The sequence below is a fragment of the Pseudoalteromonas sp. TAE56 genome, assembly GCF_000497955.1.
Classification (GTDB): Bacteria; Pseudomonadota; Gammaproteobacteria; order Enterobacterales; family Alteromonadaceae; genus Pseudoalteromonas.
Map to the genome: position 1 here is coordinate 1 of NZ_AUTN01000062.1, position 57671 is coordinate 57671.

Here is a 57671-nt window from a genome sequence, read left to right on the forward strand (position 1 = left end):
GCGATAGCGGCTATTTTGGCAATACACAACCTGACTCTTGGCATCGTATAGCTTTTGTATTTTATACAGCACCAACCAACGGGGTGTTTGAAGTCTATATAGATGGAGAACTTGCTGGCGTAAAAGAGGATGGCGAAATCGATAGTCGCTGGGCACTCAATCAATCTGTATTGCTTTTTACAGATAACAATTATGAAACAGTACCAGGGTACTTAAATTCGCTGCTTTATGCAGGACGTGCTATGACCAGAGATGAAATTAAAAGTATGGGAAGCGCACAGCAAAAGCTGTCTTTTGAGCAACCGACGCGAGTGCTAAATCAAACCATTGAGCGCCATTACCAAGCAGCTCCAGCAATTAAAACTAACGTGTGGATAGAACAACGGAACAAGTTCTTTGGTAACGGCTCTTAAAGTGTAAACAATTTCATACAAAAAGGCTTTTACTTATTAATTGTAAGAGGAGGTTTAGCGCAGGTTAAACCTCCTTTTTAGTATTTAAATACAATGACTTAAAAACAAATGCTCCCACTTGAATTTATACCATATAACTTCATTTTACTTAACTGTATTACAAACACGTAACTTTATAATAACCGTCCTATAAAATTTACACATGCACTATATACTAAATAGCGCCCCCCTCTTCCCCAAATTAAAAATCTGGTTGATTATCTACTGCAATATGACAACAACACATAATCGCAGTGCTTAATTGCGGGAGTAATAATAATGAGTGAAGTAAATAACTATTTGGGTTTAGTCGGTATTGAGTTTACCGAGTACGCAACACCTGATGCTGATTATATGGATAAAGTATTTACTGATTTTGGCTTCTCTAAGCTTAAAAAATTCAAAGGTAAAGACATTGTTTATTACAACCAAAACGATATTCACTTTTTACTGAATAACGAGCGTGAAGGTTTTTCTGCAGAATTTGCTAAAAGCCATGGCCCTGCTATTTGTTCAATGGGTTGGCGTGTTGAGAATGCGCAAAAAGCATTTGAAACAGCTGTAGAACGTGGTGCAAAACCAGCGACCGACTCAACGCATAAAAATATGCCTTACCCTGCGATCTATGGTATTGGCGACAGCCTAATTTACTTTATTGAACAATTTGGCGACAAAGGCACTATTTACGAAAGTGATTTTGAAGACTTAGAAACGCAAAATATTGTAGAAGATAAAGGCTTTATTCGAATCGATCATTTAACCAATAACGTTTATAAAGGCACCATGGAAAAATGGGCTAACTTTTATAAAGACGTATTTGGTTTTACTGAAGTACGCTACTTTGACATTAAAGGTCAAAAAACTGCGCTTATTTCGTATGCACTAAAATCACCTTGTGGCACCTTCTCTATTCCAATAAACGAAGGTAAAGGTAACGATAACAACCAAATTGATGAATACCTTGGTGAGTATAACGGCCCAGGCGTTCAACATTTAGCGTTTTTAACAGATGACTTAGTAAGCTCTCTTGATAAGCTTGATAAATCAACAATTGCCACGTTGGATATTATTCCAGAGTACTACGATACTATTTTTGACCGTGTACCTTGGGTTGCTGAAGATAAAGAAAAAATTCGTGAGCATCAGATACTCGTAGATAGCCAAAGTGAAAATTGTTATTTATTACAAATTTTCTCTAAAAACTTATTTGGTCCAATCTTTATAGAAATGATCCAACGCGTTGATGATGGTGGCTTTGGTGAAGGTAACTTCCAAGCATTATTTGAATCAATCGAACGTGACCAAGAGCGTCGCGGCGTTTTATAAAATATTTGAGTAAATTAAAAGCAGCGAACTTCGCTGCTTTTTGTCGTTTTAATATTTAAAAAGTATGGCGCCAAGTACAAGTATGATTAAATAAACTATACCTTGTCGCCATACAGTAAAATCCAAAGGAAATGTAATGAGCCTAATTAACGAAACCCACGATATTAATTTAACCAGCTGGGTAGAATCAGCTAATGTTGATAATTGCGACTTCCCGATTCAAAACTTACCGTTTGCAGAATTTCGTCGTAAAGGGTCTGATGAGGCCTTTCGTGGTGGTGTTGCAATTGGTGACCAAGTAATCGATTTAGCAAAACTAAATAAATTAAACGTTTTAACAGGTGACGCTAAAACAGCCGCAGATGCAGCAAATGAAGCAACCTTAAATACATTTATGGGTTTAGGGAAGCAGTATTGGTCAGCACTTCGTTTAGCGCTTTCAAAAGCACTAAGAGCAGGCTCTGAGCACCAACAAGCGCTTAGCGATACATTGGTTGCACAGTCTGATATAGAGTATTCTTTGCCTTGTCGTATCGGTGATTACACCGACTTTTACACTTCTATTTATCATGCTACTGCTGTGGGTAGTTTATTTCGCCCTGACAACCCATTACTACCTAACTATAAATGGGTACCTATTGGTTATCATGGTCGCTCTTCATCTATTGACGTATCGGGTCAAACATTTCATCGCCCTAAAGGCCAAACTAAAGCGCCTGATGCAGAAGTGCCATCATTCGGTCCTTGTAAACGCCTTGATTACGAACTAGAGCTGGGTATTTACTTAGGTAAAGGCAATGCACTGGGCGATGCAATCGCTATCGAAAATGCTGAAAACCATGTATTTGGCTTTTGTGTATTTAACGATTGGTCAGCACGTGACTTGCAAGCGTGGGAATACCAACCGCTTGGTCCATTTTTAGCTAAGAACTTTGCCTCAACGGTATCGCCTTGGATTGTAACAACCGAAGCATTAGCGCCTTACAGAACAAACTGGACACGTGATGAAAACGATCCACAGCCTATGGACTATTTAGAATCAAAAGCGAATCGCGACCAAGGTGCTTTTGATATTCAAATGGATGTTAGAATTCAAACGCAAAAAATGCGTAGCGAAGGCCATAACCCAACGCGCGTATCAACATCTAGCTTTAAGCACTCTTACTGGACTGTGGCACAAATGGTTACTCATCACACAGTAAATGGCTGTAACTTTATGCCAGGTGACATGCTAGGTTCGGGCACTCAGTCGGGTCCAACGCACGAAGAAGCAGGTTCATTACTTGAGCTTTCTCGTGGCGGTAAAGAAAAAATCACGCTAAGTAATGGCGAACAACGTAGCTTTTTAGAAGATGGCGATAACGTTATTATGCGTGGCTGGTGTGAAAAAGAAGGCTATGCACGTATAGGTTTTGGCTCTGTAGAGAGTACTGTAATACCGGCAAAATAATACGCATATTAAAAAATTTATTAAAAGGGCTGCTTACTAAAAGCAGCCCTTTTTTATTAATTTTTGAACAGTTACAATTTTTTTCTAGCTTTTTTAACTCAAATTGCTATCTTAATTCGGTTAATAGCCAGTGTTTATATGCCATGTCAGTATTTATAAAGTCTTTTTATCATAAATTTTTCCCTGCTCGTCAGCTACTTATTCGTCAAAATGGCGAAGTTAAGCATGTTGTTTTAGCCTCTTGGTTTCAACTTCTTGTAGCGTTGCTTATTTTAGTCACTTTTACTTGGCTGAGTATTTCAAGCTTTCGTGTTTATACACAAACAAATAAAATCTCTGACATAAAACAAAATCAAATAACCGAGCAAACGCTGTGGCAACAAAAAGTCAGTGAGCAACAAGCCCTTCAAGCAACGCAGTTAGAGCAACTTGCAATTCTTGAGCAAAAGCAGGCGCTACTACAAAGCATGATAGAATCCCTTCCTGCTTCAATTAGCAAAGATGTCATTAAGCTTGATACAGAACTTGATGTACCTATTAATGAAAATAGCAATGAGTTTCATGAGCCATTAGTCGATGAAAATCAAAATGGTAAACAAGCACAGTTAATCGCTCCAATTACATTCGCAACAAGAGTGGCCAACTTAAATAATCATTATGAGCAAAGCTTTACCTATTTAGATAACCAAATTAGTGAACGTCACCAAGCCATTTTAGCTATGGTTAAAGGCGCAGGAATTGAGTCTGCGCTTGAGCAACACCTAATATTAAGCGCCCAGACAACTGCACAAGGTGGGCCACTTGATATATTTAACGAAACAAAAATTCCGAGCCACTTTTTAGCCATCGTTGATAAGTTATTAATATTAAATAATTTAGAAAACTTTTTAACTGAGCTACCAAACACCCTGCCTTTAGCTAAAGCTAAATACTATATTTCGAGTAATTTTGGCCTTAGAAAAGATCCTATGAATAGTAATCATGCCTTTCATAAAGGAATTGATTTAGCCGGTTGGCATAAAACCGAAATATTCGCCCCAGCAGACGCTGTAGTGCTTCGTGCCGGTCGTAATGGTGGTTATGGTAACTTTATTGAGCTTGAGCATAAAAATGGCTTAGTGACTCGATTTGGTCACTTAAATAAAATTAAAGTAAAGAAAGGTCAATCAATCACTAAACATGATGTAATCGGTTTAATGGGCAGCACCGGCCGAAGCACAGGCACGCATTTACACTACGAAGTATTACTTAATGGTAAACAAGTCAATCCTCTAAAAATAACAAAGGCGCTTTCTCGTGTTTGGTAGAAAAAAACAAAAAACAGTTAGCTCTAATTTAAAAAGAGTGAATCACACACCGTCTATTATTTCTGAAGACGTACGCCTTACAGGCACTTTAGTTAGCCAAGGTGAAGTACAGCTTGATGGCCGTATTGATGGTGACATAAAAGTGGAGCATTTAGTTATTGGCTCTGCGGGAGTTGTTGAAGGTATTGTTGAAGCTAAAAGCGTTATTGTTAAAGGTAAAGTTATTGGGTCAATTAATGCCAGTGAAGTAAAAGTACAAAGTGGCGCTCATGTTCATGGCGATGTATTTCACGATACATTGAGTATTGATGCAGGCGCAGTAATTGAAGGCAGTTTAAAGCAACGCTTTGAAAAAGAAGAGCCGGAACTAATTTCGAAAGAACTAAAACCCGCAAAAGAAGTTAAAGCATTATTGAAAGAAGATGGCAGCGACTTATCATTTGTAAATAAACAAGCCGCTGATAAAAGCTAAGTCAAATTAGCTTTACGTAAATTAATTTTTCTCAGTAATGTACATAGTAATATCTGCAGTGAAAACAAGCTCATTGCGGGTATTATACAGTTTAACCGGTACTACTAAGTCTTCTTTATCAATCCACTTATGTGGTAAATCAATTTCAGCGACTGCTCGTACATCTGTATCTACTTTAGCCAAATACCTAACTGTCATCCCTTTTGGGATCCAACGATGCGTTTTAACTGGCACTGTTGCATCAACCATTACACCTGCACACAATTCAGCTAAGTTACACTGCGCAATAGCATGAATAGTTCCAATATGATTATGAACGCTTCGGCGGTTTTTAACCACCGCACTACAATGGCCCTCTCTCAAATCGAGTACGTAAGGTTTCATCGAACCAAAATATGGCGCTTTAAAGCAAACAGCTTTAGTAAAAAGCCAATTCCCAAAAGGTAGGCGCTTAAATTTATGCCATGTTTGTACAAGTGCAGATTTATTACTCATTATTATTTTCCATCAACAGTTACTTTTTTAAAATTAACACATCAGACCAGTTTTAAAAAGTGCATTTATGCTGGCTTTTAAGCTTAATCCAATCAAAAAGTAAGAATGACGACCTATGCAGGGGTCATAAGCCCTTTCTTTTTTATGAGTGCCCACCTAAAATACTCGACAAAAGGAGACTCAATGCAAACACAGCCCGCTAAACCTAATATGACTTTGTTACTTATCTTAGCGTTACTCGTTATATTTTGCCCTATGGCAATCGATATTTACTTACCCGCTTTTCCTACTATTGCAGAACAATTTGCAGTTACTGAACAACAAGTACAGCAAACCGTTGCTATTTTTATGCTAACAGTGGGTTTAGGCCAATTAATTGCAGGTCCTTTAGCTGATAAATTTGGCCGAAAGCCAGTGGCTATAGTGGGCATTAGTTTATATGCAAGCTCTGCATTACTCGCATACTACTCGCCTTCTTTTGAGATATTACTAATAGCACGTGCTTTTCAGGGATTTGGAGCGTGTGCCACATTTGTTGTCGCATTTGCGATAGTGCGTGATAAATATGGCAGTGAACGAAGCGGACAAATGATTACCTACCTTAACGGGATTGTGTGCTTTATTCCGGCAATGGCACCTATTTTAGGGGCTTGGCTTACCGTACAGTTTGGCTGGCGTATGAACTTTATGTTTTTAACCGCGTTTGCTATTTTGGGCCTTATTGTTACCCTATTCTTTTTTAGAGAAACTCGTCCTGCTGATAGTCATTATCAGGGGCATATTTTAGATTTACGTCGCTTTACACCGATTATTAAAACACCGGTATTTTTGTTTAATAGCCTAATTTGTATGGTCTCAATGTCAGCCATATTAGTGTATGTAACGCTCGCACCAGGCTGGCTTATTACACATTTAGGCGGCACCGTAGCCGACTTTACTTTTTGGTTTACGTTAAATGCCGTAATAAGTATTGTCGCAAGTTTTATTTTACCTACCTACATTAAACGAAATAGCCAACGTGCTTTGCGTGTCGGTGTGAGTGTACTGGTTTTCTCAGGCATTTTAATGCTAGCCTTGAGTCATATAGAAACAGCATTTGCGCTTATGCTACCTATCTTAATTGCTGCATTAGGGTTTGCTTTAAGTTTAGGCTCTGCAGCAGGAATGTCTCTGTCTAGCTTTCCTAAACAAGCAGGCACAGCCTCTGCATTACTCGGTGCTATGCAAATGAGTGGCGCAAGTATACTTGTCGTTTTAACCCAATATTTAGGGTTAAGCACACCGTGGTTGATTGCTTTTCACTTATTATTGCTAGTTCCGCTTTGGCTTATTTTAATGAGTAAAAAAGCACATACTTTACACCCGGCTAAAAGTACTCAATGATCAATCCTGACTTTCTAGTCTCATTTTTATTAGCCAGCTTTTTAATGGCAGTAGCGCCTGGGCCATCAAATGCATTTTTGATGGCGCAAACATTTGCTAATGGTCGAAGTGCTGGTATGCAAAGTGCTTTTGGTTTTGCATTAGGTGGGGTTGTTCATACGCTATTTGCTGTTGTAGGCCTAAGCGCAGTCCTGAAAGCTTCCCCTAGTGCCTATGCAGCAGTGCAATACGCAGGCGCAGCATACTTATGCTATTTAGGGTTTATGATGATTAAAGGCACGCTAAAGCAGCCAGAGCCGACACCTGATGACAAGCAAACCGATAAACCGCATATAAGTACCAGTAAAAAAAGTAATGTCATGTTTCAGGCCATGATGACTGAAGTATTAAACCCTAAAGTAGCATTATTCTTTATTGCATTTATTCCACAATTTGTAGATCCAACGCTTTCATCGGCTACTTTTCAGCTCGCGTTTTTTGGCTTACTTTACCCTCTTTTTGCTTTTCCGATTGACTGCACGTATATTTATTTTGGCGACAAAATTGCACAGTTTTTTAGACGTAACCCAAATAGCCAACTTTGGATTGATAGGATCACTGGCATTGTATTTATTGCCCTTGCTATCAATCTATTATTTTAACTAACCAAAACAGTGGTTAACTAATAAAAAGAATCAGCATGGAACAAAAAACACAATCTCTTCCCGCACAAAAAAATATTGCTTTAGTGGCACACGATGGTAAAAAAGCAGCACTAAAATTATGGTGTGAAAAGCACAAAGAAATACTAAGTAAGCACACTTTATATGGCACAGGTACTACGGGGCATTTAATTCAAAAAACTACGGGGCTTGATGTAGTTCAGCTTTTAAGTGGTCCTATGGGCGGCGATCAACAACTTGGCGCTAAAATAGCAGAACATGAGATACATGTTTTAATATTTTTTTGGGACCCATTAGCATCACAGCCTCATGACCCTGATGTTAAAGCACTACTGCGTTTAGCCGCTGTTTGGAATATTCCGGTGGCGTGTAATGAGGTAAGTGCAGATATGTTATTAAGCTCACCGCTTATGGACGTAGAGCTTGAACGTACATTGCCAGATTACGAAAAATACCTCGCAACCCGACAAATAGATCTTTAAACCTCAATTGTAATCTAGGTTATTTATAAAGCATGCTGGCCCATTTAGTCAGGCCAGCGGTTACACTACCAAAGTGATCCCCGTTAACCATCTTTATATCGCCTAAGTGCTCACTTAAAGCCGCTTTAATCAATGGGGATTGTGCACTACCGCCTGTTAAATAGATAATGTCTGGCGTGGTCGCAGCGTCACTGATTGCTTGTTTTGCTAAAGTAACTATTTGGCTAATACTACTCTCAACGGCAACAGCTAAATCGCTTACTGATACATTTTTATTCAGTCCACTATCTAAAAAACTTAAATCACAATCAAATACACTAGCAGACGAAAGTGCTATTTTAGCCGCTTCACCTTGTTGCACTAACTGATGGCCTTGCTTGTTTTGCTGTAAATGTATTAAACGCTTATAAAGCTCAGGTGCACTTACATCACGTAATTGTGCGTTTAGCTCTCGGGTATGGCTTTCACTATAAAATTGGCTTTGTAAGTTTACATCGTTAATTTTACACGCTTGCCAAAACGCTTGATTAGGCAAAGGCAAACCCGATTTAAACGTACTACCTAAACCCAATAACGGCATTAAACCATGAAAGCTCAAAGCAATATCTAAATCGTTTCCGCCAACACGTTTACCACTGTGAGATAAAAAATCGCTATCGCGCTGACTATTTCCTCTAAAGCTTGGGCCCATTTGTACAAATGAGCAGTCACTTGTACCACCACCAATATCAATAACGAGTACTTTTTGATCCTGAGTTAAATCACTCTCGTAGTCGATACCCGCAGCAAGTGGCTCATATAAAAACTCTACGTCTTTAAAACCAGCACGTTTAGCAGCACACTCTAAAATACCGACCGCTTGTTGATTTGATTGCTCACCACCCACAGCTTGAAAGTTTACTGGGCGACCAATTACTGTTTGTGTAAGTGTTTTACCTAAAGAGAGCTCAGCGCGTTGCTTAATTTTTAAGATCATCGCGGTTGCGATATCTTCAAAAAAGTTAATTTGACCTTGCTTTAAACCTGTTGCACCAAAAAATGATTTAGGAGACTTAACAAAATAGCCTTCTTCAGGAAACTGCACGTACTCGCTAATCGCTTCACGACCAATAAATAGGGTTTCATCTGAAGGTTGTAAATCAAGGTCTGACTTAATACGAGGTAAGGTATTTAATAATGCTTGGCGCTGCGTTAAAAAGTCATGCTCATGGGCTGTACCATGTAAATGCTTAGCAACAAAATCAACAACCAACGCGCTGTGATGAGTGTAAAGTGTAGACGGTAAGTAATGTTTTCCTTGCTCTAGCGGTACTAATTGAACATTACCCTCGCTCATTACACCCATAGCACAATTAGAACTACCGTAATCAAAACCTACAAACATACTTCACCACACATTACCAAAAAGGCCGCGCAATTTAGCACACTTTGTAAAATTTATAAATGTTATAAACTATCTCTGACCCGTAAAAAACTGGCAAAACGCGGTAACCCATTTTTTGTTAAGCCATGAAATCGGTACGTTACAGTACTACCAATCTCCGGTGGGATGGAGCGCTGTGCATCATTAAACCCAGTACCAATAGAAAATACCTGCCCCTGCGCTGTTTTTACCCTTAATGCCCCTAACATACCTTGATATTTACCTTTGCCTGGTAAGTGCGCAATTACAACCGCTTCTGCATCTAAATAAGGTTTTAATTTTAGTAATGCATTACTTCTTCCATTGCTGTGCTTAGCGCTGGCCAAATGAAGCATTACTCCCTCGCCGCCCTGCTTAGTTATGTTCTCAAAATACTCTGTAAGTTGCTCATTATTTGTAAAGCTATATTGAACTACAGCACTAATGTGCGGCGAGTTTAGGCTAGTAATAAGCTCATTATAGTTTTTATAACGAGTGCTAAAAGGCAGATTTTTATCTGGCATATCAAATACTTTATAAGTAATAGTTTGCCAATCATGATTATTAGGTTTTTTAGTTCTGACTATGCCACTAAGCGCAGAAAAGTGCTCACGTTTAGTCCACAGCTCACCATCAAGCCATACATTTGGCAATGGCACTGTAAACCAACTTGGCGCATTGATAATATTACCCTTACGAGTGACAAACTGCGTGCCGGTCCAGATAGCTCTTACGCCATCATATTTTTCACTGACTAAATATTTACTTACATCATAATGCTTAGTTTCGTCATATACTTTAGCCAGTAAAACAGACGGTTGTGCTGCACTTATGCATTGCGTAAAAAGTACAATAACAATTAAAAGCAGGTGTTTAATAGTAAACATTGGCGCATCCAAGCACGTAAAAGTTGGCTTAAACTATAGTTGAGATTGCGCCCATTGCCAAAACTCATCTAAGTTGCTCATTTGATAGGTAGCTTGGCTAAAGTCGTGATCTTTAGTATGGCTATTGGCAATGGCTACAACACGTAACAAAGCATTATTAGCAGCTGTTACCCCTGTGTAAGTATCCTCAACAGCAATTGCATTGCCAGGTTGTATATTTATCTGCTCAAGTGCCAGTAAATACGGATCCCCTGCAGGTTTAGGATTAGTTACATCATCTTTTGTAACCACCGTATCAAACAGCTCATAAAACCCTAAGCCTTTCAGTATTGGCATAGCTTCACTTTTAGCACTGCCTGTTACTAGCGCCATTTTTAAGCCACTCGCTTTTACAGCTTTCAATGTTTGCTCTGTAAATGGCATCAGTGGCGGTAAATGTGTTACTACATATTCACCAAATAAACGGTATTTTTCATCTGCTAAAAACTGTGCACTTACCGATAAGTTATGCTCTTGCTTAATTTCAATTGCGGCTTCTAAAGTGGGCCGTCCCGAAAAGCGCTGACAAAAATCATTTTCTAAATAACTAACACCGTAGGGTTTAAGTAATTTACTCCAGCATACAAAGTGCATGCTTTCTGAATCAACTAATGTGCCATCCATATCAAATAATATTGCTTTTAAAGTCATCCTCATTCCTTATTTAACTTGTGCTAAATTTTGACAATAAAAAAGGCGCCTTAAGCACCTTTTATATAAATACAGTTATTGCGTTAAGCCTGCTGGCGGCTCACCCGTTGCTTCCTCACCCGTTTCAACATCAACAAGCTCGTAGCCACGCGTTTTACGTACAACTTTAAGTACTGGTTTATCAAATGCAGTTTTTAAACGCTCAGAGTCATCTTTCAACTCATCTAAGGTTGTTCCAAAAGGGGCTGCGCCAGTTTCTGACCAGTTAGTTACTTTACCATTTAGGTTATATTCTACTTCATGTATTTGATATTGCGCTGCTTCGTCTTTCGTTGCTTCACAAAAAATTACACGGTAATTCCAAAATCCAGCCATCTTTTTATCTCTTTAAATTAATTAACGCTACTTTACCAGCTTTATAAAAACATAAAAGCCTGCACAAGGCAGGCTTTTAAAAATTAATATAATTTAAGGTTATCTCTAGAAGAAGTTAACTTTAAATTCAGCACCAACATAACGCTCTTCGTTAACAATACCTGTATTGTTATTGAAATCTACAGCGCCAATAACTTGTTGCTCGTCAAATAAGTTACGAACAAACGCAGCAACTTCGTATTCGTAATCGCCTTCAGACCATGTGTAACCTGTACGAAGACCTGTTTCAATAAGCTCTTTACCTTCAAACTCTACTGATTCGTAAAGGAACATATTGATTTTACTACGATAAGAAATATCACCGCTTGCGAAGAAATTACCATCGGCAAGTTCTTTAGTGTAGCGAAGCGTAAAGTTAGAGATCCACTCAGGAGCATGCGGTAAGCTATTACCATCAAGTACAGCAAGACCAGAACCATTAATTGGGTCAGTTACAGTACATTGAGCACAAACAGCGACAGCTAAATCGTTATCTTTAATTTCTGTTTTATTGTAGCTTAAGTTAAACGTTGCATTAAACTCATCGCTTAATACCCACTGCGTATCTAACTCAAAACCATAGCCAGTCGTTTTATCAGCATTAACTAAACGGTTAAAGTTAGCACCACCGCCTACAGCAGTAAGCTGTTGGTCGTCCATCGTGTAGTAAAATACAGTTGCATTTACACGGCCTTGGCCGTCTAGCACGTCTGATTTAATACCTGTCTCGTACGATGTTACCGTTTCTGACTCAGCTGTTGTAACGTCATCACCAAATAAAATACGACCTTGTAAACTAGGTGCGCGGAAGCTGTTTGCTACACGGCCGTACCAGTTAACATCATCGTTTACTTTATAGTTTGCAGATAAATCCCAGCTAACATGGTCGTCACTAACATCACGCTCTACAAGTAATGCACCGCCACCAATTGGGCTAAGTGTACGATCAGCTACAAAATCTTTATCATCATCAGAATAACGAAGGCCCGCTGTTACTTTTAAATCATCTGAAAAAGTATAATCTACAGAACCAAATACAGCCCATGCAGTTGTGTCTTGTTGTTGGCGAACATAACCATTTAAAGCACCAGCATTAGGTGTTGAGAATGTATCGTAGCTGAAGTTTTCAATCGTTAGCTCTTCATCAAAGTAAAATACACCTACTTGATAATTTAAGTCACCATCAAAGTTACTAGATAAACGTAGCTCTTGCGTCAACTGGTCGTGATCTGGAATGCCATCAGCACTTTCTGAAGAGAAAGGGATAAAACCGGGTCCCATGAAATCTGGAATATAAGAAGCACCATAACCGCCGTCGATGTCAGCGCGAGAATAAATTTCAGCACTTTCCCATGCAGAAATAGAAGTGATTGTGTGGTTTTTAAGTTCCCACTCAAGCTTTAAGCTTGCACCTTCCGATTCTACTTGTTGAGTAGAGCGAGATGCCGCATCTTGATAAACAACATCATTTTCGTAGTTATCTACTAGCTCATTAGTACCCGCTTTAATTACATTTGCACGAAAGGCAATTGGTGAGCCATCTAAGTCACGTGTGTGATAGTTTAATAAAGCAGTAAAATCATCGCCTTCATATAAAAACTGAACGCGTGCCGCTTTTTCAGTGTAACCACCTTGCTCATCTTTAGCTTCAAAGCCTGGAGCTTGGTTATCAATGTAATCGTCTTTGTCTTGCCATAATAATGAAACACGAGCAGATAAACGGTCAGTTAAAGCACCACCTACAGCACCACTTGTATCTACAGCACCACGGCTACCGTATGAAACAGAGCCATAACCATCAAATTCTTGGCTTGGTTTAACAGTATCAAACTTAACAAGGCCAGCTGGCGTGTTACGGCCAAATAGCGTTCCTTGAGGACCACGTAATACTTCTACGCGTTCAACATCAAATACTGGGAAACCTTTTAAAATTGCATTTTCTTGAACTACTTCATCAACAACAAGTGATACTGGTTGTGATGCATTCAAATCGAAATCGGTATTACCTAAACCACGAACGTAAAAGCGTGGGAATGAACGACCAAATGAAGACTCAATAGATAAACTTGGAATTTTCGCATTTAAAAAGCGAATATCCATACCTGCAGAGCTATATGCATCAAGGTTATCACCTTGTAATGCAGATACTGCTACAGGTACTTCTTGTGCATTTTCTACGCGTTTACGGGCGGTAACTTGAATAACTTCTAGTTGATTGCTTTTTTTAGCCGTTTCTTCTTCAGCGGCGAATGCTGAAATAGATGTGCCAGCAGCAGATAGTAGTGCAGCGTTAATAATTGTCGCTATTGCAGATTTCTTTAATGATTTCATGTCGGGTATTAACCTTTAGTATGCACTCTTGTTCAACGGTTTTTTGTGTTGCGCAATGTATTCATTGCGGGCTCGTACAATTTTTCGCGACTTGCTATATGGCGCGCGGACCTCATCACCGAGAGTACAAAACGGAGTAACAAGGCTGAACGAACAATTAAGATTATACCATTGTGTAATAATTTTACTGCATAAATATGAACATAAATGGAAACTTTTTTGCAACATTTAACTACAAGATTGCGTGTTTTTATCAATATTTAGATGCAAAAACCTAATAATGAGGACATATGTCCTTTATTGAAGTTCGCGAAGTAAAGTAGGAAAAATAGATTGCTTTACATATTAACCCAAAATAGAAACGTTGTGGTTACTCATAAAAAAGTCACCCGCAAGCGACTTTTTTTATTAGAACTACGACCTTTTAAAAGCAATTTCACCATCTATATGAATATCGCGCTGTGGAAACGCAATCACTACATCATGCTCTTCAAATACAGCATAAATACTAAAACGAATATCACTGCGCACTTTTCTAAGCATGGTTTCAGACTCGGCGCATACCCAAAAAATAGCATTAAATACAAGCGAGCTATCTGCAAAGTCATCAAATAACACTGATGACTTTGGATTAACCAATATTGCATCATGATCATCAAGCACTTGCTGGATAAGCTTTTTAACCAGTATAACGTCTGAACCATACGCAACGCCGACACTGACCGATGAGCGTGCATTGCCATCTATCAGCGTCCAGTTTGTTACTGTATTTTCGAGCAATTGAGAATTAGGTATAAGCATATGTACGCCGTCATTTCGGCGAATACGTGTAGAACGCGTATTAATAGTTTCAACTACGCCCTTTGCGTTACCTACCTCTAAAAAGTCACCAATGCGAATTGGACGTTCCCACATCAATATCCAACCGCTGATAAAGTTATTAATAATGTTTTGTGCACCAAAACCTACACCAATAGCAATCGCACCGGATACAAAAGCAAATGCCGTAAGCGGGATGCTGAGCACTTCAAGCGATGTAAAAATTAAAATTGCGATACTTAAAATAAAGTAAATACGAGTAAACAAATGCACTGCATCTTGGCTTATTTTTTTAGCGAGTAATGTTTTTTTAATAAGCTTGCCAATACGTGTGACTACAAACCACATAGCAAACAATATAAGTGGCACTTGAATTACTTTTGCTACCGTAATATTCACATCGTTATAAGTGAATATTACAAAGGCTAAGTATTGATTAATTTGTTCGAGGGTCATAAGTGTTCCCAATATCTTTTTTGATTGTTATTTGTTCACTAAAAATAAGTGTGGTTCAGTTTTCGCTAAGCTTAGCACGTCATAATATAACTAAAACGCCAAGTTAATAAGTTCAATATGAATTTTATAAACAATTTATTAACTCTTTATTGCACCGAGTGCTATATAAATAGTGTACAAGCACTGGAGATCACATATGACACAACTTACTCTAAATCAAAGACTCGCTACTTTGCAGCCGCAGGTAGATTTAAAATTGTTTGAAAGCAGCCTAGATTACCGAAATAAAGTTTTGTGCTTGCTGGCCGAACAAGAGCAAACTCTAGCAACTATTAATAAAGAGTTTGGGCAGCAATCTAATAGCTTTGGCTCAGAGAAAAAATTTGTTTTAGGTTATAACTAACCCCCTCTCAAGCACACAATCGTATAATTAAGTAGCTTTAACGTTTGATTTTAGAGCTACTTTTACCCACCTTAATACTAATTATTAGCTAATTTGCGTTCAAATCCCCCTTAATACCGATAAACTTTATTGTATAAACCCACAAATTTGATAAGTTAACTAGGTTTTTCGACTCGCAAAGCCTATTTCGGCTAATCTTTTTATGGAGTTATTATGCGTAAAACCCTGATCGCCACTACTATTGCTAGTGCCCTAATCCTATCGGCTTGTTCTTCTAACGAACCTCAAGACATGGCAAAAGAGAGCGCAGCACAAGTGCAAGACATGAACGCAAACAATGTTTTATTCAAACCCAGCCCATTACAATACATGGCACCTGAGTTTGATAAGTTTGGTACAAAAGACTACGAAGCCGGCTTTGATGCTGGTATTGCTCAGCATACTGCGCAAATACAAGCTATTGCTAACAACCCAGCTCCTGCAACTTTTAAAAATACATTAGTTGAAATGGAAATGTCTGGCGAGCTACTAAACCGTGTATCAGCTGCTTTTTATAACCTTTCAGGTTTGATTTCTGATGACGAATACCAACGTATAAGTAAAAAAATGGCGCCGGTATTATCTGCTCACTCTGACGACATTTACTTAAATGGTGCATTATTCAAGCGCGTACAAACTATTTACGACAACAAAGACTCGCTTAATGCTGAAGATCAACGCCTTGTGGATTTTTACTATAAGCAATTTGTAAAAGCAGGCGCTAAATTAAATGACGCTGAAAAAGCAAAAATGCGTGAAATCAACTCACAACTTGCAGAGCTTTCTACTGCGTTTTCTCAAAACATTTTAAAATCGTTTAAAGAAGATGTCATTGTAGTTACCGATAAATCTAAACTTGCTGGCCTTTCTGAAGGTGAAATTGCAGGTCTTGCGGCCGCTGCTAAAAAAGCAGGTAAAGACGGCTACATGATCACGCTGGTAAATACGACCCAACAGCCAATTTTATCAAGCCTTGAAAACCGCGACCTACGTGAGCAAATATTTAAAGCCTCTGCTAACCGTGCAGCAAAAACTAACGGCCCAATTATTATTGAAGAAACAAACCTACGCGCTCAAAAAGCAGAGCTACTAGGGTTTAAAGATTGGGCATCGTATGTAATGACTTCGCGTATGGCACAAACAACTGACAACGTGTACGGCATTTTAGATGACCTAGCACCAAAAGCAGTTGAAAAAGCTAAAATTGAAGCAGCTGCTATTCAAAAAGTAATTAACGATTCAGGTGAAAGCTTTGAGCTTAAACCATGGGATTGGGCTTTTTACGCAGAAAAAGTACGTGCTGAAAAGTACGACTTAGATCCTGCCCTTGTTAAGCCTTACTTTGAAATGGATTCTGTAATTCACGATGGTTTATTCTTTGCAATGAACAAGCTATACGGTATTACATTTAAAGAGCGTAAAGACTTACCGGTTTATCATGAAGATGTTACAGCCTACGAAGTATTCAACGCTGACGGCAGCGCCATCGGTTTATTTTACCTAGACCCATACGCACGTGAAGGTAAGCGTGGCGGTGCATGGATGAGCGCTTACGTAAGTCAAAGCGGCTTAAAAGGCACTAAACCTGTAATTTACAATGCCCAAAACATTCCAAAACCTGCTGCAGGCGAGCCAACGTTAATGACGTTTGACGAAGTGTCAACTATGTTCCATGAGTTTGGTCATGCGGCGCACGGTTTATTCTCTGACGTTAAATACCCAAGCTTAGCAGGTACTGCTACAGCGCGTGACTTTGTTGAGTTTCCGTCGCAAGCGAATGAAGATTGGATGATTGAACCTACGGTACTTGCTAACTACGCCAAACACTACAAAACAGGTGAGCCAATTCCACAAGCTTTACTTGATAAAGTACTTGCATCGCAAAAATTCAACCAAGGTTTTGGTACCACTGAATATTTAGCAGCTGCTTTACTTGATATGGAATGGCACTCGTTTGGCTCAGATAAAAAAATTACTGATGTTCAAAAGTTTGAAAGCGATGCGCTAAAAGCACACGGTATTGATTACTACCCTGTACCACCGCGTTATAAATCAAACTACTTTAGCCATACATTTGCCGGTGGTTACTCTGCGGGTTACTACGCATACCTTTGGACTGAAGTATTTGCAGCCGATGCCTTTGCACACATGGAAAACAACGGCGGCTTAACACGTAAAAATGGTGATAAGTTCCGTAAAGAAATCCTATCTAAAGGTAACAGCCGCGACTTAATGCAAAGCTACATTGAGTTTAGAGGTCAAAAACCAACTACCGACGCATTACTTAAGCGCCGTGGTTTAGTTGAGTAAATAACTTAATTTATTAAGCTCACTTTTATAAAAGCCCGCTTGCGGGCTTTTATTGTTTATACCCTCACATATAACAGATAAACTTAGCTCAATATTTATTAAAAGATGATGGTTATGCAGTACTTATTTGCAGTCACTTTGCTTTGGGCGTTTTCGTTTAGTTTAATTGGTGTGTATTTAGCAGGCCAAGTTGACGCTTGGTTTAGCGTATTAATACGCATAGCACTGGCAACACTGATTTTTTTACCTTTTTTAAAGCTCAAACAAACGCCTAAACCTTTAGCCTTAAAGCTTATGCTGATTGGCGCTATACAACTTGGTGTTATGTATAGCTTTTACTACCACTCATTTTTATTTTTAACCGTTCCCGAAGTGCTGCTATTTACTGTAATGACTCCTTTGTACATTACCCTGCTAAATGATGTATTGAACAGACGCTTTAACCCACGCTTTTTTATAGTCGCACTTATTGCTGTAATCGGTGCAATTACTATTCGTTACGAAAACCTAAATAGCGATTTCATAATCGGCTTATTAATCGTTCAAGGGGCGAATATAAGTTTTGCTGTAGGCCAAGTTACCTACAAACGATTAATGAATAACAATCAGCTTGATGATAAAGCCGTATTTGGATGGTTTTTTATAGGCGCACTTATTATTGCCACAATTTGCTATGCATTATTTGGTAACTCAAACAAATTACCAACCACTTTCACACAGTGGGGCATACTAATTTATTTAGGGTTGGTTGCATCAGGACTTGGTTACTTTATGTGGAATAAAGGCGCAACCCTTGTCAACGTAGGTGCTTTGGCAGTTATGAATAACTTGCTTATTCCAGCTGGGATTATAATTAACGTGCTGATCTGGAACAGAGATGCCGATATAGTTCGGTTAAGTATTGGGGCTGCTATAATGTTAGGTGCATTATTGGTCAATCAAATGCTTAATAAAAAAGTAAATTAATAAGCTTGTAGCAAAATTGTCATTAATAATCATTAAGGTAGTACAAATTTTACTTTTTAAGGATAAACAATGAAACGTATTACCTTACTTACAAGCTGTATATTGTTAGCCACACTTGCAGGCTGCGACGATGATGTAGAAATAGTAGAAAAAGAAGTGGTTGTTACCAACACCGAAGTGGAAATTGTTGAAGTACCTACGCCCATTGTTGTAGAGGTTGCTGAAGGAGTAAATATTCAGCTAGGGACTCGCCCTGACTATTTAATTAACGATATGGCGCAAAGCACACTAAAAACAAAATTAGAGTCATGCAGCGAAGGTCCTTTTTACCGCACCGATTTTTCTATTGGTCATCGCGGTGCATCAATGCAATACCCCGAACACACTAAAGAAGCCTACATTGCGGCAGCGAGAATGGGCGCTGGCATTGTTGAATGCGATGTTACATTTACAAACGACAAAGAGCTTGTTTGTCGCCACTCTCAATGCGATTTACATACCACAACTAATATTTTAGCTATTCCTGAACTTGCAGCTAAATGCAGTGTGCCATTTACACCAGCCGACCCTGCTAATGGTATTGCCGCATCAGCTAAATGTTGTACCAGCGATATAAGCTTAGCGGAGTTTTTAACCCTTGAAGGTAAAATGGATGGTGCAAACACTAATGCAACGACCGTTGCCGATTACATGGATGGCACACCAAGTTGGCGCACTGATTTATATGCCACCAACGGCACATTGATGACCCATAAACAAAGCATTGCACTGTTTAATGAGCTAGGTGTAAAAATGACACCAGAGCTAAAATCGCCACAAGTAAGTATGCCATTTGATGGAATGACGCAAGAACAATATGCGCAAAAAATGCTAGACGAGTACACGAAAATGGGTGTGCCAGCCTCAAAAGTTTATCCGCAATCATTTAACCTTGAAGACGTAAAATACTGGATTAACAATAACCCTGACTTTGCAGATAAAAGCGTTTACCTAGATGGACGTGACAGTGAAGCCGGATTTGATCCAAGTAACCCACAAACATGGCAACCGGGTATGGATGAGTTAGTGGCTGATGGGGTGAAGATTTTAGCTCCTCCAATTTGGATGATGCTAACAATAGATAACGAAAGTAATATTGTGCCATCGCAATACGCTATTGACGCAAAAGCAGCTGGTTTAAAGCTTATTGCATGGAGCCTTGAGCGCTCGGGCCCGCTTAATGAAGGTGGAGGTTATTACTATCAATCAATTGCTGATGTTATAGATAACGATGGCGACATGATGACAGTAGTCGACGTACTCGCAAAGGACGTGGGGGTAATGGGTATTTTTTCAGATTGGCCTGCCACGGTAAGTTACTACGCCAGTTGTAATAAAATGCCTGCAAGTATTTAATACCAATCTGCTTATATATGGGGTCTATTTAACGTTAAGAAAATTACGCTAGGGCCTGTTTATCTTTCGAGGTTAAATTTGCATCAGACTGTTTGGTATTTAGGCAAGGCAGAGCCTATGTAGTGTGGTTATTCCCCATAAATAGGCGATAACGTAGCATAAATGCCAAACAGGCGCTGCCCAAAGGGTTCTGCCTAGGGGCTATTTACTCTTTGTTACTCGGTTTTTACTTAGCCCACTAGGTTACAAACCTCGCGCCGCGATTAAATGCCCCCTAGATTGAACAAATTTTAATCCTGAAAGGTCAATAGGCCCTAGAACTAGGCAAAAATTTTTTATCTAGTTGTTCTAAATAAAAAATTTTTAACGACGTTGTAGTGAAATTTAATTCGTTAAATTGATCAAAGATTTATGCAGGTTGGTATAAATACTCAACGACAAAAGTCGTATATTTTATCGCGCTCAGTTACCATATCAGCATATATAATTTTATTTTACTGAGCGCTTTTTATGATAATCCAACAACATAATGCTGACTTGCCAACACCGACAGGTTTAATGCGAACAACTGTATATCGCCCTCAAGCGCAAGGACAGTTCCCTGCTATCATTTTTTATTCTGAAATATTTCAGCAAACTGCCCCCATCGCACGCAGCGCAGCTATTTTAGCAAGCCATGGCTTTGTAGTGTTAGTGCCTGAAGTGTTTCATGAGTTAAACCCTATAGGCACTGTGCTTGCTTATGATGATACAGGTAAAGACAAAGGCAATGCCGACAAGTGGGCAAAGCCACTTGAGCACCACGACAGTGACACACAAACTATGATCGACTTCATTAGATTACAAAGCTATTGCACAGGCTCCGTCGGCGCAATGGGCGTATGTATTGGCGGTCACTTAGCTTACAGAGCGGCACTAAATCCTGAAATTAATGCGGCTTTTTGTTTATACGCAACTGATATTCACAGCAATACATTACCTGCGCAACCTGGAAATAACTCATTCGAGCGTATGGCTGATATACAAGGCGAAATTCACTTTATATGGGGCAAACAAGACCCGCATGTGCCAAAAGAAGGCCGCGCTAAAATATACCAGCAATGCGTAAGCACAGGCATCAATTACCAGTGGCAGGAAGTTAACGCACAGCATGCCTTTATGCGTGATGAAGGTGAGCGATACGATGCAGCCCTTGCGATAAATATGTATCAACAAGCGGTGGCATTATTTAGCCGAACTTTATAAATGCTGTAAAAACTACTCATTAAGTACTTTTCAGCATACCTAAAGCGGTATGCTGTTTTACAAAGTATGCTTTTAAGTAATCAATAAACAATCGTAGCTTTTTAGAGCCCGCAGCCCCTGGCGGAAATACCCCGTAAAGCTCAATATCTTTGCTTTTATAATCATCTAATATTATTTCAAGCAGTCCAGCTTGCACTTTTGGCCACGCATCGTAAAGCGGAATACGCCCAATGCCATGCCCTGCTTCAACAAAAGCAGTACGAGCAGCGGCATTATTGGTGCTTAAGGCGCCTTGCATTGTAATATCGTGTTTTTTGCCATCTTTTTGAAGTGTTAATGTTTTACTGCCCAATTGATAAACGACCCATTGGTGCTCTGCTAGCTCTAAAGGCGTTTTAGGTTTACCAAAATGTGCAAAGTATTCCGGCGCGCCACAAATACAAGTGCTCATTGTAGTCAGCTTGGTTGCCTGCAAGTTGGAGTCACTCAGTGCCACGCCCCTAATTGCAAAATCAAACCCATTTTTAATAATATCAACCACATCGTCAGTAAGCTGTAAGTCTATTTGAATTTTAGGGTATTGGCGCTTAAACGTATTTATTGCAGGCACAATTAACTGCATTCCCACATTTACTGGGCAACTAATTTTAAGTAAACCTTGTGGCTCGCTCTTTATATTTTCTATTTGCTGATTAGCCGCATTAGCTTGTTCGGTAATTATTCTACAACGCTCATAATAAGCAATGCCTGCTTCAGTGAGCGCCATGGTACGGGTTGAGCGATTTAGTAAAGTAACTTCAAGCTGCGTTTCTAATTTTTTTAAATGATAACTTGCAACTGCTCGCGTAAGCCCTAGCTGTTTGGCAGCAGCGGTTAAGCTGCCCTGCTCTACAATTTGTGCAAATACAACCATGCTCTTTAACTGCTCAAACGACACTTTCATAAATGCTCCGTAGTGTATTTTAAATTCAACCTTTTTATTGTATCAATTATTAAACCAATAAAGTTAAATTTATCATCGTTGTTTAAAGCAGTGTTAGTGCATATAGTAATTGGTAAGCAAGATAAACTAATTCAAATCATCAGAAGGAATATATTCAATGTCTAAAAAAGTACTTATGGTTCTTACATCTCACGCAGAACTTGGTAACACTGGCGAAAAAACAGGTTTTTGGGTAGAAGAATTTGCAGCCCCTTATTACGCATTTGTTGATGCAGGCGTTGAAGTAACATTAGCGTCTCCAGCTGGCGGCCAACCACCCATTGATCCGACAAGTACACTTGCCGATTTTCAAACAGATGCAACAAAACGTTACGACGCCGATAGCGCGGCGCAAACATTAATGGCAAACACTAAAGTGTTGAGTGAAGTAAAATCTAGCGATTTTGACGCTGTATTTTACCCAGGCGGCCACGGCCCATTATGGGACTTGGTTGACAACACAGATTCAATCTCTCTTATCGAAAGCTTTGTAAAAGAGCAAAAACCTGTTGCTGCGGTATGTCATGCAAGTGCTGCATTTTTAAATGTTAAAGATGCCGATGGCAATGCACTAGTAGCGGGTAAAAAAGTAACTGGTTTTACTAACTCTGAAGAAGCTGCAGTGCAACTTACCGATATCGTGCCATTTTTAGTTGAAGACGAGCTAATTAAAAAAGGTGGCGATTATCAAAAAACTGACGACTGGGGTGTATTAGCACTAGAAGACGGTTTAGTAATTACCGGCCAAAACCCAGCAAGCTCTGAACTAGCTGCAAAAAAACTATTAACTAAATTAGGTTAATAGTGAGTAATAATTAAAATTAAGCACAGCATTTTATGCTGTGCTTTTTTAATTGCTTTTCATTAGCAAATACAATTCCTATACTGGCAACTCTTAAAGTCAATTAGGGCGATTATATGGCAACCAAGCCAACCACACTGTCATTACTAACTAGTACCCGTTTCGCAATATTTAGTATTGTTGTTATTTGCTTCGTACTACAAGTGATCAATAGTCTACCTGGCATAAATCTTAATGGTTTAGGCATATATCCACGCAGTATCCAAGGATTAATTGGCATACTATGCGCACCTTTTTTACATGGTAGCTGGTGGCACTTTGCCAGTAATATGATCCCATTTGTAGTATTAAGTTGGCTAATTTGCCAGTACAGCGTAAAACGTTTTTATAACGTATTTATTTTTACCGCTCTAGTCGGTGGACTGTTAGTTTGGGCATTTGGGCGCAGTAACATACATGTTGGTTTAAGCGGTGTTATATATGGTTTATGGGGCTTTATTCTATGCTACGGATTAGTAAGACGCTCATTAAAATCAATTATAATTGCAGTTGTAGTGGCTATACTTTATAGCGGTTTTATATGGGGTGTTTTACCTCAGCGCTATCATGTATCGTTTGAAAGCCATTTATTTGGAGCGCTAAGCGGGTTGTTTTTAGGTTATAGATTAGCAAAAGCCGATAAATTAAAAGGTCGGTAAATTAAATATTTAGGGCCTTTAATTAATTTTTTATGGCCACATTTATGAGTAAGTATTAAACATTTCCATTTAACATTGAGGTTATTTATGAGCGATCAAAACGAATACACGCCACCAAAAGTATGGACGTGGGAAAGTGAAAGTGGCGGTAAATTTGCCAGCATTAACCGCCCAATTGCAGGCGCGACTCATGACAAAACTCTACCTATTGGCGAGCACGCATTTCAGCTTTATTCTCTTGCTACGCCAAATGGCCAAAAAGCTACAATCATGTTTGAAGAGCTTTTACAGCTTGGTTGCACCGATGCAGACTATGACGCATATTTAATAAACATAGGTGATGGCGATCAGTTTGGATCTGACTTTGTTGATATTAATCCAAACTCAAAAATCCCAGCGCTAATGGATCATTCAACCACACCACCTACTCGCGTTTTTGAATCGGGTTCTATTTTACAGTATTTGGCTGAAAAATTTGATGTACTCATCCCTAAGGATTTGAAAGCTAAAACGCAGTGTCGTAACTGGCTATTTTGGCAAATGGGCTCAGCGCCATATTTAGGTGGTGGGTTTGGTCACTTTTATAGCTACGCACCAAGTAAAATGCAATACCCTATTGATCGTTTTACCATGGAAACTAAACGCCAACTTGACGTGTTAAATCGTCATTTAAGCGAAAATGAATACATGGCGGGTGATGAATACTCAATTGCCGATATTGCAATTTGGCCTTGGTATGGCTCGCTTGTTTTAGGCGACTTATATGATGCAGCTGAATTTTTAGATGTTGCCTCATACACTCATGTTGTTCGTTGGGCAAAACAAGTTGCTGATCGCCCTGCTGTAAAGCGCGGCCGCCGCGTAAATCGCACATGGGGCCCTGAAGAAGATCAAATGGCAGAGCGCCATAACGATAGTGATTTCGAAGGTTAAATCTACTAAACAGCAAGTAAAGTCGTTAACACTTTAACCTGCTTAATAATTTTAAGGCTCATAATGATTATTTATTATGAGCCTTTTTACTGTGCTAGCTTTTTTTTTTGCTTTCATAAACTATATTTATTCTTATACTCAGGATTAGAGCCTAACTAATCGATGTTTAATACGCTTTTGTTCATCTGAAATATTTGCAGTATTTCTTGAACGTTTCTCCATCGCTAGTTGGAGTGACTTTTGTATAAGGTTTTACTTAGTGCCATATAAAAATCTAAATAGTGAAGAACGCAGGGAAACCGTTAAAATTTTATACTCTAATGCCATCTCTGGCATTGCCATTTCCATTGTAGTCAGTTTTATATTAGTGTTTGCTTTTGATTTAAATAACCAGAAAATATCCTACGAAAAAAGTATTTGGCTAAGCATTATGGTTGTCTTATTAGCAGCTCGCGCTATTGATGTAATGTGGTTTTATAAAACCAAAAAGGATAGCCCGTTATTTAATGCTGACACATACTCAAAAAGATTTTCAACCGGGTGTATTTTAACTGCGCTATCGTGGTGTGGGTATGCACTTTGGTTTCATAGCACCTCATCAGCAATAGAGACGACAACCACGATTGCTATTTTATCTGCCTTTGCAGGAGGCTCTGCAAATCTGCTTTCAGGAAGTCGAGTAACCGCTGTACTCTATAGCATTATTTTATTGGCGCCCTACTCTTTTTTATTAACCTTTTCTAACGAAAACTACAACTCTGTCCTCGGTATTTTAGGCCTAGCATTTACTGCTATTATGGTGGCTTCATCGTACAAATCAGCCACATTTACACACAGTGCAATCAAGCTCAAAAACCAAAACAGAGAGCTGCTTAACGAAATGGAAAACAAGGTTGAGCAACGCACAGAAGAAATTTACCGTTTATCGAATACCGATCCACTTACAAATCTATTAAACCGAACCGCATTTTTAAAAAATGCAAACAGACAACTAGCAGACAACCCTCAAGAACCCTTTGCTTTATTATTCGTAGATTTAGATGGATTTAAACAAATAAATGATTCGTTGGGTCATAAAGTAGGCGATAAAGTATTAAAAGAAATAGCACGAAGAATTAGTAATGTATGCAATCAACAGCTATTTAAATGCCGATGGGGCGGGGATGAGTTTTTAATTTTAGCAACGTATCAAAAACAAGCTGAGCTTATCGAGTTTGCAGATAAAGTACTTCAAAGCATTGGTGCCGAGCATGAAACATATAAATATCAAAAATGGGTATCTGCAACTATTGGTATTGCCATGTATCCTGAGCACGGGAGCGATTTTAATACCTTAATTCGCTCTGCTGATACTGCAATGTATCACCAAAAACGCATGGCGAAAGGTAATATCAATATTTATAGCGATTCACTCAAATTAATACAAGAAAGAGAGTATCTTTTGAGTCAACGCCTAGCCAGTGCTATAGAAGAAAATAGTTTAAGGCTAGTATTTCAACCAATTGTTGATAGCAAAACATCAAAAGTAACCTCTTTTGAATCATTATTACGCTGGCAACTAGATGGTGAAAATATTTTCCCTGATGAATTTATAGCTATTGCCGAGCAATACGGTTTAATAACCGAGTTAGGTATTTGGGTAATAGAACAGGCATGTATACAAGCAACAAAATTAAGTCACTTACAACCACAAATTGCTATAAGCGTAAACGTATCGGTTATTCAGCTACAAGATCCTGATTTTGTATCTAAGGTATTAAAAATAGTAAATCGCCACCAGGTAGAACCTAAAAACCTACACATAGAAATTACTGAGTCAGTATTTGCCGAGGATAAACTCACATTTTTGACAGCCGTTAAAGCACTACAAAAACAAGGCTTTTGTATTTCAATTGATGATTTTGGTACAGGCTACTCATCACTATCAAGCATGCTTGATATTGGTGTAGATATAGTAAAAATAGACAGAAGCTTTATTCAAAATATGGATAAACGAGGGTTAAGTATTATTCATGCAATTGTACAAATGGCCTCTACTTTAGATTTTACTGTTGTTGCAGAAGGCGTTGAAACTATTGAGCAAGCAAACACACTCACTAAAATTGGTGTATCTCACCTACAAGGTTATTACTTTTCAAAACCGATGGAAGTAGGTTTTGTAGATGCTTATTTAAATGAGCAAAATAAGCAATGTAGTTAATAACCAAACACTTCTAAAAGCGCTTAGCTACCATATGAGTTATGTGCTACCTTTCTTGTTGGGCCTGTTTATTTTTTGAGGTTGAATTTGCAGCAGACTGTTTGGTATTTAAGCAAGGCAGAGCCTATGTAGTGTGGTTGTTAATCATACATAGTTGATAACGTAGTATTAATACCAAAATGCGCTGCCCAAAGGGTTCTGCCTAAGGAAATTGACTCTTTGTTACTAGATTACAAACCTCGCGCCACGATTAAATCGTCCTTAAATTGAACAAATTTCAATCTTTAAAAGTCAACAAGCCCTTCCTAAAACATAATCTTACAATTGCTTACACCCAGTACATAATAATTAGCGTAGGCTAAATATAATCCAACTTACATATGTATATTACGTTTAAACGAAAAAGCCCCAGCGCTGGATAGTACGTAAAATTATGCGCTGACGCTGCTTAAATAATAAAAATTTTAACGATACAACTAAATATAAAAAAGGAATTTGCATGATAAAACCACTTTGCTATTCACTCATCACTTTACTTACCCCCATAAGCGTTATAGCTCAAACAATGGCAATAAAAACAACGGATGAATTAGTATCAACCGATTCAGAGATTTTATTTGCATATAATAAAGAATCAAAACAATTAGAAGCCATCAATTTACTTACATCACTTAGTAGTGAACTTGCTTTACCAAAAAACGCCATCGGGTTTGATGTGGCAACACTTGCTAACATCACCGATAAACAAGCACTCGTACTAACAAGTGATGGCGTATATAAAGCCCAAGCAGGTAAACCAACATTGTTGTTTAATTATGAGTCGGTTCTTAATCAATTAAAAATAGATAAATTTGGAAAAGTAGACTTTGTTTTCGATGCTAACAACGACGGTCTAAGCGATATTTTTATCCCTGGATTAGCAAGCAGTACTTTATACATTCAAAATAAAGATGGCAGCTTTAAGCCTAACAAATTTAAACAAACGCCTAAGTATGAAGGCCGCTTTTCAGGAAAAGGGCTTTCTTTAGAAGTTAATATTAACAATAAACCTGTCGTTATCGATTTTAACCACGACGGATTAAACGACCTGGTTTTTTCAAATGACTTTGGAGCAGATGTACTACTTGCTAATTCAGAGGGCTTTGAGAAAAAGCTCACCTCAATTGATTTTAACATTGAGCTCGGCGAGCTAAGCAATGGCGAGACTCGCAAAATAAAGCAAATTATTGATATTAATAACGACGGATTTCTAGATTTTACAACCAGACAGTTTAAGCCAACACAAGGTATGGATTCGTTAGATATAAAAATAGCACATACTTTGTACCTAGGGAGTGCTAAAGGTTTTGCTAATACGCCCATTACCTTATTTGAAACACAGGGCCCTAGTGAGTTATTGCTCAAAACTGATTTTAATAATGATGGCTTAATTGATTTACAAAAAATGGACTTAGATATTGGCTTAGGTACTATCGCATCTATGGCATTAGGCGGCGGCAGTACTGATGTAGATGTAGAAATGAATCTTTATAAGCAGCAACCCGACGGCTCATTTGCCAATAAATCGAGTATTGAACTTGATTTAGAAATGGAAGTGGGGATGAATGGCGATGAATCAGAACCGGCTCTCTATTTAGGTGACATTAACGGCGACAGCTATATTGATGCGGTATACAAATACAGTAAAAAAACGCTGTATATTTATTATGGAGAGCAAGACTCACTGCTAAATGATAAACGCAAAAAATTAAAGCTAACGCTGCCTAAAAATAATAAAGATATTCTTCTAGTAGATATAAACCAAGACGGTAAAAAAGATTTTGTATTTAAATTTACCGAAGAAGATGGCACCAGCAAAATAGAAACACAGTTAAATTAAGCCAATAAAAAAGCCCAACAGAATTAACCGTTGGGCTTTGGACTTAAGACTTTCGAGTAACAGTCAGCTTTACTCTAAGTAATAACACCTAAGCAGTTACATTTAGCAGTGAATCGCCTTCACTTAAACCAAACTTCTCTTGCACTGATGCAAGGATTGATTCTTTATCTTCATCAGACAACTGGTTTGAATATTCAGTTAAGAGCTCATCTAAATAACTCACTACCTCGTCTGTATCGACTGATTCTAATGAGTTTTGTGGCGGCGGTCTTTGACCTTCTGCTCTTCCTGCATCACCAATGCTTTTAGCATCAAACTCGAGTTCGCCCATTAAATCAGCAAGCTCTTTTGTTGGTTCAATACCTTGTTCTTTAAATGCCGCTTGAATACTTTGCGCATCGTCGCTAGTTAAGTTTTCGGCATCAAACTGTGCAAGCGTTTCTTTAACAAAATCACTTTGCTCTGTTGTTAATTTTGCAGCTTGATTACTTTGTTGCGGCACAAAACTCGCAGAGCTGCTGCCAATATTATTAATCATTTTAGTATCCTTTCAACGTTCACGACGAGGTGGTTTATGATCGCTAAGCTCTTGCTCACTAATTTCGCCATTACCATCGGCATCTATAGAATCAAAAATTGTTTGTGCATCACCGTGCGGTGGTTTTTTAGCACTAAACTCTTCAAAGCTAATTACGCCATCACCATCAGTATCAATAGTTGAAAAGTCAGGTTTTTCAGGAGGATTGTCACCGCCTCGAGCAGCTACATTAGCTGAAAAAGCAATAGATAATATTGCCACAGTGGCAAGAGTTGAAAAATGCTTCATAGTAATAACCTCGTATTTAAGAATTAAACTAAGCTTACGCTTTAAAAACGCAAACAATGTGCAAATAATGAGGAAGTAATAAATTATTTTTAATAAAAACTGATGATTCAAAAAAGTTCTGGTTGATTGCTTTGCAATCAATATATAAGCTAATAAAATAATACGATTAATTACTCTCTGGCAGTAGTGTTACTGCCCTTAATTCTCAAAGCTGATATACTGCTTGAGCCAATTAAACAAACAAATACAGAGCACTTTCATAAATAATGATTAATAACCAACCCTACTTAGCAGGCAATCTGTGAAAATACCTAAACGCCTACAACCTCTTGTTGATGATGGCCTTATTGACGAAGTAATAAGCCGACTAATGAGCGGTAAAGAAGCCGATGTATTTATTGTGCGTTGTGGTGAACATATTCGCTGTGCGAAAGTGTATAAAGATGCGGTTAAACGTAGTTTTAAAAAAGCGGCACAATATCAAGAAGGCCGAAAAGTACGTGGTGGACGCCAAGCGCGTGCAATGGGTAAACGCTCTAGCTATGGCCGCCAATTAGAAGAAGAAATTTGGCAAAATGCCGAAGTTGATGCGTTATCTCGTTTAGCTGGCGTGGGTGTACGTGTTCCTGATACTTACTTTTGTATTGATGGCGTGCTGCTTATGGAGCTCGTCTCTGATGAAGATGGTAACGTGGCCCCTCAACTAGGACATGTCGTTTTTAGTGAAGAGCAAGCGATTGAGCAGTATAAACTCATGATACATTACATTAAGCTTATGCTTTGCGCAGGTATAATACACGGTGATTTATCTGAGTTTAATGTACTTGTAGATAATAACGGCCCTGTAATTATAGATTTACCGCAAGCCGTTAACGCCTCAGCTAATAACAGTGCACAAGCTATGTTTGCACGCGATGTAAATAACATACGCCGCTACTATGGTGAATTTGCGCCAAGCATACTAAAAACTCAATACGCTAAAGAAATGTGGGCACTATTTGAAGAGGCCAATTTAACGCCTAATTCAACGCTTACAGGTGAATTTGAAGACAGCGACGAACTTGCTGATGTAGATTCTATTCTTGATGAAATTCAAGCAGCAGAATACGAAGAGTTTGACCGTTTAGAGCGAATTAAAAATGCTGACGACGATGAGTAACTCATCGTCATAGCTCATCATTCCACCTTACTGTGGATGCACAAACCGGTAACCAACCCCATAAACAGACTGGATAACACTTTCGGTTTGTGTCACTTCATCTAGTTTTTTACGCAACTTTTTAATATGGCTATCAATAGTACGGTGGCTCACAATACGCTGATCGGCGTACATAGTGTCCATTAAGCTATCGCGCGAATAAATACGATTTGGGTTGTTAAACAAAGGTTTAAATAGTTGAAATTCAAAGTTCGTCAATTCTATACTGTTTGATTTATATTTTACGCTATAGCTGCTCTCGTCAAGCTTCATTATTGACTCTGTAACATCACTTGCGTTATTTAATCGCCTTAAAATAGCTTTTACGCGTGCCACCAGCTCAGCATAACTAAACGGCTTACAAATATAATCATCTGCACCTAATTCCAGCCCAAGCAGCCTATCTATTTCTTCTACTTTTGCCGATACCATAATAATAGGCACGTTTGAAAAGCGCCTGATTGCTTTACACAGTTCAATACCACTTTGACCTGGTAACATTATGTCTAGCAAGATTACACTCGGCCTGTTAACTTCAAGCCAAGGTAATACTTCATTCCCGTGATGTATTTGATGAGTAATAAAGTGATGGCTGCTTAAAAAGTCACTCATTAAGTTAGCTAGCTTTACTTCATCTTCCACAATTAGTATTTGTTCACTCATAGGCATCTCTGTAAGTAACCTTAACTTTATTTTATAAACTAAATAGTTGGCAATCTAATAATAATAGCAAGGCCGCCTAAGCTGGCTTTTTCTGCAGCTATTTCACCTTTATGACCTTTAACTATATGCTGGCAAATAGATAAACCTAAGCCAGAACCGCCCTCCTGGCGATTACGCGAACTATCTACTCGGTATAAATACTCAAATAAATGCGATAAATGCGACTGCTCTACACCTACGCCATTATCTTCGATTATAAGCTCTAAATAAGTTTGCCCTTTAATACTTATATTTTTAGCCGTTAAAGAAATAGTTGTACATTGTGCATAGTGTACTGCGTTCATTAGAATATTATCGAGTAGCTGCAAAAGGCGTGTTTTATCTGCTTGTACAGTTATGTGTTTAGCGCTATTTAGTAGGTATATTTTTATATTATGTTGTTCAAGCAAAACCTGATACTTTTGCTCAATAGTATTTAATAATAACGCCATATCAGTAGGTTGCATAGTATAGTGCATACCTCCTAATTCTGCGCTATTGAGCATATGCAAGTCGTCTATTAAGCGTTTTAAATGTAGGGCTTCATCGTTAGCCGAACTTATATTTTTTGCGTTCGGTTCTCGTATACCAAGTAGCATAGCTTCAAGTTCACCGAGTAAAATACTCATTGGCGTCCTAAGCTCATGAGAAATATTAGCAAGCCAACGCTTACGTACTTGCTCATCTTTAGCGAGTGTAAATGCAAGCGTATTAAAATCTTCGCTCAACTGTCCTAGCTCGTCTTTTCGCTCAAGCGTGAGTTTGGTCTCGTAATTACCTTGCGTTAAGCGATGCATACCGTTAGCAATTTGCTTTACAGGGCTTACTAGGTGACGAGACAATAAAAAAGTAACCATTAATGTTAGCAATACCGCAGCTAAAGCAATAAACCATAAGTAGTTAGTTTGCTGCTGTAAAAAATCAAGCTCATAGCCATCAACCAAGCTATCTCTTTTAGAAACTGCTAAGTAACCCACTATTTTATCGTTAACAATAATTGGGGTTGTTATATATTTTAAATCGCTGAGGTATTTACCCACTACTCGCTGTTTATTTTCGTCAAGCAAAGCGTAGTGAGCAATATTTTCTGGCGGTGGGCGGCGATCTTCCTCTAAACGAATATGATCTGGCGGCGGTCGTCGCATCATTCGCCCACGCGGACCTGGGCCTTCTTGTGGCCTAGGCAAAAACTGGCTATTTTCTAATTGCGATTCAACACGTTTTCTAAAGCTTTCGCCATTGCCGACAACACGCTCCCATGAGGGTGTTTGTTCGTATTGCTTTGCAAATTGCACAACAAGTGGTTCAAGCGCTTTCACCTCTTTTGCATTAACAAAATCAATTACGCCTTGCCCTATGCTCCACTGTATAAGAACCACCAGCCCTGCAATAACACTAAAGGTAAAACTAAATAGTATTAAAAAAAGTTTATTATGAATTTTCATTAATGCGTGTTTTCAACCTTGCTAGGAAAGCTTTCAAATCGGTATGTTATAAACTCTTTGGTTTGGTCGTTAACATACAGCGTAGCAACTATTTTTTTACCTTGAGCGGTCCAATACATATGACCATGATTATTTAAAGTAACCGATACGGTATTTATACCAGTTTTAAATAAGTTAGCAGGTAAATGCAACGCTTGTCCGTAAATTCGCTGTATTTTAACCCCATTAATGTATAAATGAGCATGACCTTGTAAAAAACCGGTGTCCTGGTTTGTTGTCACGCCCATCATTTGTTGCATGTTCATCGTGCCCTCTGGCGGCACAGACAAATCATAACGCTGCGTATCTAAAATTAAGTTATAACCCGACATACTATCTTTTAATAACTTAAGGCTTAATGCCGGGGTTGGCGCATCATTTGGCACTGCTATAGGCATATGGCTATGATCCATCATTTCCTGCTGCGCAAAGAGCTTGAAGCTCAATAGCGCAGCAGTTGTTAGGATCAATGCGTATTTAAAATAACGCATAGTTACTCCTTACATTCCCGGTGGTGGACCCATTGTTTCGCCAGTATCACAGCGACCAATTGAATTATCGGCTAATTGACCTTTAAAACGAGGCCCTATTTGATAAGGAAAAGAAGGCTGTAATTTACCATCACTGTCTAACGTTAGTGTTATATGGTAGTGATAACCCTTACCATCATTAGTATCGTGGCCGTTATGCTCATCTAATTGAGCACCGGTTACTGTTTTTTGTGCGTAGTAATAATCTTCAAAGTAATACCCATCGTCGGCATTTAATGTATTACCAGAGAGCGTCGTCACTTGTGCGCCAATAGCAGGACCTGCATCACTTGTTTGTGTACCTTGGCTAACATCGTATTGATCAACTAAGGTACAGCTTCGCTCACCCTCAGTACCACAACCGCCTTCACTTGTAGGTGCACCGTAATCTCGCATTTCCCAGCCACTTAATGCTAGTTGTCCGTTACTTTCATAAGGACCATAAAGCGGATAGCCATCAGCTGCAAAACCATAAATAGGTGAATGTGCATCGCCATCATCTTCAAGTAAATCAGCTAAGCAACTCGTATAAAAATGATGATGATATTCACCGTTAGCAGCATGTCCGCCACACACATCAACATCATATTGCTCAGCAATGGGCGCTAATGTATACCAAATATTATTTCCGTAGCTCATACCATCGCCCCAGTTAAATATACTGGTGCCATTAACCATTAAGCCAACTGTACCTAAACCTGTTTCGCAAGTTTCAGTGTCAGATAAATCGGTAGGTGTTAGCGGAAAATACGCTTCAACCGCTTGTTCTGTTGGGCAACCCGGTCCTGGAGGCCAATAACCTGCACCGCCTGTGTCATCGCAGTTTTCAGTGCTGCTGTTATAGCCAATATCTTCACCAAAGGAAATGGTTTGCCCTACTGCTGCAGAAGTTACACCGTTATAAAAATCGGTAGCTGCACGCGGGCGGTTATTTAACGCGTCTACTTGGTCTTGTGTAAGCGTTACATCATATTTAGGAATGTCAGTTGTTTGCACGTACATGTATTCAACGTCAGCATCTTCCTCAGTAACGCTAACAACCTCAACTGATTGAGCATCTTCAACCACTGCACCATTATTTTGTATGTATGTAGAAGTTGTATCGTTGTTAATTAACCAGCTGGTAAGTTTTGCACTATTATCAACTGTATCTGAGTTTGAGTCTGATGAAGCAATAACATTAACTATAACTGTATCTACAACGACATCGTTTGTGCCATCATCTGCACTGATTTCAAATACAAGTGCTTCATCGGTTAAAACTTCAGGTGCAACAAACTCTGTAGACGTTGCAGTACTTGAAGATAAACTAACGGTAGTGCCTGATGTTTGCGACCAACTAACCGATACTTCACCGTCATCTTCAACCGTTGAACTTAAATAAACGGTATCGCCCGCATTAACAGTTTGGTCAATACCAGCATCAACCGTTGGAGCACTATTACTGACTGTATCGCCGTCTGTTGCAGTACTTGTTGAATCGCTATTACATGCACTTAAAGCGATGCAAAGCGCGCTTAACGCAAATAACTTAGTGGCATTAACGGCTTTTGTTTTAAGAAGTGTTTTCAATGCTTGAACCTTTACTTTAACGTTTAATAAAACAAAGTTAACAAGTAAAAGTGCAAACAATGTGCACAAACAAAGGAAGATTGTGATCAAAAAAAGACAACCTAAGTTGTCTTTTTGCTATTTAACTGGAGTCTGGCTATTTATTTTTTTTCAAATGTTTATCAAAAAAGTCTAAAAATGCCTGAAGAGTTTTAACTCTGTGCTCTTGATAAGATAAGTAATGATCGCCATCCTCAAGCTCAATATAAGTAACATCTTTTGCTTCATCATCAAGTTCATCCTGCATTTCTCTACTATGATAAACAGGTACCACACTGTCGTCAGTTCCATGTACAAGCAATATTGGTCTTGTTATTTTTTTAGCAAAATTCACTGGAGAATTAGCTTCTAGTAAATCATCATCAGTTCCAAACTGCTTTCTAACGATATTTTTGTTTGTAAAGTGTCGTGCTTTACTCACTAAATACTGTAAATCACTTACCCCAGCAAAACTAGCTGCACATTTAAACGTTTCTGGGTGCTTAATTACAGCCATTAACGCTGCATAGCCACCATAGCTAGCACCACCAATACAAATGCTATCTGCTTGTGCTATTCCTTGGTCAATTAACCAGTTTGCACCGTCTTGCAAGTCATCTTGCATAGCCAAACCAAAACCTTGGATTGACTGCATTAAAAAGTCGTGCCCATAGCCACTCGAACCACGGAAATTAGGCTGTAAAACAGCATATCCGTTATAGGCTAATAAAGCTGTCCAGTAATCAAAATTAGCATAATCCCTTGCCATGGGGCCGCCATGTGGAAATATAATTGTTGGTAACTTATCACCTTCTTTATATTCTACTGGTAGAGTTAGATAGCCTTCTATTTTCAAGCCATCTCTTGCCTTGTAGCTAATGCGCTTTTTGCCTCTGTATACAGAGGCATCTATTTGCGGATAAACATCAGCAATTGCACTCACCTGCTTTTTTACTCTATCCCCAAATAAATAACTACCCGACGTTTTGTCTGAGCTAATATAGAGTATATATTTTTGCTGATCTTTACTGGTACTTACAATGTCTAATTTATATTCATCTTTAGGGAGCGATACGCGCAAAGAACGATGTAATTTATCTAAGTCTTTATCCCAATATTTAATACCATCATCTAAATGGGAATCAGTAAAGCCTGCAACTTCGCCAGTTTGTTGTGAATAAAAAATAGACCCATCAAAATCATATTTACTATTACTGTAAATTAGCTCGCGAGCTTTAGTCGTTAAATTGAGTTTAAATAATGCATCGCGCCCCTCATGTAACGCAGTGATGTATAAAAAATTAGAGTCTTTATCAAACCCTAATATAGAAATACTTTGCTTACTAAAAACCTCATAATCAAATAAAGTTTCCCACGACTGTTTATTCTCATCAAAATAATCGTAAGTAAATTGCGTATCGTCCATTTTTTTTGCAATACGAACTTTACCTTGCCTATCGGCAAACCAAGTAACAACATTACTGCGTGGCCTTTGTATTTGGGTCTTACGTAATGTGGTCAAATCTAACTCATAAACTGCTGGGGTATTTGCTATTTTAAAATCCCCTTGAACTAAAATTTTATTTTCTTTTTCAGGTAAAAAACTAACAATTCGGTCTGAATATTGTGGCTGGATTTCATCTCTTACTGTGTTGGCTTTAAAAGCTAATTTAAGACCTTTATCATTTTTAAAGTTATACGCATACATAAGCGTTGATGTATATTTAACTCCGCCAAACTGATATTTTATATAGCGAGCACCAAGTAATAGTACGTCATCATTTGCCCAGTTATACCAATCAAAAAACACTGTATGGTTATTTGAGTTTATAATTGGTGTAGTAACCCCCGTCTCCAAGTTTTTAACCATTAAGATTAAAGTCCCTTGATGATTTCTTACAAAAGCGAGGTTCTTACCATTTGGAGATAGCTTAACTTGGCTAAAATCTTTTAACCCTGCAAAAACTTCTATAGGGAGTTTTTTATCTTGTGTGGCAAAAGAGCCAAAACTTTGCAAAGCAATTAACAAAGTGAAAATGAACTTAAACATTCGTAAATCCTTTTATTATTGTATTCCTAAGTAAACGATTATTTCACAACTGTGGCCTTTTAAGCAAAAACTTATCTTTGGTTGTACTAAAGTAATCGCCGCCCATTTTGCCCACTGCATTTAATAATTCAGGGTCAATATAGCCACCACTCATCACTTCATCGTCTATACAAATACCCACTACATCCAGCAACATCATTTTTCCACCGCCAGGCTCATTTGAAATACTAATAACTTCGCGTAACTTACATTCAAACCGTACTTTTGAATCGGCAACGCTTGGCGCGTTAACTAACTTACTTGGAGCTTGGGCAATGTTAGCTGCATCAAATTCGCTTATATCACTAGGATAATTTGCACAACTTTGATTCATTTTTTCAACTAGCTCTTGGCTGACAATATTAACCACACATTCTTTAGTTGCCATTAGATTACTAAGCGTATCTTTATTCGTTTTATCACTAGGGTTTACTTGCGTAACACTTAAAACAGCTGGCTTGCAACTAGCCACAGTAAAAAATGAATAAGGCGCAATATTTGCACTACCTTCGCTATTTAATGTACTTATCCATGCGATAGGCCTTGGGCTGATACCGCCTACTAAGTAAGAGTAAACATTTTGGTTGGTATTTTCGGTGAGATCTAAAAACATATTTTTTCAACTAAATAAGAATATCAACATGCCTAATATCTTAATCCGATGAAGGTTGGGGTTAAAGAAGATTTACAAATGAGAAAAGTTAAAAGTAAAACCGAGCCTTCAGACTCGGTTTTCAATCCATTTAGCAAGGCGCTACATTATTGAATACTCTGACTTTTGTTTTTAAATCAAATGCAGCATAAGCTGCAACAATAATAAAACACCCCGCCGGCACAACATAAGAAAACGCGACACTGTATGTATCAATAAACACAGCTTGGAATACAGGAACTATCGCTCCACCTAAAATAGCCATTACTAAACCAGCAGCACCTAGTTTTGCATCATCGCCTAACCCATGTAGTGAAATCGCGTAAATAGTTGGAAACATTAACGACAAGCAAGCCGATATACTTACCAGCGCCCATACACCACTTATATTTGGCATTTTCACCATATAAAAACACAGCAGCATTGCAATAATAGAGGTTGCCATTAACAGTTTGGCAGGACGAATAAATCCCATAAGCCAGGTCATTACAAATCGAGAAACTAAAAAGGTGATCATACTGTATTGTAAAATACTTCCCCCAGTAACTTCATTTGTATCGAGTGCCTCCATTACGTACTGGATGGTAAATGTCCATACACAAGTTTGCGCCGCAACATTAAAAAACTGGGCGATAACACCAAAGCGGTAATGGGTATTTTTAAACAAACGCTTAAACGTTGCACTAAATTCTACATGCTTAGAGACTTTTTTTTGCTTACAAAAATTAGGGGTTTTAGTAAACGCAATTGCCAACCAAATAAAAACCAACACACAAGCCATACCAACATAAGGCACCATAACTGCATCAAGTTCTGCGCTTATAATGCTAGTTAATTGCTCACTATTCATATTTGTGCGCTCACCAGAGGTTGCGGTATTGAGCTTCGGTAAAATAAGGGTAGCGGCTAAAAAAACACCAATGTTAGTACCGACAGGGTTAAATGATTGCGCCAAATTCAACCTGCGAGTTGCACCTTGTTGGGTGCCCATTCCCATTACATAAGGGTTTGCTGATGTCTCTAAAATAGATAAGCCTCCAGCTAACACAAACAAAGCCACTAAAAAAAAACCATAAGTCATTGCTTGGCTGGCGGGATAAAACAAAAATGCTCCGATTGCAGCCATCCCTAAACCGGTTAACACACCTGTTTTATACGAAAAGCGTTTATTGATATATGCCGCCGGAATAGCTAGGCAAAAGTAAGCTCCATAGTAGCTAAATTGTACCAATGCAGACTGCACTGACGACATAGTAAAAATTTTACTAAACACTTTTACTAGCGGATCAGTCATGTTTGCCGCAGCTCCCCATGCAGCAAAGCACAGAACAAGTAAAATAAAGGGAACCACCATCTCCTTGGAGACAAGAGGTGTTTGTGTGTGTGTGTGTGTGGTCATTGCCGTGTCTCAGTTGTTAATGTTAAGTAAAGCATTTAACCAGTTAAATATCATTCCGTCAATAAATCAACTATAGTTATTTATTAACCTCCTGTGACTTATTTATACTCTGTCGTAAATTTAATAATAAGAAGTGAACCCGGCAATAAAGCTAATATAGTCGCCAATTACACACACTCGGTGTACAATTAATCAGGTTATTCAAGATAATAACAACTAGGTAGGAATAATTATCAAATCTAAAAACCCTCGACTCTCTTTACAAGAAGGCCGAAGCCAATCTGGCCTGCGTGCTCATAATGAACGCCGAATTATGTCATTAATTCGCCAACACGGTAGTGCTCCAAAAGCTGAAATAGCACAAAAAACAGGACTTTCAGCACAGGCCGTCACAGTAATTATCAATAGCTTAGAAGCAGAATCGTTATTAATACGGAAAGACCCGCAGCGTGGCAGGGTTGGCCAACCAACCATCCCATTTGCGTTAAATCCAGATGGTGCATTTGGAATTGGCTTAAAAGTAGGTCGTCGCAGTTTTGATTTAACCCTGATTGACTTAGTAGGAAATATACGCGCAACTTTGCACGAAAACTGCGCTTACCCCACAGTACAGAGCTTGCTAACCTTTTTAGAGAAAGGGATCAGCGTACTTAAAATGAGCTTAAGTGACGAATTAGCCAAGCGTATCTTAGGTGTGGGTGTTGCAACCCCTTACGAAATTTGGAACTGGACAGAAGAAGCCGGCGCTCCAAAAACAGTATTGAATGAATGGAAGTCTTTTGATTTTAAAGAAAAAATAAATCAAATTGTACACCTTCCCGTGTATGTATGTAATGATGATACCGCTGCTTGTTCAGCTGAATTAAGCTTTGGTAATCCTGCTCGTTTTAGCGATTTTTTATATATTTTTATTGGTACTTTTATTGGTGGTGGAGTTGTTATAAACGAAACCTTATTTACTGGTAAAAAAGGTAATGCCGGCGCTATAGGTTCATTACCTAGGCCTATGCTTAATAGTGAAGGACAACTAACCTCCCAACAACTTATTATGCAATCATCACTGTATATTCTCGAAAAAATGCTCAAAGGTGATGGCTACAATACTGACATACTATGGAGTTCAAAAGAGTATTGGGGAGACTTAGGCCCCGTACTCGATAAGTGGATAGACCAAGTTGCAGATGGCCTCGCCTACGCGGCATTGTGTTCTTTAGCTATTTTTGATTTTGAGGCAATTGTCATTGATGGCGCCATTCCTATCAATGTCAGAGAAAAAATAGTTTTGGCAACAAAGTTAAAATTGAGCCAGGCTGATCATCGCGGTATTAATCGCTGTGAAGTACAAAGTGGCTCTATTGGCGCCAAGGCTCAATCAGTAGGCTGCGCTAACCTTCCGTTACTTATCAACTTTTCTCAAGATCACGCAAGCCTTTCACACCACTAATATACTTTAAAGTTAAAAAGCAGCCATCGGTAACGTTGGCTGCTTATTTATTTTTTATCAGAGGTAAAAAATTCACTTAAACAATCAAAAAGCTGTACAAAAAATAATAAGTAATAATAGTTGATTTATTATTTTAAGTTCTCTACATTCTATTTACAAATTTGATAACACTGACATGTTTGATTAATAAAACCGCAAATTTGTATACACACACAACAAAGAGAGAACAGAAAAATGAAAGTATCAGCAAAAATGACTCTAATTGCAGTCGCTGTAGGTCTATCCATATCCCCTAGCGTCTTGTCACAAGAGCAACAAGAAGCAAAAAGTGATTTAGGGTTTGAGCGCATCATTGTAACGGGAACATCTCGGCCAAAAGAGAAAATCGAATCAACTAATGCAATAACTACCTTTAACGAAGCAAAGTTAGAGCAATTGGCTCCGCACAGTGTTGCTGAATTAGTGCGAAGTATTCCTGGTTTTCATGCCGAAGACACCGGTGGAGAAACCGGTAACAACGTAGCCCCACGAGGCTTTCCGTTATCAACGCAAACAGAGTTTACAGCACTACTTCGTGATGGTATGACCGTGTTTTATAATCAAGATATTTTATTTACTCAAAATGATCGCTTTACCCGTTTGTCTAATTTTGTTGGCAGCGTTGAAGCTATTCGTGGTGGTGCCTCGTCAATTTTTGTTGGTAGCGCGCCAGCTGGGTTTATTAATTTTATTTCTCGTGAAGGCTCCGATGATACCCAAGGTGATGTGTTTTTTGAAACCAACAGCAACAACCGCCTAGGTGGACAAGGTTGGGTTAGCGGATCAATAGACGATCAGACAACCTATGCTGTTGGCGCTTGGTATCGCAAGGATGACTCCGCACGCGATCCGGGGTATACAGCTAACCAAGGTGGTGAGCTTAATGGTAATATTAAGCACTTTTTTAAAGATGGCAGCGGCTTTACCCGCTTTGAGTTTAATAAACAAAACGATAGATCATTCTTTTTTATTCCTCAGCCATTAATAGGCTCAACCACCAATGCTAAAACAATCCCAGGCGGGATGGATATCAGAGATGGCACCACCGGTAACTCAGCAGGTGCGCGTTTATTAACTCTTAATAACACCCCAAGCGGCGACATTGATTTGGATATTGCAGATGGTAACTACGCTAATGTGACCTACTTTGGCAATACAACCGAAATTGAAATCAACGAAAACTTAGTCTTTTCAAATCAAATGCGTTATACCGATATGCTAACAACCTTTACCGGCATCATTAACGTAGGTAACGCCGAATCGTTAGCTAGTAAAGCACAAGCTATATATGCTGCAAATACTGATGTCCTTGCAGGTGCCATGGTTGATGGTAACCTAAGTTACGATATACGCGATGCAGGAAACGGCTTTGTATTGGCTGATTCAAGCAACGTAAATACCTACAACACCAATGGATACGGAATAAACGCAGGCTTTTGGCATAGACGTTTTGAAGGCGATAACTTTCAAAACGAAACCAGATTCAACTACACCTTTGATGATGTAGGCGAAGGGACTCTTTATGCTAATTTTGGCTTATTCTTCTCTAATATTAATGGCCATGTTACCGACTATCGAATTAATACACTGCAATCAGTAGAGCCCCTGCCGCAGCGCTTAGATGTTGTATTTACAGATGCACAAGGTCTTGACATTGCCAGCGGTACTTACAAAGGTATTCAGGCTGGATCACATGGTTTTGCCGATATTGTTTATAGTGAAAATACCCTTGCGCCCTTTGCTGACTTTGAATACGAGCTTGAAGATGTGTCGTTTAATCTGGGCCTAAGGTACGAAACCCTCAAAGCAGATGGGGAAGCGCAAAACCAAGCTAATTACACAATTGACAGTTTTGCCAGCGATACTGATACCGTCAATGGGAATATTACCCTGCCCTTTGGTGATGGGACTTACCGAAACTTTGATGTTGAATACAACGAAATGGCATGGACAATTGCAGCTAACTACAAATTTAACGACGACTTAGCGGTATTCACTCGATATGCAGATGGTTTTCGTATGCCTGATGTAGATAAATACATGGCGATTACCAACCTAACTAGTCAAGAGGAAATTAATCAATTTAATAACTCTGAGAGACGCGAAACACAACCAGCTTCAACGGTAATGGCCGAGGTGGGCATTAAATATAACGAAGGTGATGTCGCAGCATTTGTAACCGGTTACTTCGCCGCTGCGGATGATTTATTCTTTAATGTACCTACTGTTGAAAATGGTCAAGTAGTGCAACGTCAAGCCTTTAGAAACACAGAAACCTTAGGTGTAGAAGCCGAATTTAACCTGCAAATCACCCAAGACTGGCGCATTGGTGTATCTGCAACGTACCAATCACCCGAATTTGTAAACACACCAGCGGCGCAATACTTGGATGCTAATGGAAGCTCTGCCTCTATTGATATAAACGGCAACTTACCTGTACGTGTGCCTAAGCACTTTGGCCAATTAACTAGTAGCTATCAGTTTGAAGATTTTTCGTGGGGTATGGCAGCTATTCATGGTAGCTACTCATGGAGCGGTAAACGTTATGCCGACGACGCCAACACAGCAGAACTGCCTATGTATGGCATGTTAAACCTTGGTTTATCCCTTGAAAACGAAGACGGTTATTACCTTCGTGCCGATGTTAAAAACCTAAATAACTCAGAAGGCTTATCAGAGGGGGATCCTCGCGCAGGTGAAACGGTAGCAGGTCAAGCAACTACATTTAATGCGCGCGTTGTCTTACCTCGTACCTTTAGCCTTACTATTGGTAAGCGTTTTTAATTTTACTCTAATCTAGGGTATCGTCATGCAAAGCGATACCCTCGCAATTTTTAGGAAAATATAATGGAAGTAGTTGCAATTGGTGAAGCTTTAATAGATATACTCTCACATGACTGCATGCACAATAAGGCATCAAATAGCGAACTAGACTTCACACAGTTTGCCGGAGGCGCACCCGCTAATGTTGCTGTAGCCGTAGCAAAGCTTGGTGGTTCAAGTTATTTGCTTGGTAAAGTAGGCAATGATAAATTTGGTCGCTTTTTAATAAATGCACTCAAAATGTATAATGTAAACACATCTTATGTTGGCTTTTCAAAAAAAGGGAAGACGGCACTCGCGTTCGTATCGTTGGATGAAAACGGTGAACGTACATTTGAATTTTACGATAAAGATGCTGCACATTACGATTTACAAATAACCGATTTAGAGCCCTCTTTATTTTCAACACCTAAAATTGTGAGTTTTTGTTCAGGCTCTTTTGCAAAACCTTTAGTATTAAATACAACCTTACATGCGCTAAAACACTTTAAAGAATCAGGCTCGGTTACATGCTTTGACATTAACTTTCGTTCAGCCTTCTGGGATGAACCACTCACAGCTAAATCTGTTATTGAGGATGTTGCTAAAACAGTTGATGTTATTAAAGCGAGTAAAGATGAGCTGATCTCGCTTTATGGAATAGAGCATATTGATACCACTATTAGAAGTTGGGTAGATAGTGGCGTAGCTTTAGTTTTAATGACCGATGGTGGCGAGCCTATTACTTTTTCATCTAGCTCATTTAGTGGTACTTATCCTTGCCCTAAGGCATATGTTGTGGATACCACAGCTGCAGGCGATGCGTTTGTAGGTGGTTTTTTATATCAAATATCTTCGCTAGTGAGTAATAAAACAGAATTTACTGACTGGGCAAATAACTTTACTAACGTTTCAAAGGCTATCGACTTTGCTACTAAATGCGGAGCCAAAACAGTAGCAACGTTTGGAGCCTTTGATGCCCTACCTACATACCATGATATCTCGGCGAGTACCCTTAAATCTTCGTGTCGATGTTAAAAACCTAAATAACTCAGGAAACTTATCAGAGGGAAGTTTCACTCAGGTGAAACGGTAGCAGATCAATCAATTATATTTAATGCGCGCGTTGTCATATCTCGTGTCTTTAGCTTTACTATTGGTAAGCGTTTTTAATTTTACCCTAACTGAGGGTATCGTCATACAAAGCGATACCCCCGCAAGTTTTAGGAAAAGATAATGGAAGTAGTTGCAATTGGTGAAGCTTTAATAGGTGTACTCTCACATGACTGCAAGTGCCAAAATGGCTTAACTATCACGGTAATTCTCCCTATTTATAATACTTCTTTTATTGGCGACTCATTTTAGTATCACCTTAACATGAGTTGCCTATATCAAAATCGTTTTTACACTAGTCTTCTTTTACATTTAATACGTATTGGTTTTGTCCTATTATTTATAATGCCACGGTTTTAATATTGCCAGTATGAAAGAAAAAATAAACATCGTGTGGTTTAAACGTGATTTACGTCTTAGCGATCATCAACCATTAAAAAATGCATTTAGTAATGGCTTACCGACCCTGTTATTTTATAACTTTGAGCCATTACTGCTCGAAGATGCACACTACAATGAGCGGCACTGGCGCTTTGTGTATCAATCGATAGTTGAGTTAAATAATCAGCTAGCGCGTTTTAACGCCTGTGTTTATATATTTAATTTAAATATGAACGATTTACTTGAGTCGATAAAGACGCAGTTTGAAATAGTTAATATTTTTAGCCATCAAGAAATAGGCTTAAACAACACCTTTGAGCGCGATAAGGCAATAAAAGCATGGTGCCAGCATAACAACATTAATTGGCAAGAGTCGCAAACAGGCGCGGTAATTCGCGGCAAAAAAAATCGTAATAATTGGAACGAACGCTGGCAGCAAAAAATGCAAGCACCTATTGCTGTTCCTAATTGGAAGAGTATAAAAACAATTACCCTTAATAACTATCAAGCGCCTGAGCTGCCAAGCGCTTACACTCAAGATCACGACAGCTTTCAACAAGGTGGCCCACTGCATGCGCGAACTGTAATGCAGAGTTTTTTTGCCGAGCGCGGTAAAGGTTATCAAAAGGGAATATCGAGCCCAAGTTTAAGCCAAACCCACTGCTCTCGGCTTTCGCCCTATCTAGCATGGGGGAACATTAGCCTTAGGCAAGTGTATCAAATGACCATTGATGAATATCATTCAAAACACCCTGACAAAAGAGGTTGGAAACGCCCACTAGCAGCGTTTGTATCGCGCTTGCATTGGCACTGCCACTTTATGCAAAAGTTTGAAAGCGAGTGCTCTATGGAGTTTTTAGCTCTTAATCCGGGTTATCACGTATTTCCGTATCGTGATGATGAACGTGTGAAAAACGATATTGAACGCTGGGCGCAAGGTCAAACAGGTATTCCAATTATTGACGCTTGCATGCGCTGCTTAAAAGCCACCGGTTATATAAACTTTAGAATGCGCGCCATGCTTGTAAGCTTTGTAACGCATCATTTAAATATAAGTTGGCAGCAAGCAAGCTTTCCGCTAGCTAATTACTTTTTAGATTTTGAGCCAGGGATTCATTATCCGCAAATTCAAATGCAAGCCTCGGTCACAGGTATTAATACCATTAGGCACTACAACCCAATTAAGCAATCAGAAGATCAAGACCCAACAGGTTCGTTTATTAAAAAGTGGTGCCCCGAGCTTGAAAAACTCCCTATTGAATATTTACATCAGCCTTGGGAGCAAACTCCAATGGAGGCACTCTTTAACGACTTTAAGTTAGGGGAGGATTACCCTGAACCCATGCTTGATTTAACAGCGGCCTCAAAAGAAGCACGCGAACGCTTATGGCAATACCGTGAGCGAGCCGATGTTAAACGTGCCATAGGGAAAATTCTTAAAAAGCACGTTGGGGGTACTCAAAAAGTTACTCGAACAAAAAGTAAAACGGATACTAAAAATAACAGTAAGGCTAAGTAAGCATGGCGCACAAAAAACTAAACTTACCTCAAAAAATATGCCCTATTTGTAATAAACCTTTTACGTGGCGTAAAAAATGGCAGCGCGACTGGGATAACGTTATTTACTGTTCAGAGCGCTGTAAGCGAAATAAACAGGGGTAACAATTAACTGGCGCCTATTTTGCAACATCATCAGTAATTAGTGCTTTTAAGGCTTTATATAAGTTTATTTTGTAAATAACGCTTAGATAACCTGAAAAGCTTACACTCTAGCAAGGAGAAGATGATGACGATTAAAAAAACGGCAAGTTCAACATGGTCTGGCGACATTAAAACAGGCAAAGGTAGCATATCAACTCAAAGTGGCGCGCTTAATAAACAACCTTATGGTTTTAATACCCGCTTTGAAGATGAGGCGGGCTCAAACCCTGAAGAATTAGTAGGTGCAGCGCACAGTGCATGTTTTAGTATGGCGCTTTCACTTGCATTAGGTGATGCAGGCTTTACCGCAGATAAAATTGATACTAAAGCCACTGTAAGCCTTGATGAAGTAGATGATGGTTTTTCGGTGACGCATATTGCCCTTGAGGTAAAAGCGCGTATTGATGATATTCAAAACGAGCAGTTTCAAGCTTTATGTGAGCAAACCAAAAAGAGCTGCCCTATTTCAAAACTCTTAAATACCGAAATATCACTAGATGCGACACTTCAATCAGCATTTTAAATATTTAGGTTTAGATTACTGTAAATAAAGCACATTAAATTAAAGCCAAGTAAATTATTACTTGGCTTACTAATCATCAAGATACCTTTTTAGAGCTGCTTATACCTAAGACTTCAGATAATAAAGCGATCCCCATGCCAAGCGCGGGCCAAATCACCCATAAGGTGTTTGGTGATGTAATTAAATTAATTAATCCTAAAAACACTAAAGCAACTGCATACTGTTTAAAACTTTGAAATATTGTTGTTGATGTATTCATGTTTATCCTCCTGATAATGTATAAATCTATTTTTATATAAAAACGAAATGTAAACCCCTGCCAAATGTCATTAAATAGCATGACATTAGTCATCATATTACTCACATATAAACAATCACTTATTATGTTAAAAAAAATATAAACTAATACTTTAATCTATTTGTGTTAGGATCTACCCTCAACTAACTTTAAAAATAAACATCAGAGGGTGAACTAAGTGATCGAAAAATCAAAAGATTGTGAAAAAGTGACATGTAGTAATTGTGCTGACGCCAACGATCTTGAATTTGATTTTTCTATGGCTTTTCAACCGATTATAAACTGTAAAACTCGCCTAATTTATGGCTATGAAGCATTGGTTAGAGGTTTAAATGGCGAGTCTGCTTATTCAATTATTTCAAAAGTGAATGAAGACAACCGCTATGCATTTGATCAGCTTTGCCGTATTAAAGCCATTCAACTAGCCGCAAAGCTGGGCATAACATCAATGCTAAGTATTAATTTTTTACCTAATGCTATTTATAAACCAGAACGATGTATACGCACCACACTAGAAGCTGCAAAAAAGTATAACTTTCCTATTCAAAATATTATGTTTGAATTTACTGAAGTAGAAAAAATAGAAGACACCGCACACATTAAACGCGTTGTTGATTACTACCAGTCTCTCGGATTTAAAACGGCTACCGATGACTTTGGTGCAGGTTATTCTGGTTTAAATCTACTGGCTGACTTTCAAACAGATATTATCAAGCTTGATATGGCGCTCATACGCAATATTAACAACGATAAAAAACGCCAATTAATAGTAACTCATTGCTTAAATATGTTTCGCGACTTAAACATTACCGCACTGGCTGAAGGAATTGAAACAGTAGAAGAATATAAGTGGCTAAAAAACGCAGGTGTTGAGCTTATGCAAGGGTATTTATTTGCCAAACCAAGCTTCGAAAACTTGCCTGAGGTAACCTACGTTTTTAATTAGGAAAACCTACAATATGCAAACACTTTATTACAATTATTTAATTTCCTTATAAAACTGCATTAATATAATACCCATTTTAGTAACAAGTTTACTCAATTATAAGAAGGGATACTTATGCGCTTTTTAATGCCACTCACTTTACTCACACTTAGCTGCACAGCGTCTGTAAACGCTGAGCAGTCAGAATCAAAACAATGGTTTAACTCTATAAACTACGCAAAAATTGATTCTGATTATTACAACGATGATGTGTACGGGTTATCAACTCACTATTACTTTGAGAAGCAGCAAAATTCAGGTGTGTGGGATGATTTTGGCTACTTAGATACAGATAGCAATATAGGCTTAAATTATTTTAATTCAGATGGTTATAGTGGAAAAGGTATTTTTGGAGAAGGTTTTTACGGCAATGCTTTTGCAACTTTTGAACTACCTAATATTGGTGATGCCGACAACTATTCACTAGGTTTAGGTTACTTATTTGCTGATTCACTAAAAGTATCTGTACGTATGTTAGATTATGAATATAGCGATACAGTTTATTTGTTTAAAGCTCAGTATAATCATGAAATTAACGACACCGACTACATTGGTTTTACTGTTGAAACAGATGATGAAACAGAGTCGTGGGACCTATCATCACGTTACTTTGCCCATCTTTATGATGACAGCTATTTTGCTGTAAATGTTGACTATCTAGATGTTGGCGACGACTCAGTTTTTAATGTGCTCGCAAACTATTACTTCAATAAACATGTTGCAGTCGGTATTGGCTCAAACGACTCTGATTTAGTTATTGAAGGTAAGTACTTTATTAATGATAGCTACTACTTCACAGCTAATTACACTGATAATGATAACTACGATGTATACAACCTTAGCTTTGTAGCCCAGTTTTAATAAACACAAAAAAAGCCGCCTTGCTGGGTCTGCTCAGTTAACCAAGGCGGCTTTTACTAAACAACTATAACTACATATTACCAAGCTCTATCATCATTGCTGTGTACATACGTAAATTCAGTTCAAGTTGCTCAAGTGTCATAAATTCATGCTCTGAGTGACCTGTGTAGCGCTTACCCGGCATTGAAGGGCCAAACGATACCGCATTATCAAACAGCTTTGCGTTAGTGCCACCACCTATTGATACAAAGTCAGCTTTTTCGTCGCCCGTAAAATGCTTGAAAATATCAAGCAGCTTTTGCGCATGTGGCGCGCCATCAAGTAGCATAGGTGTGCCAATAATTGTTTCTATGTTAGCAAGTGTTACATTGTTAGTAGCTTGCCAATTAGCGAGTGCATCATCAATTTGCTTTTGTAATACAGCTTCATCTTTACCCATTGGACGACGTGCATTTACAGCAAGTGTTAGCGCATTACCATCGCGCTCAATAACGGTTGGTGCCACTGTCATTGGGCCCATAAAGTCGTGCTTGTAAGCTATTTCGCCAAATTGTTTACCGTGAATGTCTAAACCAATTAACTGATTCACAAAGTCGATTAGCTCGCCGTCACTGTTATTTTCAAGCTCCACACCTTTAAATAACTCAGCTAAATAAGCAATAGCATTTATACCCGACTCCGGCTCAGATGAATGCGCCGACATACCTTTAACGCTTATTGCTAAGCCATTACTTTTTTCACTAAAGTTAAATTCAACTTTATTTAATGTTTTAGCTTTTGCTTTTAATGTATTAATAAGTGCCGCGTCTGCATTGTGAAGCACTAAGCTGGCATCTTCTGGAATTTGACTTCTAAACGCACCACCAGTTACATCCTTTACATATAAACCCGTTTGTGGTGATGTTGCATTAAAAGTAGGTGCAATTAAGCTCCAGCCTTTCTCGGCAACCACTACAGGGTATGATGCATCAATGGTTACGGCATACTTTGGTTGATCGTAAGTTTTCATGAACTCGGTCAATGGGCCCCAGTCAGATTCCTCAGCTAGGTAAATCATCAGCTCTATGCGGTTATCAAGCTCTATGCCTTTATCTTTAATTGCTTTCATGGCGTAAAGCGCTGTTGCTATTGCACCTTTGTCGTCCTCAGTACCACGACCAACTAATTTACCCGGTTCAGATGTATCAATAATAAAAGGGCTTTGTTTCCATTTGCTTGCATTAGCAGGTTGCACGTCGCCGTGGGTTACTACCGTTACTTTTTCGCTTTGCTCGCCCATACCAATTAATACGGTGTAGCCTAAATCTTGGTAGTCAAAACCAAGCTCTGCGGCTTTCATTTTTAAAAGTGCTTTAAAGCCAATAAAATCGGGATTTTGAGGAGTGCTAATGTCGCTTTTATTAACCGTCGGAAAAGCCACTAAGTTAGTTAGTGTGTGTATTTGAGCATTTTGGTAGGTATTTACTGCGTAATCGGCAACGCTATCAATATTTTTATTTAACTGCGCATGAGCGCCAAATGCAAATAAAGCAATACTGGCTAAAGCTAACTTTTTCAAAACAATTCCCATTTAATTAATAACTAAGAGCGGTAATTATAACGCTATGAAGTGCCTACTTATAGCTCTTTACGCCAAACACACAGGTAACTTAAGGTAAATAACCGGAACTCTGGATAATAAATCTATCTCAAGCAGCTATTTTCAGCGCTAACTGCGTTGAACTTACTTGCAATAGGCCAAGTAAATCTCTTGCCCAGAGTTCATGTTAAATATTTATATAGCAGCTTTTATGAGGATGACTGTATAATGCGCGACTTAAAATTAACAGGGTATTTAATTGTGAACCGTCGTAAAAAAATCGTCACTAAATTTCAAAAAAAAGATAAACGCACTAACGCTAAATTGCATAAAAGCAACAAACCGTCTTATGTATCAAAAGCTGAGCGCGAAAAACTAGCTGAACAAGAAAGTAATGAGCCACAGGCAACCCAAGAGTAGCTTTATGTTACCTGTTGCTTTGATAATTTAAAGTGGCAAAAGTAGCGACCACTTACATAACATACCACTGTCGTGGCAACTATAAGTTCAAACGTGGCTAAGTAATTAACTGTATCTACATATGGCATTGCGAGGTTTATACTTTGCATCCAATCAGCCATTTTAAATAATGCAGTTGCCCCAATAACCATTGGAAATGTAAAAGCAGCGTAGCTCGGCGTAAAAGGTCTGCTTAATAACTTTATAAATAACACATAAACAATCAGTGTTTTTATTATCGCTAATATAAATAATGCCCCCACTATAACAAGTGATGGATTAGCTACAATATGAAAATACCCCGCTAATGTTAAACTGGCAGGCGCAGCTAAAATGGCAAGTGTTGGCTGTATTTCGTAGTCACTTTTTAAGGCTAATAAAAAACGATAAAACATAATTGGCAGCATTATCGCGTACGTTGATATACCAATAACCAGCGCACTATAAGCTAACCACGCTAATGTCGGATTTCCCGAAAAAGTAACATCTGCAATAATTATCCCTACTGGTGGCACAAACCAGCTGGGCGCCATATCCTCAAAGTTAAACTTTTTTGCTCGCTGGTATAAAAAGCTCACCAAAAATGTGAGATGCAGCACAAAAGCTAAAACCCACATAATATCACCAGCCAATGGGTTAAATTGCCCAATTGAGTTTGAAATAACAAGATTAGCCATTGCAAATGTAGGGATCACACTTCCTGCAACTGGGTGTGCTAAATCGGCTTTTAATAAATGAGGGTGTAGTAAAAACTTAGCAGCCAAAAGTAAAACTAATACGCCAGCTAATACCGCTCCCAAAAATTGCCCTTGGGAGTTTAAATTAAAAACGTTTTCCCATGTCCCCCCCATACTGGCAATACCCAAAGCTAAACCGGCCATAGCTGTTGGCGCACCCATCACTTTATTTTTAAATTGCTTAAACACTGTATTTCCTAATCATTGGGTGATGAACAAGTTACTGCTTTTTACTGCATTGCCTTAAAATAACGCTGTAAAATTAGTACAAGCGTGCTTAATAGAACGCTTTTTGCGTACAAATATTTCATAAAAATAAGTTTACGGCTTACATATTAAAGCGTATGAAAAAAGCCATAACACAGTTATGGCTTTTACTTTATTTTAAAATTTAATTTAGTTAAAACGCGTAACTAATGCTTACATTAAATGAACGCCCCTGCCCAGCAAGTTGTTCAAACCCGTTGCTGCTATCTTGTTTAAGTGCTGCAATACTTACGCCGCCTAGTGGGAGTTGGTAGTACTCATCAAACACGTTACTCACTTCTGCGCTTAGCGTTAATGAATCCCATGTGGCTTTTGAGCTTAAATTAACCAAGCTGTAGCTGTCTGTTTGGTTTTCAAAACGATTATTATTTACACGGCTTTTAGTATCTACCCACTGCCAAGATAATGCGTTTTCAAACCGACCTATTTGCTGGCTAATACCTAGCTGGGTTTGCAGTGGTTTAATTTGATAAAGCGGCTGGTTAGTATCGTCGCGCTTGCCTCTCGTATTAGTAACATTAGCGTGTAACTGCCAGTTACCTAAATCCTTAGATTCATAAATATTGGCTGTTAAATCTATTTTAGCACCATATAAAATGGCATCTACATTAGTAAACTGCAAAATGTTACGCGCAGTGTTGTCCAAGTCATAACTATTGAAGCTTCTTACAATATCAGCATCAATATAATCATTCACATCGGTATACCAAACATTGGTGCTTAATCGCCAACGGTCATCTTTAGCCGATTTAATATAAGTAGCACTTAAAGTATGCGCTGTTTCAACGTCTAAATCAGGGTTACCAATATAGCCATTACCATCGCCATACCAACCAATCATGGTGGTTGCCATATTACTTACGCCCCAGCTGTATCGCTCGTATAAATTAGGCGCGCGGTTTTTACGGGCAAGACCAAATTGCAGCTCATCATAATTTGTTATTTGGTAGTTAATTAATAAGTTAGCATCAACTATAGTGTCGGTTTTATCTCTGTCGCCAGCATTAAAGTTCTGTGCAGCAACTGTATTATCTGTAGACGTATCGCTCATGGTCATAGTATCCATACTGCTCATATCGTCCATATCCATCATGCTCATACCGTCGTTGTAAGGCTGAACCTCACCTACTTGGGTATTAATACTTTCAATACGTACGCCTGCGTTTAACCACAGTTTTGTATTTATTGGGTTCTCATATTCAGCAAATGCTGCTATGCGCTCTCGTTTGCCATTATTTATATTTACGTAATCGTTTGGTCCCATCATGGTTGAGCCTTCAATACCTGGCCACCAATCATCAACGCTGTAATTGTAATATTCTTGGCCGAGTAAAATACTGCTGTTTTTATCTAGCGCAATACGCCATTTTAACTGCGAACTTATATCTTGTGCATCAGTTTTCATTGGCATCATGCCTGTTTTTTCTTCACTGAAAAAACCCATTTCGTGCTTTACGCTATGCCAGTTGACTTGCCCTTCAAGCTCGCTGTTTTCAAAGGAGCGTTTGTATTGAGCTATTGCACCGTAGCTGGTGTTATCGGTCATATCCATATACTGATTTGCAAATCCCTGATATGGGATTTTTTGATGCGTTAGCTTTATAACTAATTGCTGTTTATCATCGCGCATAGCTGCGGTTAAACTATGATTTTGTGCTCGATACAATGTATCTAACACTACATCGCCGTTACCGTCTTCATAACTACCTGCATCACTAAACGACCCCTGGTAATTAAGACTAAACTTGTCACTTGCTAAACGTGCACCTACGCCAAGCTTACGTCCGTTATCAACACTACTGTACTTTGCTGACACATAACCTGAGTGCCAACCTAATTCATTGCTATCGCTATACTGTGGTGAAATAGAATTAACGCTTATTACGCCAGCAATATTATCGCCGCCCGCACTCACTGGCGACACGCCTGCAACCACATTATAAGACGTAATTTGATTAGCCGAGATATACGAAAGTGGCGGGTTCATATGATTAGCGCATGCAGCGGTTACATCTGCGCCATCAATTAACACTTTAACTCTGTCGCCCATTAAACCATTTAAAATAGGTAGGTTAGATACGCCGCCCGCAGCTGAAAAGTCGACACCTAAATCACTTAATAACGATTCTGACGAACCAAGTGCTAAGTGCTTATTTTGAGCATGTCCGTGTACTTCAATTACTTCTAAAGACGTATCGTCGGCAAATGCAAAAGTAGATAGCACACCGCTAATAAAAAGTGCGACAGGGGAAAGTAAGTAAGTTTTTTGAGTTTTGCTTTTATAAACCATTGTTAATTTATGCCACTGTAATAATTGGCGTAATTATAGTGTGAACTGCAAAAGCAAAAGCGCGACATATTGTCGCACTTTATCAATTTTGAATGTTGTTAGGCGTGTTTAATCTAAAAGGTCATATAATAAATTAAGTATTTAACTCAGCGACTGTTTGAGAAACAATATCAGCCCCTCGCTCAATCTCTTTAATAACCTCAGATACATTCGCAATAAGCTCTCGGCCTTGCTCTGAAGAGTCTGAAACCGACGTAATTTGCCTTGATATATCATTAGTGAGCTCTTGGTTATTTTTAACAACGGTCGCTATTTCATTAGTTGAACTACTCGTACTGGCTGCAAGTTGCCTTACTTCGTCAGCTACTACAGCAAAACCTCGACCGTATTCACCAGCACGTGCAGCTTCAATAGCAGCATTGAGTGCAAGTAAATTAGTTTGATCAGCAATGCTGCTGATTGTAGAAACAATGGAGCCTATTACAGCTGATTGTTCATTAAGATTTTTAATTAAATCAACTGACTTAAGAACTTGGCTTACAATGGCATCTGAGTTTGCAACAGAACTTTGTAGTATCTCAGAACCTTTTTTAGCGGTTTGCGCTGTAGCTACCGCCGNGATTGCAGCGGCTTCAGTCACTGCATTATTATTGTGTATACGATCAGTAATATTTGATGCAAACTTAATTATTTTAATTACATTACCTTTGCTATCTAATATTGGGTTATAAGTAGCTTCTAGCCAAATTTCTGAGCCGTCGGCGGCAATACGTTTAAATTTTCCTGACTTAAACTGCCCCTGCGCTAATTCATTCCAAAAGTGTGGGTTTTTCTCATAAAACACTTCAGTACAAAACATTTTATGATGTTTACCTACAATATCTTTTAAGCTGTAGCCTACTGTCGCTAAAAAGTTTTGATTTGCGCTTAAAATATTACCTTGTGGGGTAAACTCTATTGTAGCCAATGCTTTATCGAGTGCACTAGCTATCGCTTCTTGTGCCTTTCGTTGTATGTAACTAGTCGTAATATCAGAGGCTATTTTAATCACTTTAGTGACTACGCCATGCTCTTCTACAGGAAAGTAAGTTGCCTCAAGCCAAAGCTTATCGCCATTAGCTTTGTATCTTAAAAACGATCCTGATTTAGAATCTCCGGTTTTTAATGCTTGCCAAAATTGGCTATATTCGTCTGACTTTGCATATTCAGGTTCGCAAAACATGCGATGATGTTTGCCAATTATTTGCTCTTTGTTGTAACCAACAGTAGCTAGAAATAACTGATTTGCGTCTAATATTATTCCTTCAGGTGTAAACTCTATATAAGCCACATGCTTGTTAATTGCCGACAAGATAGACTGTTTTTGAATTAATTGAAGCTCCATTTCTTCAATTTTTGCGTTTCTTTTAGAAATACCAAACATATAAAAACCTTAAGGAGTAAATTAGTAAAAACATTAGCAGAATAACGTTAAACAAATATGTAACTATACTGTAAATATAAGCTCTAAATAACCTTTCGGCGAATATTTAACACCTTATAGATGCATGCTTTATAAATAGTTTTTTTATTTTATAAATTTTAAGTAGTATTTTCTTCTAATTAACATTTCAAAAACCTAACAAAAACACTAATTTATGCATGACTCTGTACTTTTTTTAACTTAAAATAGCACTCTCACAGACTACCCTCTCACACCAAAATTTAAGCATACATATAATATTTTCTATTCAGAATTTATTGTGCTGTTTCACTTTTAAAATTAAATCTTAAGGGATCATCTATGACATCAGATGTAACGTCGGCATCTAGTCAACTTAACAGAACCGCTATTTTACTCGTATTAGCACTTGGCACATTTATTTTAGGATTATCTGAGTTTTCGATGATGCCTATGCTGCCACTAATTAGCGAAACATTTGGCTCAACGCCCTCACAAAGTGGTTACGCAATTAGTGCTTACGCCATTGGTGTTGTAGTTGGCGCCCCTATTTTAATGCTCACTACTGCTAATATGAGAAAGCGCAAAGCATTGCTCATTTTTATAAGCTTAATGTTTATCTCAAACGGGTTAAGCGCGATGGCAACGTCGCTTGAGCAGCTTGTAATATTTAGATTTTTAAGTGGCTTACCTCATGGTGCATATTTTGGTGCTGCTATTTTATTAGCATCAGATATTGCCCCAAAAGGTAAGCGTGCAAGCTTTATGTCTAAGGTGTTTATGGGTTTAACTGTGGCTACTATTGTTGGCGTGCCTATAGTTACACTTGTAGGTCAAAATTTAAGTTGGCGTTATTGTTTAGCTGGCGCTGCAGTACTGGCCTTTATTGCTTTTGTTTTTGTTTATAAAGTAGTGCCTAGTATCGATAACGCTAAGCCTTCTAACTTACTAAACGAGTTTGGCGTACTTAAAAATAAACTGGTTTGGTCCATTTTGGGTATTGTAATTATTGGCTTTGGCGGAGTGTTTTGTATTTATACTTACATTGCCGACACCATATTAGTGGTAACAAAAACAGCTCCGTATACTATTTCTATCGCAATGGTAATGTTTGGTATCGGTTGTACACTCGGTAACTATGTACTGGGTAAAGCTGCCGATAAATCAGCAATTAAAACGACTGGCCTTGCGCTTGTATGTACTATTGTATTTGCCTTTGCATATGTAACGGCAAGCCATAATATTTGGGCTCTTTACGCGGTGATCTTCTTTATTGGTTGCAGTGTGGGCTTGGCTACGCTGATTCAAACGCTTTTAATGGACGTTGCGCCCGAAGGCCACGCTATGATTGGTGCCTTAGTACAGTGCGCATTTAATACTGCCAATGCTATAGGTCCTTGG

General features: G+C 38.6%; 51 protein-coding genes and 1 pseudogene (1 of these 52 running past the window's edge). 30 read left to right on the forward strand and 22 right to left on the reverse strand.

Annotated elements, in window-relative coordinates; all coding sequences use genetic code 11:
• The 5 genes and pseudogenes from L656_RS01000000121875 to L656_RS0103660 form a co-directional block, all read left to right on the forward strand.
• Window positions 1-413, forward strand: a pseudogene (locus tag L656_RS01000000121875) (metallophosphatase); the annotation flags it as partial.
• A 318-nt stretch (window positions 414-731) separates the two neighbouring features.
• Window positions 732-1778 (forward strand): 4-hydroxyphenylpyruvate dioxygenase, encoded by a 1047-nt coding sequence (hppD, locus tag L656_RS0103645; RefSeq protein ID WP_024598242.1) that lies wholly within the window; start codon window positions 732-734, stop codon window positions 1776-1778.
• A gap of 136 nt (window positions 1779-1914) precedes the next feature.
• On the forward strand, window positions 1915-3228 hold the full coding sequence (gene fahA / locus L656_RS0103650; protein WP_024598243.1) for a fumarylacetoacetase: 1314 nt from the start codon (window positions 1915-1917) through the stop codon (window positions 3226-3228).
• A 143-nt stretch (window positions 3229-3371) separates the two neighbouring features.
• Window positions 3372-4535 carry a M23 family metallopeptidase gene (locus tag L656_RS0103655; RefSeq protein WP_024598244.1) on the forward strand — a complete coding sequence of 388 codons (1164 nt, stop codon included), beginning with the start codon at window positions 3372-3374 and terminating at the stop codon, window positions 4533-4535.
• Window positions 4525-5007 (forward strand): bactofilin family protein, encoded by a 483-nt coding sequence (locus L656_RS0103660; protein WP_002958196.1) that lies wholly within the window; start codon window positions 4525-4527, stop codon window positions 5005-5007. The genes L656_RS0103655 and L656_RS0103660 overlap by 11 nt, the downstream gene beginning before the upstream one ends.
• A 21-nt stretch (window positions 5008-5028) precedes the next feature.
• Here the strand turns inward: L656_RS0103660 and L656_RS0103665 are convergent, their stop codons facing one another.
• Window positions 5029-5502 carry a hotdog fold domain-containing protein gene (locus tag L656_RS0103665; RefSeq protein WP_024595671.1) on the reverse strand — a complete coding sequence of 158 codons (474 nt, stop codon included), beginning with the start codon at window positions 5500-5502 and terminating at the stop codon, window positions 5029-5031.
• 183 nt (window positions 5503-5685) lie between these two features.
• Between L656_RS0103665 and L656_RS0103670 the strand changes: the two genes are divergently transcribed.
• From L656_RS0103670 to L656_RS0103680, 3 genes are read left to right on the forward strand one after another with little or no spacing between them, the layout of a single operon-like run.
• Window positions 5686-6885: a multidrug effflux MFS transporter gene (locus tag L656_RS0103670; protein ID WP_024598245.1), complete on the forward strand. Its 1200-nt coding sequence runs from the start codon at window positions 5686-5688 to the stop codon at window positions 6883-6885.
• Window positions 6882-7526 carry a LysE family translocator gene (locus L656_RS0103675; RefSeq protein ID WP_024589445.1) on the forward strand — a complete coding sequence of 215 codons (645 nt, stop codon included), beginning with the start codon at window positions 6882-6884 and terminating at the stop codon, window positions 7524-7526. Before L656_RS0103670 ends, L656_RS0103675 begins: the two co-directional genes overlap by 4 nt.
• 38 nt (window positions 7527-7564) lie before the next feature.
• Window positions 7565-8029 carry a methylglyoxal synthase gene (locus L656_RS0103680; protein WP_002958191.1) on the forward strand — a complete coding sequence of 155 codons (465 nt, stop codon included), beginning with the start codon at window positions 7565-7567 and terminating at the stop codon, window positions 8027-8029.
• A 19-nt stretch (window positions 8030-8048) separates the two neighbouring features.
• Here the strand turns inward: L656_RS0103680 and yegD are convergent, their stop codons facing one another.
• The 6 genes from yegD to L656_RS0103710 form a co-directional block, all read right to left on the reverse strand.
• Complete coding sequence (gene yegD, locus L656_RS0103685; RefSeq protein WP_024598246.1) at window positions 8049-9413, reverse strand: molecular chaperone; 1365 nt, start codon at window positions 9411-9413, stop codon at window positions 8049-8051.
• Between the two features lie 62 nt (window positions 9414-9475).
• On the reverse strand, window positions 9476-10318 hold the full coding sequence (locus tag L656_RS0103690) for a DNA ligase (RefSeq protein WP_024595668.1): 843 nt from the start codon (window positions 10316-10318) through the stop codon (window positions 9476-9478).
• Window positions 10319-10351: 33 nt separating this feature from the next.
• Window positions 10352-11008 carry an HAD family hydrolase gene (locus tag L656_RS0103695; RefSeq protein ID WP_024595667.1) on the reverse strand — a complete coding sequence of 219 codons (657 nt, stop codon included), beginning with the start codon at window positions 11006-11008 and terminating at the stop codon, window positions 10352-10354.
• Window positions 11009-11083: 75 nt separating this feature from the next.
• The gene (locus L656_RS0103700; RefSeq protein ID WP_002958185.1) at window positions 11084-11383 is read right to left on the reverse strand and encodes a hypothetical protein; all 300 of its coding nucleotides are present in this window, start codon (window positions 11381-11383) and stop codon (window positions 11084-11086) included.
• Between the two features lie 105 nt (window positions 11384-11488).
• The gene (locus tag L656_RS0103705) at window positions 11489-13753 is read right to left on the reverse strand and encodes a TonB-dependent receptor (protein WP_024595666.1); all 2265 of its coding nucleotides are present in this window, start codon (window positions 13751-13753) and stop codon (window positions 11489-11491) included.
• 414 nt (window positions 13754-14167) lie between these two features.
• Entirely contained in the window at window positions 14168-15028 is an 861-nt protein-coding gene (locus L656_RS0103710; RefSeq protein WP_002958183.1) for a mechanosensitive ion channel family protein, read from the reverse strand.
• Window positions 15029-15224: 196 nt separating this feature from the next.
• Between L656_RS0103710 and L656_RS0103715 the strand changes: the two genes are divergently transcribed.
• The 5 genes from L656_RS0103715 to L656_RS0103735 all read left to right on the forward strand — a co-directional run bounded on the left by L656_RS0103715 (window position 15225) and on the right by L656_RS0103735 (window position 21386).
• Window positions 15225-15431, forward strand: a complete 207-nt coding sequence (locus L656_RS0103715) for a hypothetical protein (protein ID WP_002958182.1) — start codon at window positions 15225-15227, stop codon at window positions 15429-15431.
• A 213-nt stretch (window positions 15432-15644) separates the two neighbouring features.
• The gene (locus L656_RS0103720) at window positions 15645-17780 is read left to right on the forward strand and encodes a M3 family metallopeptidase (RefSeq protein WP_024598247.1); all 2136 of its coding nucleotides are present in this window, start codon (window positions 15645-15647) and stop codon (window positions 17778-17780) included.
• A gap of 114 nt (window positions 17781-17894) precedes the next feature.
• On the forward strand, window positions 17895-18746 hold the full coding sequence (locus tag L656_RS0103725; RefSeq protein ID WP_024597044.1) for a carboxylate/amino acid/amine transporter: 852 nt from the start codon (window positions 17895-17897) through the stop codon (window positions 18744-18746).
• A 69-nt stretch (window positions 18747-18815) separates the two neighbouring features.
• Entirely contained in the window at window positions 18816-20141 is a 1326-nt protein-coding gene (locus L656_RS0103730) for a glycerophosphodiester phosphodiesterase family protein (RefSeq protein WP_024597043.1), read from the forward strand.
• Window positions 20142-20651: 510 nt separating this feature from the next.
• Window positions 20652-21386 carry a dienelactone hydrolase family protein gene (locus tag L656_RS0103735; RefSeq protein WP_024597042.1) on the forward strand — a complete coding sequence of 245 codons (735 nt, stop codon included), beginning with the start codon at window positions 20652-20654 and terminating at the stop codon, window positions 21384-21386.
• A 19-nt stretch (window positions 21387-21405) separates the two neighbouring features.
• On the opposite strand, the gene L656_RS0103740 is transcribed toward L656_RS0103735, so the two are convergent.
• Window positions 21406-22329 carry a LysR family transcriptional regulator gene (locus tag L656_RS0103740; protein ID WP_024597041.1) on the reverse strand — a complete coding sequence of 308 codons (924 nt, stop codon included), beginning with the start codon at window positions 22327-22329 and terminating at the stop codon, window positions 21406-21408.
• A 157-nt stretch (window positions 22330-22486) separates the two neighbouring features.
• Between L656_RS0103740 and L656_RS0103745 the strand changes: the two genes are divergently transcribed.
• The 5 genes from L656_RS0103745 (at window position 22487) to L656_RS0103770 (ending at window position 28880) form a co-directional block, all read left to right on the forward strand.
• Complete coding sequence (locus tag L656_RS0103745) at window positions 22487-23170, forward strand: type 1 glutamine amidotransferase domain-containing protein (RefSeq protein WP_024597040.1); 684 nt, start codon at window positions 22487-22489, stop codon at window positions 23168-23170.
• A 116-nt stretch (window positions 23171-23286) separates the two neighbouring features.
• Window positions 23287-23868 carry a rhomboid family intramembrane serine protease gene (locus L656_RS0103750; protein WP_010555361.1) on the forward strand — a complete coding sequence of 194 codons (582 nt, stop codon included), beginning with the start codon at window positions 23287-23289 and terminating at the stop codon, window positions 23866-23868.
• Between the two features lie 87 nt (window positions 23869-23955).
• Window positions 23956-24801 (forward strand): glutathione-dependent disulfide-bond oxidoreductase, encoded by an 846-nt coding sequence (gene yghU / locus L656_RS0103755; RefSeq protein ID WP_024597039.1) that lies wholly within the window; start codon window positions 23956-23958, stop codon window positions 24799-24801.
• A 259-nt stretch (window positions 24802-25060) separates the two neighbouring features.
• Window positions 25061-27001, forward strand: coding sequence for a putative bifunctional diguanylate cyclase/phosphodiesterase (locus L656_RS0103760; protein WP_024598248.1), 1941 nt, complete (start codon window positions 25061-25063; stop codon window positions 26999-27001).
• 499 nt (window positions 27002-27500) lie between these two features.
• Entirely contained in the window at window positions 27501-28880 is a 1380-nt protein-coding gene (locus L656_RS0103770) for an FG-GAP repeat domain-containing protein (RefSeq protein WP_024598249.1), read from the forward strand.
• A gap of 88 nt (window positions 28881-28968) precedes the next feature.
• On the opposite strand, the gene L656_RS0103775 is transcribed toward L656_RS0103770, so the two are convergent.
• Complete coding sequence (locus L656_RS0103775; protein WP_024598250.1) at window positions 28969-29418, reverse strand: hypothetical protein; 450 nt, start codon at window positions 29416-29418, stop codon at window positions 28969-28971.
• A gap of 12 nt (window positions 29419-29430) precedes the next feature.
• Entirely contained in the window at window positions 29431-29706 is a 276-nt protein-coding gene (locus L656_RS0103780) for an EF-hand domain-containing protein (RefSeq protein ID WP_007581281.1), read from the reverse strand.
• A gap of 301 nt (window positions 29707-30007) precedes the next feature.
• On the opposite strand from L656_RS0103780, the gene L656_RS0103785 reads away from it, so the two are divergent.
• Window positions 30008-30865, forward strand: coding sequence for a PA4780 family RIO1-like protein kinase (locus L656_RS0103785; RefSeq protein WP_002958167.1), 858 nt, complete (start codon window positions 30008-30010; stop codon window positions 30863-30865).
• Between the two features lie 27 nt (window positions 30866-30892).
• On the opposite strand, the gene L656_RS0103790 is transcribed toward L656_RS0103785, so the two are convergent.
• From L656_RS0103790 to fucP, 7 genes are all read right to left on the reverse strand, one after another.
• Complete coding sequence (locus L656_RS0103790) at window positions 30893-31567, reverse strand: response regulator (protein ID WP_024598251.1); 675 nt, start codon at window positions 31565-31567, stop codon at window positions 30893-30895.
• 38 nt (window positions 31568-31605) lie between these two features.
• Entirely contained in the window at window positions 31606-33051 is a 1446-nt protein-coding gene (locus L656_RS0103795; RefSeq protein WP_024598252.1) for an ATP-binding protein, read from the reverse strand.
• Window positions 33051-33581 (reverse strand): hypothetical protein, encoded by a 531-nt coding sequence (locus tag L656_RS0103800; RefSeq protein WP_002958164.1) that lies wholly within the window; start codon window positions 33579-33581, stop codon window positions 33051-33053. The genes L656_RS0103795 and L656_RS0103800 overlap by 1 nt, the downstream gene beginning before the upstream one ends.
• Before the next feature lie 9 nt (window positions 33582-33590).
• Window positions 33591-35252 (reverse strand): YHYH protein, encoded by a 1662-nt coding sequence (locus tag L656_RS0103805; protein WP_024598253.1) that lies wholly within the window; start codon window positions 35250-35252, stop codon window positions 33591-33593.
• A gap of 76 nt (window positions 35253-35328) precedes the next feature.
• A complete protein-coding gene (locus L656_RS0103810; RefSeq protein ID WP_024598254.1) occupies window positions 35329-37260 on the reverse strand; it encodes an alpha/beta hydrolase family protein in 1932 nt (643 codons plus the stop codon).
• 43 nt (window positions 37261-37303) lie between these two features.
• Window positions 37304-37912, reverse strand: a complete 609-nt coding sequence (locus L656_RS0103815; RefSeq protein WP_024597030.1) for a flavin reductase family protein — start codon at window positions 37910-37912, stop codon at window positions 37304-37306.
• A 130-nt stretch (window positions 37913-38042) separates the two neighbouring features.
• Window positions 38043-39350: an L-fucose:H+ symporter permease gene (fucP, locus tag L656_RS0103820; protein WP_029753314.1), complete on the reverse strand. Its 1308-nt coding sequence runs from the start codon at window positions 39348-39350 to the stop codon at window positions 38043-38045.
• A 286-nt stretch (window positions 39351-39636) separates the two neighbouring features.
• On the opposite strand from fucP, the gene L656_RS0103825 reads away from it, so the two are divergent.
• The 7 genes from L656_RS0103825 (at window position 39637) to L656_RS0103855 (ending at window position 47353) form a co-directional block, all read left to right on the forward strand.
• The gene (locus L656_RS0103825; protein ID WP_275041062.1) at window positions 39637-40794 is read left to right on the forward strand and encodes an ROK family transcriptional regulator; all 1158 of its coding nucleotides are present in this window, start codon (window positions 39637-39639) and stop codon (window positions 40792-40794) included.
• Window positions 40795-41028: 234 nt separating this feature from the next.
• Window positions 41029-43617 (forward strand): TonB-dependent receptor, encoded by a 2589-nt coding sequence (locus tag L656_RS0103830; protein ID WP_024597027.1) that lies wholly within the window; start codon window positions 41029-41031, stop codon window positions 43615-43617.
• A 63-nt stretch (window positions 43618-43680) separates the two neighbouring features.
• Window positions 43681-44673, forward strand: a complete 993-nt coding sequence (locus tag L656_RS0103835) for a carbohydrate kinase family protein (protein ID WP_024598256.1) — start codon at window positions 43681-43683, stop codon at window positions 44671-44673.
• Between the two features lie 198 nt (window positions 44674-44871).
• Window positions 44872-45000 carry a hypothetical protein gene (locus tag L656_RS1000000123585; RefSeq protein WP_275041058.1) on the forward strand — a complete coding sequence of 43 codons (129 nt, stop codon included), beginning with the start codon at window positions 44872-44874 and terminating at the stop codon, window positions 44998-45000.
• A 118-nt stretch (window positions 45001-45118) separates the two neighbouring features.
• Window positions 45119-46648 (forward strand): cryptochrome/deoxyribodipyrimidine photo-lyase family protein, encoded by a 1530-nt coding sequence (locus L656_RS0103845; protein ID WP_024598257.1) that lies wholly within the window; start codon window positions 45119-45121, stop codon window positions 46646-46648.
• A gap of 2 nt (window positions 46649-46650) precedes the next feature.
• Window positions 46651-46791, forward strand: a complete 141-nt coding sequence (locus L656_RS1000000122720; RefSeq protein WP_002958154.1) for a DUF2256 domain-containing protein — start codon at window positions 46651-46653, stop codon at window positions 46789-46791.
• A 124-nt stretch (window positions 46792-46915) separates the two neighbouring features.
• The gene (locus L656_RS0103855; RefSeq protein ID WP_024593544.1) at window positions 46916-47353 is read left to right on the forward strand and encodes an OsmC family protein; all 438 of its coding nucleotides are present in this window, start codon (window positions 46916-46918) and stop codon (window positions 47351-47353) included.
• A gap of 76 nt (window positions 47354-47429) precedes the next feature.
• On the opposite strand, the gene L656_RS0103865 is transcribed toward L656_RS0103855, so the two are convergent.
• Window positions 47430-47612 (reverse strand): 2TM domain-containing protein, encoded by a 183-nt coding sequence (locus tag L656_RS0103865; RefSeq protein WP_002958152.1) that lies wholly within the window; start codon window positions 47610-47612, stop codon window positions 47430-47432.
• A gap of 217 nt (window positions 47613-47829) precedes the next feature.
• Here L656_RS0103865 and L656_RS0103870 point away from each other — a divergent pair, with 217 nt between their 5' ends.
• On the forward strand, window positions 47830-48597 hold the full coding sequence (locus tag L656_RS0103870; RefSeq protein WP_024598258.1) for an EAL domain-containing protein: 768 nt from the start codon (window positions 47830-47832) through the stop codon (window positions 48595-48597).
• A 114-nt stretch (window positions 48598-48711) separates the two neighbouring features.
• The gene (locus L656_RS0103875; protein ID WP_024597025.1) at window positions 48712-49497 is read left to right on the forward strand and encodes a putative porin; all 786 of its coding nucleotides are present in this window, start codon (window positions 48712-48714) and stop codon (window positions 49495-49497) included.
• Between the two features lie 70 nt (window positions 49498-49567).
• Here L656_RS0103875 and L656_RS0103880 read toward each other — a convergent pair whose 3' ends face one another.
• Window positions 49568-51055 (reverse strand): dipeptidase, encoded by a 1488-nt coding sequence (locus tag L656_RS0103880; RefSeq protein ID WP_024597024.1) that lies wholly within the window; start codon window positions 51053-51055, stop codon window positions 49568-49570.
• Window positions 51056-51304: 249 nt separating this feature from the next.
• Between L656_RS0103880 and L656_RS0103885 the strand changes: the two genes are divergently transcribed.
• A complete protein-coding gene (locus tag L656_RS0103885) occupies window positions 51305-51496 on the forward strand; it encodes a DUF2986 domain-containing protein (RefSeq protein ID WP_024597023.1) in 192 nt (63 codons plus the stop codon).
• 2 nt (window positions 51497-51498) lie between these two features.
• On the opposite strand, the gene L656_RS0103890 is transcribed toward L656_RS0103885, so the two are convergent.
• The 3 genes from L656_RS0103890 to L656_RS0103900 all read right to left on the reverse strand — a co-directional run bounded on the left by L656_RS0103890 (window position 51499) and on the right by L656_RS0103900 (window position 56252).
• Window positions 51499-52461, reverse strand: coding sequence for a TDT family transporter (locus L656_RS0103890; RefSeq protein WP_024598259.1), 963 nt, complete (start codon window positions 52459-52461; stop codon window positions 51499-51501).
• A gap of 211 nt (window positions 52462-52672) precedes the next feature.
• Window positions 52673-54829 carry a TonB-dependent receptor gene (locus L656_RS0103895; RefSeq protein ID WP_024598260.1) on the reverse strand — a complete coding sequence of 719 codons (2157 nt, stop codon included), beginning with the start codon at window positions 54827-54829 and terminating at the stop codon, window positions 52673-52675.
• 133 nt (window positions 54830-54962) lie between these two features.
• Entirely contained in the window at window positions 54963-56252 is a 1290-nt protein-coding gene (locus tag L656_RS0103900) for a methyl-accepting chemotaxis protein (protein WP_024598261.1), read from the reverse strand.
• A gap of 360 nt (window positions 56253-56612) precedes the next feature.
• On the opposite strand from L656_RS0103900, the gene L656_RS0103905 reads away from it, so the two are divergent.
• Window positions 56613-57671: the 5' portion of an MFS transporter gene (locus L656_RS0103905; protein WP_024598262.1), read on the forward strand. The gene runs 147 nt beyond the window's last position; only the first 1059 of its 1206 coding nucleotides appear in the window; the start codon lies at window positions 56613-56615; its stop codon lies off the right edge, out of view.

Excerpts from the sequence above, each read along its gene's own strand:
- hppD (WP_024598242.1), top strand. The coding sequence starts at position 732 with ATGAGTGAAGTAAATAACTATTTGGGTTTAGTCGGTATTGAGTTTACC.
- fahA (WP_024598243.1), top strand. The coding sequence starts at position 1,915 with ATGAGCCTAATTAACGAAACCCACGATATTAATTTAACCAGCTGGGTA.
- L656_RS0103655 (WP_024598244.1), top strand. The coding sequence starts at position 3,372 with ATGTCAGTATTTATAAAGTCTTTTTATCATAAATTTTTCCCTGCTCGT.
- L656_RS0103665 (WP_024595671.1), bottom strand. The coding sequence starts at position 5,502 with ATGAGTAATAAATCTGCACTTGTACAAACATGGCATAAATTTAAGCGC.
- L656_RS0103670 (WP_024598245.1), top strand. The coding sequence starts at position 5,686 with ATGCAAACACAGCCCGCTAAACCTAATATGACTTTGTTACTTATCTTA.
- L656_RS0103675 (WP_024589445.1), top strand. The coding sequence starts at position 6,882 with ATGATCAATCCTGACTTTCTAGTCTCATTTTTATTAGCCAGCTTTTTA.
- L656_RS0103680 (WP_002958191.1), top strand. The coding sequence starts at position 7,565 with ATGGAACAAAAAACACAATCTCTTCCCGCACAAAAAAATATTGCTTTA.
- yegD (WP_024598246.1), bottom strand. The coding sequence starts at position 9,413 with ATGTTTGTAGGTTTTGATTACGGTAGTTCTAATTGTGCTATGGGTGTA.
- L656_RS0103690 (WP_024595668.1), bottom strand. The coding sequence starts at position 10,318 with ATGTTTACTATTAAACACCTGCTTTTAATTGTTATTGTACTTTTTACG.
- L656_RS0103695 (WP_024595667.1), bottom strand. The coding sequence starts at position 11,008 with ATGACTTTAAAAGCAATATTATTTGATATGGATGGCACATTAGTTGAT.
- L656_RS0103700 (WP_002958185.1), bottom strand. The coding sequence starts at position 11,383 with ATGGCTGGATTTTGGAATTACCGTGTAATTTTTTGTGAAGCAACGAAA.
- L656_RS0103705 (WP_024595666.1), bottom strand. The coding sequence starts at position 13,753 with ATGAAATCATTAAAGAAATCTGCAATAGCGACAATTATTAACGCTGCA.
- L656_RS0103710 (WP_002958183.1), bottom strand. The coding sequence starts at position 15,028 with ATGACCCTCGAACAAATTAATCAATACTTAGCCTTTGTAATATTCACT.
- L656_RS0103715 (WP_002958182.1), top strand. The coding sequence starts at position 15,225 with ATGACACAACTTACTCTAAATCAAAGACTCGCTACTTTGCAGCCGCAG.
- L656_RS0103720 (WP_024598247.1), top strand. The coding sequence starts at position 15,645 with ATGCGTAAAACCCTGATCGCCACTACTATTGCTAGTGCCCTAATCCTA.
- L656_RS0103725 (WP_024597044.1), top strand. The coding sequence starts at position 17,895 with ATGCAGTACTTATTTGCAGTCACTTTGCTTTGGGCGTTTTCGTTTAGT.
- L656_RS0103730 (WP_024597043.1), top strand. The coding sequence starts at position 18,816 with ATGAAACGTATTACCTTACTTACAAGCTGTATATTGTTAGCCACACTT.
- L656_RS0103735 (WP_024597042.1), top strand. The coding sequence starts at position 20,652 with ATGATAATCCAACAACATAATGCTGACTTGCCAACACCGACAGGTTTA.
- L656_RS0103740 (WP_024597041.1), bottom strand. The coding sequence starts at position 22,329 with ATGAAAGTGTCGTTTGAGCAGTTAAAGAGCATGGTTGTATTTGCACAA.
- L656_RS0103745 (WP_024597040.1), top strand. The coding sequence starts at position 22,487 with ATGTCTAAAAAAGTACTTATGGTTCTTACATCTCACGCAGAACTTGGT.
- L656_RS0103750 (WP_010555361.1), top strand. The coding sequence starts at position 23,287 with ATGGCAACCAAGCCAACCACACTGTCATTACTAACTAGTACCCGTTTC.
- yghU (WP_024597039.1), top strand. The coding sequence starts at position 23,956 with ATGAGCGATCAAAACGAATACACGCCACCAAAAGTATGGACGTGGGAA.
- L656_RS0103770 (WP_024598249.1), top strand. The coding sequence starts at position 27,501 with ATGATAAAACCACTTTGCTATTCACTCATCACTTTACTTACCCCCATA.
- L656_RS0103775 (WP_024598250.1), bottom strand. The coding sequence starts at position 29,418 with ATGATTAATAATATTGGCAGCAGCTCTGCGAGTTTTGTGCCGCAACAA.
- L656_RS0103780 (WP_007581281.1), bottom strand. The coding sequence starts at position 29,706 with ATGAAGCATTTTTCAACTCTTGCCACTGTGGCAATATTATCTATTGCT.
- L656_RS0103790 (WP_024598251.1), bottom strand. The coding sequence starts at position 31,567 with ATGAGTGAACAAATACTAATTGTGGAAGATGAAGTAAAGCTAGCTAAC.
- L656_RS0103795 (WP_024598252.1), bottom strand. The coding sequence starts at position 33,051 with ATGAAAATTCATAATAAACTTTTTTTAATACTATTTAGTTTTACCTTT.
- L656_RS0103800 (WP_002958164.1), bottom strand. The coding sequence starts at position 33,581 with ATGCGTTATTTTAAATACGCATTGATCCTAACAACTGCTGCGCTATTG.
- L656_RS0103810 (WP_024598254.1), bottom strand. The coding sequence starts at position 37,260 with ATGTTTAAGTTCATTTTCACTTTGTTAATTGCTTTGCAAAGTTTTGGC.
- L656_RS0103815 (WP_024597030.1), bottom strand. The coding sequence starts at position 37,912 with ATGTTTTTAGATCTCACCGAAAATACCAACCAAAATGTTTACTCTTAC.
- fucP (WP_029753314.1), bottom strand. The coding sequence starts at position 39,350 with ATGACCACACACACACACACACAAACACCTCTTGTCTCCAAGGAGATG.
- L656_RS0103830 (WP_024597027.1), top strand. The coding sequence starts at position 41,029 with ATGAAAGTATCAGCAAAAATGACTCTAATTGCAGTCGCTGTAGGTCTA.
- L656_RS0103835 (WP_024598256.1), top strand. The coding sequence starts at position 43,681 with ATGGAAGTAGTTGCAATTGGTGAAGCTTTAATAGATATACTCTCACAT.
- L656_RS1000000123585 (WP_275041058.1), top strand. The coding sequence starts at position 44,872 with ATGGAAGTAGTTGCAATTGGTGAAGCTTTAATAGGTGTACTCTCACAT.
- L656_RS0103845 (WP_024598257.1), top strand. The coding sequence starts at position 45,119 with ATGAAAGAAAAAATAAACATCGTGTGGTTTAAACGTGATTTACGTCTT.
- L656_RS1000000122720 (WP_002958154.1), top strand. The coding sequence starts at position 46,651 with ATGGCGCACAAAAAACTAAACTTACCTCAAAAAATATGCCCTATTTGT.
- L656_RS0103855 (WP_024593544.1), top strand. The coding sequence starts at position 46,916 with ATGACGATTAAAAAAACGGCAAGTTCAACATGGTCTGGCGACATTAAA.
- L656_RS0103865 (WP_002958152.1), bottom strand. The coding sequence starts at position 47,612 with ATGAATACATCAACAACAATATTTCAAAGTTTTAAACAGTATGCAGTT.
- L656_RS0103875 (WP_024597025.1), top strand. The coding sequence starts at position 48,712 with ATGCGCTTTTTAATGCCACTCACTTTACTCACACTTAGCTGCACAGCG.
- L656_RS0103885 (WP_024597023.1), top strand. The coding sequence starts at position 51,305 with ATGCGCGACTTAAAATTAACAGGGTATTTAATTGTGAACCGTCGTAAA.
- L656_RS0103895 (WP_024598260.1), bottom strand. The coding sequence starts at position 54,829 with ATGGTTTATAAAAGCAAAACTCAAAAAACTTACTTACTTTCCCCTGTC.